This window comes from Sulfurimonas autotrophica DSM 16294 (assembly GCF_000147355.1).
In the GTDB taxonomy this organism is placed as follows: Bacteria; Campylobacterota; Campylobacteria; order Campylobacterales; family Sulfurimonadaceae; genus Sulfurimonas; species Sulfurimonas autotrophica.
The window spans coordinates 1,554,052-1,611,722 of the sequence record NC_014506.1 but is presented as its reverse complement, the minus strand read 5'-3'; the positions used below and the strand labels follow the sequence as shown (position 1 = coordinate 1,611,722).

The 57,671-nt window shown below is 35.9% G+C and carries 55 protein-coding genes, 1 tRNA gene and 3 rRNA genes (2 of these 59 only partly in view); 40 read left to right on the top strand and 19 right to left on the bottom strand.

What is annotated here, in order from left to right; translation table 11 throughout:
- The 3 genes in view from SAUT_RS08190 to SAUT_RS08180 are tightly spaced (each overlapping or abutting the next) and all read right to left on the bottom strand, a layout consistent with a single transcriptional unit that may run on beyond the window.
- A protein-coding gene (locus tag SAUT_RS08190; RefSeq protein WP_013327417.1) for a BatD family protein crosses the window boundary here: on the bottom strand, positions 1–302 show its 5' end (the start). Its footprint begins 850 nt before the window's first position; only the first 302 of its 1,152 coding nucleotides appear in the window; its start codon is at positions 300–302; its stop codon lies off the left edge, out of view.
- A complete protein-coding gene (locus SAUT_RS08185) occupies positions 283–1,848 on the bottom strand; it encodes a vWA domain-containing protein (protein ID WP_013327416.1) in 1,566 nt (521 codons plus the stop codon). The genes SAUT_RS08190 and SAUT_RS08185 overlap by 20 nt, the downstream gene beginning before the upstream one ends.
- Positions 1,845–2,624 carry a vWA domain-containing protein gene (locus SAUT_RS08180; RefSeq protein WP_245534098.1) on the bottom strand — a complete coding sequence of 260 codons (780 nt, stop codon included), beginning with the start codon at positions 2,622–2,624 and terminating at the stop codon, positions 1,845–1,847. The genes SAUT_RS08185 and SAUT_RS08180 overlap by 4 nt, the downstream gene beginning before the upstream one ends.
- A gap of 177 nt (positions 2,625–2,801) precedes the next feature.
- Here SAUT_RS08180 and SAUT_RS11090 point away from each other — a divergent pair, with 177 nt between their 5' ends.
- Positions 2,802–3,158, top strand: coding sequence for a c-type cytochrome (locus tag SAUT_RS11090; RefSeq protein ID WP_013327414.1), 357 nt, complete (start codon positions 2,802–2,804; stop codon positions 3,156–3,158).
- On the opposite strand, the gene SAUT_RS08170 is transcribed toward SAUT_RS11090, so the two are convergent.
- Positions 3,153–3,650, bottom strand: coding sequence for a redoxin domain-containing protein (locus SAUT_RS08170; protein ID WP_013327413.1), 498 nt, complete (start codon positions 3,648–3,650; stop codon positions 3,153–3,155). The two genes, SAUT_RS11090 and SAUT_RS08170, sit on opposite strands and share 6 nt — an antisense overlap.
- A 63-nt stretch (positions 3,651–3,713) precedes the next feature.
- On the opposite strand from SAUT_RS08170, the gene SAUT_RS08165 reads away from it, so the two are divergent.
- Complete coding sequence (locus SAUT_RS08165) at positions 3,714–4,226, top strand: nitrous oxide reductase accessory protein NosL (RefSeq protein WP_013327412.1); 513 nt, start codon at positions 3,714–3,716, stop codon at positions 4,224–4,226.
- Between the two features lie 22 nt (positions 4,227–4,248).
- On the opposite strand, the gene dnaK is transcribed toward SAUT_RS08165, so the two are convergent.
- The gene (gene dnaK / locus SAUT_RS08160; protein WP_013327411.1) at positions 4,249–6,138 is read right to left on the bottom strand and encodes a molecular chaperone DnaK; all 1,890 of its coding nucleotides are present in this window, start codon (positions 6,136–6,138) and stop codon (positions 4,249–4,251) included.
- 110 nt (positions 6,139–6,248) lie between these two features.
- The gene (gene grpE, locus SAUT_RS08155; RefSeq protein WP_425358062.1) at positions 6,249–6,806 is read right to left on the bottom strand and encodes a nucleotide exchange factor GrpE; all 558 of its coding nucleotides are present in this window, start codon (positions 6,804–6,806) and stop codon (positions 6,249–6,251) included.
- 172 nt (positions 6,807–6,978) lie between these two features.
- Here grpE and SAUT_RS08150 point away from each other — a divergent pair, with 172 nt between their 5' ends.
- Entirely contained in the window at positions 6,979–9,000 is a 2,022-nt protein-coding gene (locus SAUT_RS08150) for a hypothetical protein (protein WP_013327409.1), read from the top strand.
- Here the strand turns inward: SAUT_RS08150 and SAUT_RS08145 are convergent.
- The 7 genes from SAUT_RS08145 to SAUT_RS08115 are packed head-to-tail and all read right to left on the bottom strand — an operon-like array spanning position 8,992 to position 16,531.
- On the bottom strand, positions 8,992–9,567 hold the full coding sequence (locus SAUT_RS08145) for a ComF family protein (protein ID WP_013327408.1): 576 nt from the start codon (positions 9,565–9,567) through the stop codon (positions 8,992–8,994). The genes SAUT_RS08150 and SAUT_RS08145 overlap by 9 nt on opposite strands.
- A gap of 10 nt (positions 9,568–9,577) precedes the next feature.
- Entirely contained in the window at positions 9,578–11,368 is a 1,791-nt protein-coding gene (gene lepA / locus SAUT_RS08140) for a translation elongation factor 4 (RefSeq protein ID WP_013327407.1), read from the bottom strand.
- A gap of 8 nt (positions 11,369–11,376) precedes the next feature.
- Positions 11,377–12,303, bottom strand: a complete 927-nt coding sequence (locus tag SAUT_RS08135; protein ID WP_013327406.1) for a ribose-phosphate pyrophosphokinase — start codon at positions 12,301–12,303, stop codon at positions 11,377–11,379.
- 59 nt (positions 12,304–12,362) lie between these two features.
- Positions 12,363–12,770 (bottom strand): Fur family transcriptional regulator, encoded by a 408-nt coding sequence (locus SAUT_RS08130; RefSeq protein ID WP_013327405.1) that lies wholly within the window; start codon positions 12,768–12,770, stop codon positions 12,363–12,365.
- A gap of 38 nt (positions 12,771–12,808) precedes the next feature.
- Positions 12,809–13,777 (bottom strand): DNA polymerase III subunit delta, encoded by a 969-nt coding sequence (holA, locus tag SAUT_RS08125; protein ID WP_013327404.1) that lies wholly within the window; start codon positions 13,775–13,777, stop codon positions 12,809–12,811.
- Entirely contained in the window at positions 13,777–15,717 is a 1,941-nt protein-coding gene (locus SAUT_RS08120; protein ID WP_013327403.1) for an RNB domain-containing ribonuclease, read from the bottom strand. The genes holA and SAUT_RS08120 overlap by 1 nt, the downstream gene beginning before the upstream one ends.
- Before the next feature lie 13 nt (positions 15,718–15,730).
- On the bottom strand, positions 15,731–16,531 hold the full coding sequence (locus tag SAUT_RS08115; RefSeq protein WP_013327402.1) for an HDOD domain-containing protein: 801 nt from the start codon (positions 16,529–16,531) through the stop codon (positions 15,731–15,733).
- Positions 16,532–16,660: 129 nt separating this feature from the next.
- Here SAUT_RS08115 and SAUT_RS08110 point away from each other — a divergent pair, with 129 nt between their 5' ends.
- The 4 genes from SAUT_RS08110 (at position 16,661) to SAUT_RS08095 (ending at position 20,485) form a co-directional block, all read left to right on the top strand.
- The gene (locus SAUT_RS08110; protein ID WP_013327401.1) at positions 16,661–16,987 is read left to right on the top strand and encodes a hypothetical protein; all 327 of its coding nucleotides are present in this window, start codon (positions 16,661–16,663) and stop codon (positions 16,985–16,987) included.
- A 9-nt stretch (positions 16,988–16,996) separates the two neighbouring features.
- Positions 16,997–17,521 (top strand): transcription elongation factor GreA, encoded by a 525-nt coding sequence (gene greA, locus SAUT_RS08105; RefSeq protein ID WP_013327400.1) that lies wholly within the window; start codon positions 16,997–16,999, stop codon positions 17,519–17,521.
- A gap of 62 nt (positions 17,522–17,583) precedes the next feature.
- On the top strand, positions 17,584–19,800 hold the full coding sequence (purL, locus tag SAUT_RS08100) for a phosphoribosylformylglycinamidine synthase subunit PurL (RefSeq protein WP_013327399.1): 2,217 nt from the start codon (positions 17,584–17,586) through the stop codon (positions 19,798–19,800).
- Between the two features lie 97 nt (positions 19,801–19,897).
- On the top strand, positions 19,898–20,485 hold the full coding sequence (locus tag SAUT_RS08095; RefSeq protein WP_013327398.1) for a hypothetical protein: 588 nt from the start codon (positions 19,898–19,900) through the stop codon (positions 20,483–20,485).
- Between the two features lie 12 nt (positions 20,486–20,497).
- Here the strand turns inward: SAUT_RS08095 and SAUT_RS08090 are convergent, their stop codons facing one another.
- Positions 20,498–21,457, bottom strand: a complete 960-nt coding sequence (locus SAUT_RS08090; protein ID WP_013327397.1) for a 6-phosphofructokinase — start codon at positions 21,455–21,457, stop codon at positions 20,498–20,500.
- A gap of 164 nt (positions 21,458–21,621) precedes the next feature.
- On the opposite strand from SAUT_RS08090, the gene purH reads away from it, so the two are divergent.
- The 3 genes from purH to SAUT_RS08075 all read left to right on the top strand — a co-directional run bounded on the left by purH (position 21,622) and on the right by SAUT_RS08075 (position 24,551).
- Complete coding sequence (gene purH / locus SAUT_RS08085) at positions 21,622–23,160, top strand: bifunctional phosphoribosylaminoimidazolecarboxamide formyltransferase/IMP cyclohydrolase (RefSeq protein WP_013327396.1); 1,539 nt, start codon at positions 21,622–21,624, stop codon at positions 23,158–23,160.
- A 104-nt stretch (positions 23,161–23,264) separates the two neighbouring features.
- On the top strand, positions 23,265–24,161 hold the full coding sequence (locus SAUT_RS08080; RefSeq protein WP_013327395.1) for a DnaJ family protein: 897 nt from the start codon (positions 23,265–23,267) through the stop codon (positions 24,159–24,161).
- Between the two features lie 15 nt (positions 24,162–24,176).
- Positions 24,177–24,551, top strand: a complete 375-nt coding sequence (locus tag SAUT_RS08075; RefSeq protein WP_013327394.1) for a heat shock protein transcriptional repressor HspR — start codon at positions 24,177–24,179, stop codon at positions 24,549–24,551.
- Between the two features lie 7 nt (positions 24,552–24,558).
- Here SAUT_RS08075 and murA read toward each other — a convergent pair whose 3' ends face one another.
- Entirely contained in the window at positions 24,559–25,821 is a 1,263-nt protein-coding gene (gene murA / locus SAUT_RS08070) for a UDP-N-acetylglucosamine 1-carboxyvinyltransferase (RefSeq protein WP_013327393.1), read from the bottom strand.
- Positions 25,822–25,915: 94 nt separating this feature from the next.
- On the opposite strand from murA, the gene SAUT_RS08065 reads away from it, so the two are divergent.
- The 26 genes from SAUT_RS08065 (at position 25,916) to ccoS (ending at position 50,210) form a co-directional block, all read left to right on the top strand.
- Positions 25,916–26,347: a hypothetical protein gene (locus SAUT_RS08065; protein ID WP_013327392.1), complete on the top strand. Its 432-nt coding sequence runs from the start codon at positions 25,916–25,918 to the stop codon at positions 26,345–26,347.
- Between the two features lie 70 nt (positions 26,348–26,417).
- Positions 26,418–26,900, top strand: a complete 483-nt coding sequence (locus tag SAUT_RS08060) for a hypothetical protein (protein ID WP_245534097.1) — start codon at positions 26,418–26,420, stop codon at positions 26,898–26,900.
- Entirely contained in the window at positions 26,894–27,595 is a 702-nt protein-coding gene (locus SAUT_RS08055; protein ID WP_013327390.1) for an exodeoxyribonuclease X C-terminal domain-containing protein, read from the top strand. Before SAUT_RS08060 ends, SAUT_RS08055 begins: the two co-directional genes overlap by 7 nt.
- A gap of 4 nt (positions 27,596–27,599) precedes the next feature.
- Positions 27,600–27,974 carry a hypothetical protein gene (locus SAUT_RS08050; protein ID WP_013327389.1) on the top strand — a complete coding sequence of 125 codons (375 nt, stop codon included), beginning with the start codon at positions 27,600–27,602 and terminating at the stop codon, positions 27,972–27,974.
- Entirely contained in the window at positions 27,964–28,563 is a 600-nt protein-coding gene (gene rsmD / locus SAUT_RS08045; protein WP_013327388.1) for a 16S rRNA (guanine(966)-N(2))-methyltransferase RsmD, read from the top strand. Before SAUT_RS08050 ends, rsmD begins: the two co-directional genes overlap by 11 nt.
- Positions 28,564–28,599: 36 nt before the next feature.
- Positions 28,600–29,646: a flagellar basal body P-ring protein FlgI gene (locus SAUT_RS08040; RefSeq protein ID WP_013327387.1), complete on the top strand. Its 1,047-nt coding sequence runs from the start codon at positions 28,600–28,602 to the stop codon at positions 29,644–29,646.
- Positions 29,646–29,954, top strand: coding sequence for a rod-binding protein (locus tag SAUT_RS08035; protein WP_013327386.1), 309 nt, complete (start codon positions 29,646–29,648; stop codon positions 29,952–29,954). The genes SAUT_RS08040 and SAUT_RS08035 overlap by 1 nt, the downstream gene beginning before the upstream one ends.
- 78 nt (positions 29,955–30,032) lie before the next feature.
- On the top strand, positions 30,033–30,239 hold the full coding sequence (locus SAUT_RS08030; protein WP_013327385.1) for a flagellar biosynthesis anti-sigma factor FlgM: 207 nt from the start codon (positions 30,033–30,035) through the stop codon (positions 30,237–30,239).
- A 23-nt stretch (positions 30,240–30,262) separates the two neighbouring features.
- Positions 30,263–30,691, top strand: a complete 429-nt coding sequence (locus SAUT_RS08025; RefSeq protein WP_013327384.1) for a hypothetical protein — start codon at positions 30,263–30,265, stop codon at positions 30,689–30,691.
- Position 30,692: 1 nt separating this feature from the next.
- Positions 30,693–32,573 carry a flagellar hook-associated protein FlgK gene (gene flgK / locus SAUT_RS08020; RefSeq protein WP_013327383.1) on the top strand — a complete coding sequence of 627 codons (1,881 nt, stop codon included), beginning with the start codon at positions 30,693–30,695 and terminating at the stop codon, positions 32,571–32,573.
- Positions 32,574–32,577: 4 nt separating this feature from the next.
- Positions 32,578–33,375, top strand: coding sequence for an ABC transporter permease (locus SAUT_RS08015; protein ID WP_013327382.1), 798 nt, complete (start codon positions 32,578–32,580; stop codon positions 33,373–33,375).
- 10 nt (positions 33,376–33,385) lie between these two features.
- Positions 33,386–34,411, top strand: coding sequence for an AI-2E family transporter (locus SAUT_RS08010; protein WP_013327381.1), 1,026 nt, complete (start codon positions 33,386–33,388; stop codon positions 34,409–34,411).
- A gap of 60 nt (positions 34,412–34,471) precedes the next feature.
- Positions 34,472–35,038: an anthranilate synthase component II gene (locus tag SAUT_RS08005; RefSeq protein ID WP_013327380.1), complete on the top strand. Its 567-nt coding sequence runs from the start codon at positions 34,472–34,474 to the stop codon at positions 35,036–35,038.
- Positions 35,035–36,228: a membrane protein gene (locus SAUT_RS08000; RefSeq protein WP_013327379.1), complete on the top strand. Its 1,194-nt coding sequence runs from the start codon at positions 35,035–35,037 to the stop codon at positions 36,226–36,228. The genes SAUT_RS08005 and SAUT_RS08000 overlap by 4 nt, the downstream gene beginning before the upstream one ends.
- 87 nt (positions 36,229–36,315) lie before the next feature.
- Positions 36,316–37,656 (top strand): ATP citrate lyase citrate-binding domain-containing protein, encoded by a 1,341-nt coding sequence (locus tag SAUT_RS07995; RefSeq protein ID WP_013327378.1) that lies wholly within the window; start codon positions 36,316–36,318, stop codon positions 37,654–37,656.
- 9 nt (positions 37,657–37,665) lie between these two features.
- Positions 37,666–39,480 (top strand): citrate/2-methylcitrate synthase, encoded by a 1,815-nt coding sequence (locus tag SAUT_RS07990; protein ID WP_013327377.1) that lies wholly within the window; start codon positions 37,666–37,668, stop codon positions 39,478–39,480.
- 108 nt (positions 39,481–39,588) lie between these two features.
- Complete coding sequence (locus SAUT_RS07985) at positions 39,589–40,296, top strand: pilus assembly FimT family protein (protein WP_013327376.1); 708 nt, start codon at positions 39,589–39,591, stop codon at positions 40,294–40,296.
- A gap of 429 nt (positions 40,297–40,725) precedes the next feature.
- Positions 40,726–42,244, top strand: a 16S ribosomal RNA gene (locus SAUT_RS07980).
- Positions 42,245–42,386: 142 nt separating this feature from the next.
- Positions 42,387–42,462 (top strand) — tRNA-Ala (locus SAUT_RS07975).
- Between the two features lie 175 nt (positions 42,463–42,637).
- Positions 42,638–45,526: ribosomal RNA gene (locus SAUT_RS07970) — 23S ribosomal RNA — on the top strand.
- 233 nt (positions 45,527–45,759) lie between these two features.
- Positions 45,760–45,875 (top strand): 5S ribosomal RNA (rrf, locus tag SAUT_RS07965).
- Together the 16S, 23S and 5S rRNA genes with 1 tRNA gene alongside form the textbook arrangement of a ribosomal RNA operon.
- A gap of 110 nt (positions 45,876–45,985) precedes the next feature.
- Positions 45,986–46,576 carry a D-sedoheptulose 7-phosphate isomerase gene (gene gmhA, locus SAUT_RS07960; protein WP_013327375.1) on the top strand — a complete coding sequence of 197 codons (591 nt, stop codon included), beginning with the start codon at positions 45,986–45,988 and terminating at the stop codon, positions 46,574–46,576.
- 3 nt (positions 46,577–46,579) lie between these two features.
- Entirely contained in the window at positions 46,580–47,092 is a 513-nt protein-coding gene (gmhB, locus tag SAUT_RS07955) for a D-glycero-beta-D-manno-heptose 1,7-bisphosphate 7-phosphatase (RefSeq protein ID WP_013327374.1), read from the top strand.
- 3 nt (positions 47,093–47,095) lie between these two features.
- The gene (locus SAUT_RS07950) at positions 47,096–47,581 is read left to right on the top strand and encodes an asparaginase domain-containing protein (RefSeq protein ID WP_013327373.1); all 486 of its coding nucleotides are present in this window, start codon (positions 47,096–47,098) and stop codon (positions 47,579–47,581) included.
- Entirely contained in the window at positions 47,538–49,964 is a 2,427-nt protein-coding gene (locus tag SAUT_RS07945) for a heavy metal translocating P-type ATPase (RefSeq protein ID WP_013327372.1), read from the top strand. Before SAUT_RS07950 ends, SAUT_RS07945 begins: the two co-directional genes overlap by 44 nt.
- 3 nt (positions 49,965–49,967) lie before the next feature.
- The gene (gene ccoS / locus SAUT_RS07940) at positions 49,968–50,210 is read left to right on the top strand and encodes a cbb3-type cytochrome oxidase assembly protein CcoS (RefSeq protein ID WP_013327371.1); all 243 of its coding nucleotides are present in this window, start codon (positions 49,968–49,970) and stop codon (positions 50,208–50,210) included.
- A 42-nt stretch (positions 50,211–50,252) separates the two neighbouring features.
- On the opposite strand, the gene SAUT_RS07935 is transcribed toward ccoS, so the two are convergent.
- The gene (locus SAUT_RS07935; RefSeq protein WP_013327370.1) at positions 50,253–50,540 is read right to left on the bottom strand and encodes a c-type cytochrome; all 288 of its coding nucleotides are present in this window, start codon (positions 50,538–50,540) and stop codon (positions 50,253–50,255) included.
- 112 nt (positions 50,541–50,652) lie between these two features.
- Between SAUT_RS07935 and rfaD the strand changes: the two genes are divergently transcribed.
- Genes rfaD through SAUT_RS07920 form a run of 3 tightly spaced genes read left to right on the top strand, consistent with a single transcriptional unit; the run spans position 50,653 to position 53,660 of the window.
- Positions 50,653–51,660 carry an ADP-glyceromanno-heptose 6-epimerase gene (rfaD, locus tag SAUT_RS07930; RefSeq protein ID WP_013327369.1) on the top strand — a complete coding sequence of 336 codons (1,008 nt, stop codon included), beginning with the start codon at positions 50,653–50,655 and terminating at the stop codon, positions 51,658–51,660.
- Positions 51,661–53,091 carry a D-glycero-beta-D-manno-heptose-7-phosphate kinase gene (gene rfaE1 / locus SAUT_RS07925; RefSeq protein ID WP_013327368.1) on the top strand — a complete coding sequence of 477 codons (1,431 nt, stop codon included), beginning with the start codon at positions 51,661–51,663 and terminating at the stop codon, positions 53,089–53,091. It begins immediately after the preceding gene.
- Positions 53,085–53,660, top strand: coding sequence for a YfaZ family outer membrane protein (locus SAUT_RS07920; protein ID WP_013327367.1), 576 nt, complete (start codon positions 53,085–53,087; stop codon positions 53,658–53,660). Before rfaE1 ends, SAUT_RS07920 begins: the two co-directional genes overlap by 7 nt.
- Here the strand turns inward: SAUT_RS07920 and waaF are convergent.
- Positions 53,657–54,631: a lipopolysaccharide heptosyltransferase II gene (gene waaF, locus SAUT_RS07915; RefSeq protein WP_041675496.1), complete on the bottom strand. Its 975-nt coding sequence runs from the start codon at positions 54,629–54,631 to the stop codon at positions 53,657–53,659. The genes SAUT_RS07920 and waaF overlap by 4 nt on opposite strands.
- 1 nt (position 54,632) lies before the next feature.
- Positions 54,633–55,922: a hypothetical protein gene (locus tag SAUT_RS07910; RefSeq protein WP_013327365.1), complete on the bottom strand. Its 1,290-nt coding sequence runs from the start codon at positions 55,920–55,922 to the stop codon at positions 54,633–54,635.
- Positions 55,923–55,981: 59 nt separating this feature from the next.
- Between SAUT_RS07910 and SAUT_RS07905 the strand changes: the two genes are divergently transcribed.
- On the top strand, positions 55,982–56,947 hold the full coding sequence (locus SAUT_RS07905) for a glycosyltransferase family 9 protein (RefSeq protein WP_013327364.1): 966 nt from the start codon (positions 55,982–55,984) through the stop codon (positions 56,945–56,947).
- Here SAUT_RS07905 and SAUT_RS07900 read toward each other — a convergent pair.
- On the bottom strand, positions 56,937–57,671 hold the 3' portion of the coding sequence (locus tag SAUT_RS07900; protein ID WP_013327363.1) for a glycosyltransferase family 2 protein. 24 nt of this gene lie beyond the right edge of the window; the window shows 735 of its 759 coding nt (coding positions 25–759); the start codon falls outside the window, past its right edge; its stop codon occupies positions 56,937–56,939. The two genes, SAUT_RS07905 and SAUT_RS07900, sit on opposite strands and share 11 nt — an antisense overlap.

The window sequence follows — 57,671 nt, the reverse complement described above, 5'->3', positions numbered from 1 at the left end:
TCTTCTTTAAGTGCAAAGAGAATATATTCAAAAGTTGTTATAGTATTATGGTAGCCGTTGTCTTGTATGGTTTTATGTAGGAGTTTTACTTCATAATCAGGACTCTTGGGGACATTAAAGGAAAAAAACATGTTGTCACTATGATTTTTTTGTTTGGCTGTAAAGGTGATAAGCAGAGGCTCTTTTGTATGAACACTTTTTTTATTAGTTGTGAGCTTATAGCTTGCTAGCTGTGTGCTTCCCAGAAGTGATATTCCAAAGAGCATAAAGAGAAAAATGGCCTTACCAAGGGTGTTTTTCATTTGTGTATCCTTTGTTTATAAGTTCATAGGCTTTATAGCCTAATTTGTATTTTGATTTGTTTTTATGTTTTACCAGTTGTAAGTTTTGGTTTTCTTGTTTCTTTTTTTTGCTATTTTTACCGCTGCCGCTGCTTTTTTGCGAAGCTTTTTGATTTGATTTGGATGAGCCGCTTTTACTTGCATCTTTTTTCTCATTTTGTTGCTCTTTAGCTGTTTGTTTTTTTTGCGTGCTTTTTTTAGGAAGCATATCAGAGAGATTTTTTTGCTCTTTTAGTCCCAATTTATATAAAAGAGAAAGATTATAAAAAGCATCTTTATCAAACCCAAGAGCCAATGCTTTTTGATAATAGTGCTTTGCTCTGTTGTATTTTTTTAAACTTACGGCACAATTACCAAGATTATAAAAGATATTTTGCTTGAGCTTTGGATTTGTAGATTTTATTTGTGAAAAAAGCTTTATTGACTTTTTGTAATTTTTTGCCTTGTAATAAGCAACTGCATTGTTGTAGTAGCTCTTAGGCGAGGGTGAAAGTTTTTGAAACTCTTTTGCTGCTGTAATAAACTTTTTACTTTTATATGCCTGATTGGCTTTGTTATTGTGATAAAAATCTAAAAATGATGCCGTATGACCCGGGTAGGGTAAAAAGAGCAGGGGTAAAAATACAAAGAACTGATGTAGTTTTGTAACAGAGATAAAGAAGCTAAGAAGGGCTATAAAAAGAGGGAACATAAAAAGTTCTTTGTAACTTAAGACTTTTGTAGTCGATTTTATAGTGCTGTTTTGCTTTTTTATATCAGCAATAATTTCATCGGCTATATCTTTATTTGTATTTAATTCATAATACTTTCCGCCGCACTCTTTTGCCAAAGGTTCTAGAAGAGGATTTATTTTTGATATTACAAGATTCTTATTGTTGTCTAAAATTGGTTTATCATCTTGTTTCAGGGTTGTCCCGCTGTTTGAACCAGTTGCTACTATATAAGGAATAATGGAATTTTTCTTACATAGTTTGACAAGTTTTGAAAGGTCTCTGTCTTCTCCACCGTCCGTAAATATTATAAGATTTTTTTCTTTGTAGGATGTCTTGGCAATGGTCTTAAACAAAGAAAGCAAAGATGTTCCTTTTGTCAGTATATATTTGGGCTCAAGCGAATTTAATGCCATCATACTGATAGCACTGTCGGTTGTCGGCGGTGATATCAGCATGGCATTTGAGGTAAAAGCAAATATGCTGAATCTGTCCTTGCTTAAGCTTTTGATAATATGCGCAATATTTTTCTTTGCCACCTCATAGCGTGTTGGTTTTAAGTCGTCCGCCTGCATTGAAAATGAGGCATCAAGTGCAATAATATAATCTTTTGCATCGAATTTTTGTTCGCTCGGCGCATTTATTATAACCGGTCTGCTCAAGGTAAGCAGGGTAAAAAAGAGTGCAATATAGAGCAGGTTTTTTTGTCTTTTTTTCTCTTTGGGCTGTGTATCCCTCTTATATAAAAAATACAGAGGAATAAGCACAAAGAGAACCCAAGGATATAAAAGCGTCATAAAAGCTCCTTTTTTCTCTTTAACACAAGATAAAGAAGCAGTAAAGATGCTAAAGATAGAGGGTACATGTAAAGATTTTGTTTGTTAAGATAATGCTTTGAACGAATGGCACTCGGTTCAAGTTTATCTATCTCTTTGTAGATATCCTGCAGCATTTTTACATTTTTGGCTTCAAACATTTTTGCATCAGTATTTTTTGCAATGAGTTGAAGAAGGTTCGCATCAAAGGCAGAGCGGTCGCCTATACCTATGGTATAAATCTTTACATGCTGCTTTTTTGCTTTTTGAACTGCCTCTTTGACAGAAACGGCACCGCTGTTTTGATAGCCGTCAGTAATGAGAATAATCACTTTCTCTTTGGCTTCCCCTTTTTTAAGTATTTTAAGAGCCATTGCCAACCCTTCGCCTATTGCCGTGCTGTCTCCGGCAATGCCGACATCAAAAAAATCAAGTAAAAATGCGACACTGCCCATATCATAACTCAGAGGAATGGCAGGGTAGGCATAGGTACCAAATATTGATACACCGACATTATCGTTGTAACGTTTTGTTATAAAGGATCTGAGGAGTTCTTTGAGTGCATCAAATTTCCTATTTTGCACATTCTCAGGGTTAAATCCGCTCTCTGCCATGGAACCGCTGGTATCAAGTGCAAAAACCAGATCTCGACCTTTTCGTTTGCTCGAAGTTTTTTGATCATAAATAATTGGCGAGGCAAGAGAAAATATCAGCAATGTAAGTATAAGAGAATAGAGTAATTTTTCTTTATTTATCAAAGAAGTTTTTTTTGAAAAAAGGTGAATGTGCGGAAAAATAATCTGCTTCAGGGTAACAGGACATTTATATATACAAATTACTAAAAGTAAAAGTATTAAAACATAAGGATATTCAAACGCAAAATTATTCAATTTGTGACTACTTTTTGATACAATTATAGCAAAGAGGAGATGAGAGTGAGATTTATTTTATTATTTATTATTCTAATAGTACAAATATATGGAGATGAAGATGCTTACAATCGAGGCGAGATGCTTTTTTTTGCCAATGCTTGTTCTAGCTGTCATGGACCCTCTGCTGAAGGAAGCAGTACTTACCCGCGACTTGCAAACAAAAAAGAAGAGTATTTGAAAAAAAAGTTAATTGATTTTAGAGCGGGTAAGGCAAAGAGTGTCTCCCAACAAATGATGGCACAATTTGCGAAAAAATTAACTGATAAAGATATAGACGATTTGAGCTTTTTCCTCTCTGCACATAAAAAGGTACATGTAGAGGATGTAGAGGATGATATATTAGGCGGATTCGGCTCATAAACTCGCCCACCACATTTTTAAGTATAAGCTCAGTGTGCTTGTATATCCGACATCGCTAAAGAGAAGCTTTTTATTCTTGCCATAAATAAACGTAGTGGGAAAGCCTGCTATATGAAATTGTGAAGAGAGTTTGCCGTTCTTATCATTAACGACTTTAAAGGTGTAGTTATGTTCATTTATATACTTTTTTACAGAATCATCACCACCGGATTTAACGGCTATGGTAACAACCTCAAAATGTTTGGCTAAAAAGTTTATATTAGATGCTTCAAGTTTACATGTAGGACACCAGGTAGCCCAAAAATGTATTAAAACCGGTTTTTTGTCCGGTATTTTATATTCTTGATAATTAATGAGTTTAAAGCTTTGTATAGCTAAGGGTTTTTGACTTAAGTCCTGACTTTTATAGAAACTTATTGCATTTGCTAAAATTGTCATAAGGACAAAAAAAAAGATAATTTCTTTCATATAATGTTTTATTTTACTTTTCATGACGTCAGCTTAACACTAATGTAATAATAAACTGATAAAATATTGAAAAATAAAGGAAGGTTAATGTTTAAATTAATACTTATTTCACTATCGTTAATGATGATAACAGGGTGCAGTACTGCACCAAAGAAAGCAGCTCCGTCTAAAGTAAAAAAGATGAAGCATAAAATGTTTCAGAGTGTCTCAAGAGAGCAGGCAATTTTACTTCAAAAAGGTAAAAACAGAGAATATTGCCATATCTGCGGCATGAATTTGGTTAAATTCTATAAAACAAGCCATGCTGCAAAAGAGGGTGATGTGGAGCATCAATACTGCTCAATTCATTGTTTGACTAAAGACATCAAAGAAGGTGCCCAACTTGAAAATCCTCAGGTTGTTGATGTGAGTTCTTTAAAATTCATACCGGTAACTGAAGCTTACTATGTTGTTGGAAGTAAAAAACCTGCTACTATGAGTAGAGTAAGCAAATATGCTTTTAAGTCTTTAGCTGATGCAAAAGTTTTTCAGGCTGAAAATGGTGGAAAAATAGTTGATTTTTATTCTGCTTGGCAGATTGCCAAAAAGGATTTTAATTAAGAAAGGGGTGGAGATAGAGTAATTACTCTATCTCTGCATCGATAACATCCTCGTCATCTTTTTTCTTCGCTGAGTCAGCTCCTGCTCCAGCTTCACCGCCTTGTTCTTTTTTATACATCTGCTCTGCCATTTTGTGGCTAGCTTCTGTAAGTACTTTTACTTTTTCTTCAATTTGTTCTTTTGTAGCATTATCATCTTTTAGAACTTCTTGAAGATCAGTTATAGCTGCTTCAATTTTTGCTTTTTCATCAGCAGCAAGGTTCTCACCCATTTCTGTCATTGATTTTTCAGTTTGTGCAATCAATGCATCTGCTTGGTTTTTAAGTTCAACAACAGCTTTTCTAGCTTCATCTTCAGCTTTATGCGCTTCTGCATCTTGAACCATTTTGTTAATCTCTTCTTCACTTAATCCTGAAGCACCAGAGATTGTAATTTTTTGTTCTTTGCCAGTTCCTTTATCCATTGCTGAAACTGTCAGTATTCCGTTTGCATCAATATCGAATGTAACTTCAATTTGAGGCACACCGCGAGGAGCTGCCGGAATATCAGTCAATTCAAACAGACCTAAAGATTTGTTATCTTTAGCAAATTCTCTTTCACCTTGCACAACGTTAATGCTTACCGCTGGCTGGTTGTCTTCTGCAGTTGAGAAGATTTGAGATTTTTTTACAGGAATCGTAGTTCCTTTTTCAATAACTTTAGTCGCAACACCGCCAAGTGTTTCAATACCAAGTGACAATGGAGTAACATCAAGTAAAAGAACATCTTTAACATCACCGCGTAATACACCACCTTGGATAGCAGCACCTGCAGCAACAACTTCATCAGGGTTTACTGATTTGTTCAACTCTTTACCGTCAAAGTAGTCAGAAACTCTTTTTTGTACTAAAGGAACACGAGTAGAACCACCAACCATGATGATTTCTTTAATGTCACCTTTGCTTAAGTCTGCATCTTTCATCGCAGTATTAACGTGATCCATTGTCTCATCAACAAGTGGGTCAATCATACCTTCAAATTTTGCACGAGTCAGTTTTACAACTAAGTGTTGTGGACCAGCCTCTGTCATTGTGATAAACGGTAAGTTGATTTCAGTCTCAGTCGCTGAACTTAACTCTTTTTTAGCATTTTCAGCAGCATCTTTTAAACGTTGCAATGCCATTTTGTCATTTTTAAGGTCAATTCCGTGACTTCCTTTAAATTCAGCTGCTAACCAGTCAACAATTTTGTTGTCAAAGTCATCACCACCCAAGAATGCATTTCCATCAGTTGAAAGAACTTCAAATGTACCATCACTGATTTCAAGTGTTGTTACATCAAATGTACCACCACCAAAATCATAAACCAATACATCTTCATCAGATTTCTTCTCTAAACCATATGCAAGCGCTGATGCAGTCGGCTCATTGATAATACGAAGAACATTCAGTCCTGCGATTGTACCCGCATCTTTTGTCGCTTTTCTTTGGCTGTCATTGAAATATGCCGGAACTGTAATAACTGCGTCAGTTACTTTGCTTCCCAAGAAAGACTCAGCATCTTCTTTTAGTTTTGTAAGAATTTTTGCTGAAATCTCTTGCGGTGTATATACTTTTCCTGCAACATCAACAGCTGCCATACCATCTTTGTCTACGATTTTATATGTTACTTTGCTTTGTGCAATTTTCGCGTTTTCTTCATTCATCATGAGACCCATGATTCTTTTTACAGATGAAATTGTTTTATCTGGATTTGTGATAGCTTGACGTTTTGCCGGGTCACCAACTAAAACTTCCCCTTTATCAGTAAATGCAACAACCGAAGGAGTTGTATTTTTCCCTTCCGCATTTGGAATAATTTTCGCTTCACCACCTTCATATACTGCCACACATGAATTTGTTGTTCCTAAATCTATACCTATTACTTTTGACATATTAACTTCCTTTTTTTTGTTTTATTTTTGTTTATTTTTAATTTTTATTACGGTGTAATTATACAAAGTTTTAAAAATTATTTTTGCAACCTAAGTTGCATTAAGCAAATTTAATTTGCTACTACTACCATAGCTTCTCTCAGAGGTCTGTCTTTATACTTATAACCTCTTTGAAAAGTTTGGACGATCTCTCCACTTTCAACATTTTCACTGTCAACACTTTGTACTGCATTGTGTATATTTGGATCAAACGGTTCTTCGTGTGATACCATTGTTACACCGTGCTTTTCAAGCGCTGTAGTGAATTGTTTCAGAGTGAGCTCGATTCCCTCTTTAAGTTTTTTCATAAGCTCTTGTGGGTCTGCATCAGAATCAGCAGATTTTAAAGCCATCTCAAGAGAATCAACAACAGGTATCATATCTTTTGCAAATTTTTCGTTTGCATATTCAACCGCTGTATATTTTTCACGTTCCAATCTTTTTTTGATATTATCAAAATCAGCATGAACACGTGCATATTTGTCTTTTAACTCTGCAAGTTCTTTTTGCAGTAAATCTAATTCATTTTCAACTGCTTCAGCCTCAGCAGCGACTTCATTAGCATCCGTTTCGTTATTATTGTTTACATTTTCTTTATCAGACATAATTATTAATTTCTCCTTTTTTATTGAAAAGATAACGTATTATACACATTGAGTGTAACAATGTCAAGTAGTAGTTCTGTTTTTTATATAAATTAACTTTAGTCAAATACTGTCAAGTTTATCTTATTGGTGACTTAAAACTATTGTGAAGCTTATCTTGAGTATCATTATATTACAAAATTTATGGAGAAATATTATGAAATATTTAACTTGGTTAATTGGTGCCGTTGCTGCAATACTTATAGCAGTATATGTTACAGCCTTTACAGGTTTTGGAAATTCTATAATAAAGTCTGTTATAGAGGATAAAATTAAAGAGCAGACAAAACTTGACTCAAAACTGAAAGTTTTTTCTTTGTCGATAAATGATTTTCAAATAGTTTTGCAGCTTAATAAGAATAATACAATCAAAGTTGAAGGAACGTATTCGATTTTTTCAAAATCTTTTGATGTAAAGTATAGTGTTAATTTACAAGAGCTTAAAACTTTGCAGCCTTTGACTTCAATGCAGCTGCAGGACTCTTTTTTTACAGATGGAACTGTTAAAGGCAATGATAAGCTTTTTACTGTTTTAGGAAAGAGTGATGTTGCCAAAAGTAAAACAGACTACAAAGTTGTTATGACAGACTTAAATCCAAGTTCAATCATGGCAAAAGTAGATACAGCTGATTTACAGTCTTTGCTACATATACTCAATCAGAAATTGTATGCAAGTGCCGATGTGAATTTAAATGTTAATTTTAAAAATATTACACCGCATAAACTTGATGGTGATATTCTCCTAATTACAAAAAACGGGAAATTAAATTCAAGAGTGATGAAAAAAGATTTTAATATTACTATTCCCGCAACGGCTTTTGCGATGAATTTAGATGCTAAACTCAAAGGGGATAATGTAGACTATACATATATATTAAACTCTAATCTTGCAAAAATAACTTCCGGCGGTAAAATAGTTCCCGAGCTTCTAAAGGTTGATGCAAAGTATGCGTTACATGTAAAGGAGTTGGCAGTACTAAAACCAATAACTTCGGCTGATATCAGAGGAAAGTTGAATCTCAACGGTACTGTCCACGGGAATAAAGCAAAAATGGTTATAAAAGGAAAAAGTGACTTAGCATCTTCAAATACAACTTTTTCAGCAACTTTGCATGATTTTGCACCTAAAAGCGTTGAAGCTGATATAAAAGGTTTAAAACTTCAAAAACTGCTTTATATGGTAAAACAGCCGCATTTCGCAGATGCTTTATTTAATATGAATGTGAAAATTACAAATGCTGATCCTAAAAATTTAAGCGGTATTGTAAAATCTCAGATAACAAAGGGAGTTGTAGATTCAAAATATGTAACAAAAGCTTATAAGTTTAAAAGTAGAATACCAAGAACGACTTTTAGTGCTGTCACTTATACAACTTTAAATAAAAATTTAATAGATACAAAATTAAACTTTGTATCAAATCTTGCAAATTTTGATATTAAAGGGGCACGTTTTAATACAAAAGATGCTTCTTTAAAAAGTGATTATAAAGTAAAGGTTCATAATCTTGACAGACTCTATTTTGCAACGCAAAGACATTTAAAAGGTGCATTATCTGCAAATGGAGAGTTAAAAAAAGCAAAAGATCTTAATTTCACACTTTTGTCTAATGTAGCCGGCGGAAAACTTGATGCTAAACTGCATAACGATGATTTTGTAGCAAATTTAAATGCATTGCAGACTTTAGATATTCTAGATATGCTGATTTATCCAAAAGTATTTAAATCTTCAATAGACGGCAAACTGGTATATAATTTAGCCGATGCCAAAGGTGATTTTAAAGGCTTGCTTTCAAATGGTACATTTATGCGTAATCAGGTACTTGATTTGACAAAACAGTATGCACATATTGATTTATATAAACAACATTTTAAAGGCGATGTGAATGCAAAAATTAATAAAGAAAAAATCATTGCTTCCTTGGATTTAAAATCAAATACATCATCAATTCAGACCAAAAATACAAGAGTAGACTCTAAAGCCAATACAATTGATTCAAAAATTGATATTAATGCTAACGGTAATCCTTTGAGTGTTACTTTAAAAGGGAATATTAACAGACCAAAAATTGGAGTAGATGCGAAAAAAATCATCAAAAAAGAGGCAACGAAAGCTATTAAAAAAGAGATACAAAAAAGAATAGGAAAAGATGTCGGGAATCTTTTAAAAGGTCTATTTTAGACTGACATCTGTTAAGGTAAGGCAGAAATTGACGGTTTTGCCTTGTTCTTCAACTTTTGCACAGGCTTGAGTAAGCGTTTGGCCTGTTGTAACAATATCATCTACCAAAATTATATTATCACTTTTAAACTTTTTTAATTGAAAATTTCTTGGATTCTCCTGCCTGAACATTTTGCTCTTTCCTGAGTATGAAACACTGTTCTTCGCTCGAAGCTTATTATGCAGCGGGTTGATATTATATGTTTTAAGAGCATGGTTTAATATTGCCGTATGCGAATAGCCGCTTTTGCTTGTATCATCCACTGCTAAAGATATATATTTTTCTTTTGTATGAAATTCCCCAGCAAATTTCTTAAAGCTGAGTTGAGCCAAAATATTATAAATGTAAAAACCTATATCAGTATGTTTGGTAAAAAGCAGTTCTTTTATTTCTTCATAATTGTAAAAAGAAATGATATTAACACCGTTAGAGAGTTTTCTTTTGTATAGAGAGGGGGAAAGAAAGTTTGTCTGACATGTAGAACATATATGTGTAAAGGCATAACTTTCACACAATATACATTTCATAAAATATGCTTTAGTCCATCTTAAGAACGGACATAAAAGCCTCTTGCGGAAGTTGTACTTTACCGATAGATTTCATACGTTTTTTTCCGGCTTTTTGCTTCTCTAGTAGTTTACGTTTACGAGTAATATCTCCGCCGTAACATTTGGCAGTTACATTTTTCCCCATTGATTTTACAGTTTCACGAGCAATTACCTGATTACCCAGTGATGCCTGAACGGCTACTTCAAAAAGCTGGCGGGGAATAAGCTCTTTCATGTTTTTTACCAGTGTCCGTCCGCGTGAAAGGGCAGAAGTTCTTGGCACTATGACACTCAGTGCATCAACGACTTCTCCGGCAACTTTTACATCAAGTTTTACAAGGTCTCCCTCTTTAAAGTCTGTCGGTTCATAATCAAAAGAAGCGTACCCTTTAGAAATTGATTTAAGAGTATCATAAAAATCAACGACGATTTCATTCATCGGTATTTCATATTCAAGCATAACCCTGTCTTCGTTGAGATAGGTCATTTTGTTTTGAATACCACGTTTTGATACTAAAAGATTCATAATATTTCCAAGGTATTCACTTGGTGTAATAACAGTTGCTTTGACATACGGTTCTTCAATTCTGTCTATATGATTGACTTCGGGTAGTTCTGAAGGGTTTTGTACTTCAATCATATCACCATTGTTAAGGTAGACATGATAAACAACAGAGGGTGCTGTAGCGATTAAATCAAGTCCAAATTCTCTCTCCAGACGTTCTTTGATAACTTCCATATGAAGCATTCCAAGAAATCCTACACGAAAACCAAAACCCAGAGCTATTGAAGTTTCAGGCTCATAAGAGAGTGATGAGTCATTAAGCTTGAGTTTATCAAGTGCATCTCTAAGCTCTTCAAATTTATCTGTATCTATTGGGTAAAGTCCTGCAAAAACAAAAGGTTTTGCAGGTTCATAATTACCTACCGGTTCAGCTGTAGGATTTTTCGCATCGGTAATAGTATCACCAACATTGACAACGCTTACTTCTTTGAGACCAAGAACTACAATACCAATTTCACCGCTTTTTATAGCCGGTGTTTTAATCTTTTTCAGAGGATGCGGATACATTAAATCAAGTACTTGATGCTCTTCATTGTTAGACATCAGCTTGATAGTTTGATTTTTTTTGATTTCTCCATCAAATACACGAACAAGAGCCAAGGCACCAAGGTACTGGTCAAACCAAGAATCATAAATGATTGCTTTTGTTGGTGCCTCTGGATTACCTTGCGGTGCAGGCACTCTTTCCACAATCGCGTCAATGAGCTCACGTATACCTACACCTGTTTTTGCGCTTACGAGTACAGCATCTGTAGCATCTATACCTATGGAAGTTTCTATTTCTTCAGCTACTTTGTCGGGATCAGCTGCTGGGAGGTCAATTTTATTAATAACAGGAATGATCTCAAGGTCATTGTCAAGCGCGAGATAAACATTGGCAATAGTTTGGGCTTCCACACCCTGTGCAGCATCAACGATCAGCAATGCTCCATCAGAAGATGCCAAAGATTTACTTACTTCATATGAAAAGTCAACATGGCCCGGTGTGTCTATAAGATTGAGAATGTAATGTTCCCCGTCTTTGACATAATCAAGTCGAACTGACTGTGCTTTAATAGTAATACCACGTTCTTGTTCTATATCCATAGTATCCATCATTTGCGTGCCCATTTCTCGCTCAGTAACTGAACCACACTCTTGTATGATTCTGTCGGCCAAGGTACTTTTCCCATGATCAATGTGGGCAATGATTGAGAAGTTTCTAATATTTTTCAATGATATTCCTATGCAAAAAGACTGTTAACACTCTCATTATGATAAACTCTGCGAATTACTTCAGCAAAAAGCGGTGCAACTGTCAAGACTTTTATTTTGGTATTGGGTTGCGATTCTAGTGTATTTGTGATGATTAATTCATCAAGTTCACCGTTTTCAAGATTTTGGTAGGCTTTTCCGCTGAGTACACCATGTGTTGCACATGCCATAACAGATGTCGCGCCTTTGTTTTTAAGTGCAGTTGCAGCCTTAACCATTGTGCCTGCCGTGTCGACCATATCATCTATCATAATAACGTCATGACCCTCAACATCGCCTATAATGTTCATAACTTCACTCTCATTTGCTTTTTCACGGCGTTTATCGACAATAACCATTTCTAAATTCATACGTTTTGCAAAATAACGGGCACGTGCAACACCACCGATATCCGGAGAAGCAATAATAGGATTTTTCAGATTTTTACTTTTAATATACTGTTCAAAAGTGATAGAACCATAGAGATTATCAACAGGAATATCAAAAAAGCCTTGGATTTGCCCTGCATGAAGATCTATAGTAACGACTCTGTCAATTCCTGCTGTTTCATATAAATTTGCTACAAGTTTTGCAGTAATTGGTACGCGGGGAGCAGCTTTTCTGTCTTGCCTTGCATAGCCATAATAAGGTACAACGGCTGTGATACTTGAAGCAGATGAGCGTTTTAGGGCATCTGTCATAATCAGCAGTTCCATTAAATTGTCATTTGATGGTGCCCCTGTTGATTGCACTATAAACACATCACGACCACGAACAGATTCAGCAATTTGAACTGAAATTTCACCATCACTAAACTTTTTAACATCAGCTTTTGCTAATGGAACATCTAAAATACTACAAATTTCTTTTGCAAAATCAACACTGGCAGAACCAGCAAAAATCTTATAACCACGCATTGGTATTCCTTCTTGGAAAAATTAATGCTGTATTATACAGAAATTGTTCTGAGTGTATGTTAAATCTGTTGGCACTTTTGACAAAGTCCGGATAAAACCAAATCTGCTTTGTCAATTTTGAAATGAGAAGTTTGTGAAGCAAGTTGTGCTGTTTGCGACAAGTCCAGTGTAATGTCATGAATTTCATTACATTGTCTGCATACTATATGTGAATGCATCTCTTTTGTAAGTTCATATACTGATTTTTCATTTGGAATTTTTACTTCTTGTATAAAAGCATTCTCTATCATCAGATTAATATTTTTATAAATAGTAGCAAGTGAAATTGAATTAAACTTTTTTAACATGACTTCATACAGCTTTTCTATTGTCATGTGTCCATTACAACCAAGTGCATTTGCAATTTCTAATCTTTGAGGCGTTGCCTTTAAATGGTGCTGTCGTAATATGTCTGTATAATTATTCATAATGTAATTATACACTATAAATATTTAAAAATAGTTTTCTAAAGCAGTTTTTGTAATCGGATTAAGCTTGAAAGGAGAATTGCACTTTTATCTACATTTGAACTTTTCATCTGAAGTTCGCTATTTAAGAGTAGCTCGTGAAGTTTTGAATACGTTTGTGGTTTGATTTTAATCGCTGCAGATGCTTTTTGTTCAACAATAAATGATGGAGCAGGGTAACCTAAAATTTCTAAAGCATTAGGCGCACCGTTTATACGAATGTAAATATTAAACATATAAAGTTGCGTTAAGTAAGCAGTTATAGCACTGATAATTCTTATTTCATCTTCGCCATGTTCTAGTATATTTAGTAAATCATCTCGAAAATCTTTTTTGTCAAGCAATTTTTTTATAAAATCATCAAGATTAATACTTGCAAGCCCATAAACCAAATTGTCGACATCTTTTGTTGTAATTGCTTTGTCATATACACGAAATTTATCTATTTCATTTGATGCAAGTGCGACATCACCGTTATGAATTTTAAGCAGATGTGAGATTGTAAACTTATCAATATTGACATTTTTTTCCTGTGCAAGTTGAAAAACAATATTTTGTGCTTCATACTCTTTTGGATGAAAAAATCTTACATTCATGGCCTTCGTCTTGGCAAAAGCTTTTTTATTATTGTAAGTTTTATGATCTGAACCATAATAGGCATATACAAAAATATTGTCCGGATTTTTATCGCATAACTCTAAAAGTATGTCAAGCTCTTTTTTGGGAACTTTTTTTTCACTTTTAATGATGAGAATATTTCTATCTCCAAAAAGTGAACCCTGTGAAAGATGGGCTTTTGCAGAATTAAAGTCATACTCGTCATGGTAATAACTGAGTATATTTGTGTTTTCTATATTTGTAAGCATTTTTGTATACATGTCTATCAAAAAACTACTTTCACCAAAGAAAACAAAACTGTTTGAGATACTCTTGTTCTGTATATGTTTATCGAATTCGTTTTTATACATTATTTGTCTAATTTCCCAACCACTGATGCATATATTCTTGCTCTTGCTATATTGACTTTATCAATTCTGATTAGGACATCCTCAAACAATATAACATCTGATCCGGCTGTAAAATGAAGCTTTGCACCAATAATTTCATCATGGAGTTCTGCCCGCAGTTCAGGGTCTGTTGCTGTAATTCTTGCTTTGAACTCTTTATTGAGATTGTCTTGCGCCCATCTGGCATATTTTCGTGCTTTATATTCAGATTCAATAATCATTGCCTCACGCTCTTTCTCACTGATAGCCATACTGAGTGACTCAATATTTCTTAAAACATAAGACTGTTCTTGTGTATCGCCTCTGTTGATGGCTTTTAAGAGTCTGTGAACGATTAAATCACTGTACCTTCTAATAGGTGAAGTGAAATGCGTATACTCCTTAAAACCCAGTCCAAAGTGACCGACATTTATAGGAGAGTAGCGTGCCTGCATTTGTGACTGAATAATAAGCGTATCTACTTCAGGCGCAATATCCATCTCTTTTGCCTGTTTTTGGATGGCATCAATCGTCTCTTTTATGGTGTTTTTAATTTCTACATGTATGCCTATACCGGCTAGTTCTTGATAGAGCTTTTGGAGTTTTGCCTGGCTTGGCGGTTCATGAATTCTAAAAAGCCCTCTTTTGTAACGTTTTGCAGCTTCTTTGTTTGCTAAAAGCATACAATCTTCAATAAGTCCGTGAGACGGAGTCTCCTGCGCAACCGTAGTGGATACAAGATTTGTATTTTCATCCAGGGTCATTTCTATTTCAGTAGAATGAAAATCAAAGCCATCCTGCAGACGTTTTTCTCTTAATCTGTCTGTTACCGGTTTGAGTTTTGCAATCCATGCAAATATTTCTTTTTCCTCTTTTGTCTTTGCGTGAAGTTTTCCTTCAAAAAAGAGATCAATCTCTTCATAGTTAAATCTTCTGTCGGAATGCATAAGTGCTTCATACACCTCAGATTTTACAACTTCAAGTGTTTGTAAATCGAGTTTGATTTCAAATACGTAAGCCAGTCTGTCTACATGCGGCTGCAGGGAACATAATGTTTCACTCAGTTGTCGCGGCAGCATAGGAATAGAACGATGCGGCAGATAAATAGAAAAACTTCTGTAAATTGCTTCTGTGTCTATTGGACCAAAAGGAGTGACATATTCACTGACATCGGCAATGGCAACATACAATGTTGCATTTTTATCATCCCAATATATAGCATCGTCAAAATCTTTTGCAGTTACCGGGTCAATCGTACAAAAAGTCAAATCTCTTAAATCTTTTCTTTTTGGGTACTTTGAAGCATCTACTTCTTTAAAAGAAGGTGCGGCTTTTAAAACTTCTTCCTCAAATTCATCATGCTTGTTAAATTGGGCAAGAACAATTTTTTCATCAGCTTTTGGGTCCTTTATATTGCCGATTTTTTCCATGATTTTGTTTTCATGATTATCTATTTTAAATAAGTCACCAACTTCATAAGTATTGAGCTCTTCAGGTGTCATTTCAGCCCCGATGGGGTACTCTGTTTTTAATTCAACTAAAGTTTTGCGTCCCTCTTTTAAAATAATGTAAGCAACACTATATGTTTGTTCTCGACCGACAATTTCTATAATTTTGGCACTAGGAGGACCTCTGTGCCCAAGAAGCCTTTGTGCAATCACAAGATCGCCTTCCGTAGCCAGACCTAAATTATTTTCATTGATAAAAAGGTCTTTTATATTTTCACCTATTACATGTAAGTAGGCTGTTCCTTTTTGTACTAGTCCCAATACTCCGGCACGATACTTGGAATTAAATTTATATATATTATGTTTGTTTGTAAGGTATTTTTTTACAAGCCATTCACGTACTAGAGGAAGTTCTTCTTCTGTGATGTCTTGCTCACTCAAACCATGAGTGAGTCGTATTAGTAATGATTTCAATTAATTTTATTCTTTATTCTATGTGTTCAATAGCCATATCAAAGCTGTCCATATCAAGTTTATACTTTTGTATTAACTCTTTGGCAGATTGAATACTCTCATTTGTAACTACTCCATTGATAGGAACGGCAACTCGTACTACATGAAGAATTTGTGCAGCTTTTTTATCTTCTTCTTTTGCTGCATCAGGGTTTTGGCAGTTTTTTATAATATCAATAAGCCCCTCTTCAAATTTCCATTGCGCGAAAATTGTGGCACTTACTTCAGGTGTATCAACACCTACTATTTCTCTCTCTGCAGCTTCAGCATCTTTAAGTTCCTTCATAGCTGCTTTAAATTCTGCTTCTTTTTTATCAGCCATAATTTGTTGAGCGATAAGCACTTTTCCGATTTCTACTAAAAAAGCAGCAGGTGATAAAACGCCCAAAAGTCTATTTTCTTTTTTTAAACACCACGAAGTAGTCAGTGCATGTTGTTTTTTTGAAAGCTCTGAGAACATCTCATTTGTTATACCATAAGGTGATAAATCCAGATTAAAGCTCTTCTTTACAATAGAAGCCAATGCAAATCCACGAACGGTACCCATACCAAAAAGACCGACTGCCTGACTAATGGCGTTTATTTCTCTTGAAAAACCATAAAGAGGCGAATTTGCCGCTTTTAAAATATCTGCAGTCAAAAGTGGGTCTTTTTCCAAAATTTTTGCCATGTCATTAAATGTACTATCTGGATTCTTATAAACTTCTTCTATTTGAAGAGCAGATTTAGGAAGTGGCGGTAGTTGTTTAATTTTTTTTAATATATCTTCAGTCATTGCATTTCTCTCTTTAATATTTAGAATATAGTCTTTGTAATCTAATTATAGTATCAATAGCTAAATACATACTGAATATTTACAAAAAACTGTTATTATTTTTCATTAAAAATTTACAAGGAAATAGATATGCAAAATGATGCAATGCTGACTCAACTAAGATATGTACCAAATGATGCTTTGGTAGAACAACTCAAAAGAATTCAAAAGAATACTTCAGGGTATGAAAAAATCGAGAAGCATATTTTAGATTTAAATGATCATCTCAAGGTAAACAATGCATATGTTGCTTTGTCAAATACAAAAGATTATTTTAAAATAAAAGTAGAGTCACCAACGCCTGAATTGGCTCAAGAAGCACATGAAAAAATACAACATTTCAGTGATAAATTTAAAGTAAAAACAGACAAACTGCCAAATAAAGAAACATATTATATTTTAGGATATGAGCATTAGGGAAAATAAATGAAAGAGCCGATGAGTATTGAAGGATATGACAAGCTTATAGAAGAATTCAAATATTTGTTAGAAGTTGAAAAACCCAAGGTCGCACATGAAAAACTTGTTGCAGCAGCACTTGGTGACAGAAGTGAAAATGCGGATTATCAAGCTGCAAAGGAGAAATTGCGTTTTATTGATAAGAGACTTTTTTATCTCAACAAAATGATTCAAAGTTCGCATATAATCGACCCCTCTCTGCATGAGCATAAGCAGGTTGCCTTTGGCAGCAGTGTTACGCTTGTAAATATTGATACGGAAGATGAAGAAATTTATACTATCTGCGGGGTATTGGAGAGTGAGCCTGAAAATGGCCTGATTTCTATACATTCACCTCTGGCTAAAGCTATGCTTGGCAAAAAAGAGGGAGATGAATTCAAAATACAACTGCCGAATGCTCTCAAAGAGTATGAAATTCAAAAAATAAAGTATAAAAATATCTTTTCATTGAAAAAAAATATTCGTTCAAAAAGCGATTTTTCTTTTCATTAAAACAACTTTTACCATTCCTTAGATATAATCCCTCTTTAAAAACCAATTTTTAGGAAACACCCGTGAGCCAACAACTTGAAAACATTGATGAACAGTTAGCAAACCATAAACTTTCACAAGAAGATTACAAACACATAAAAGAGATTTTAGGGCGTGAGCCGAATTTAGTTGAACTGGGTATATTTTCAGCTATGTGGAGTGAACACTGTTCGTACAAATCCTCTAAAATACACTTGAAAGGTTTTCCGACGAAAGCACCTTGGGTTATTCAGGGTCCAGGCGAAAATGCCGGTGTTATTGACATTGGAGATGGCTATGCGGCTGTTTTTAAAATGGAATCACATAATCATCCAAGTTTTATTGAACCTTATCAAGGTGCTGCAACGGGTGTCGGCGGGATTATGCGTGATGTATTTACAATGGGTGCACGTCCTGTTGCGAACTTAAATGCACTGCGTTTTGGTAATGTTTTAAACAAAGATGATATCTCTAAACATCAACGTTATTTAGTACGTGGTGTAACTGAGGGTATCGGTGGTTATGGAAACTGTATGGGTGTTCCGACTATCGGTGGTGAGACAAGCTTTGATGAATGTTACAATGGAAATATTCTTGTCAATGCATTTACACTGGGCATTGCTAAAAGTGATGAAATCTTCTATGGTAAAGCAGAAGGAACAGGAAACCCTGTAATGTATGTCGGTGCAAAAACGGGTCGTGATGGTCTTGGCGGGGCTGTTATGAGCTCAGATTCTTTTACTGAAGAGAGTAAATCTCTTCGTCCTACTGTACAAGTTGGTGATCCGTTTACTGAAAAACTACTTTTAGAAGCATGTTTAGAACTCTTTAAAACTGACCATGTTGTTGGTATTCAAGATATGGGAGCTGCCGGGCTTACCTCGTCTGCATTCGAGATGGCAGGGCGTTCAGGTTCCGGAATGATTATGCATTTAGATAAGGTTCCTGCCCGAGAAGAAGGCATGACACCTTATGACTTTATGCTCAGTGAATCTCAAGAGCGTATGCTCCTTTGTGCTAAAAAAGGTTCAGAACAGGCAATTATTGATATTTTTGAAAAATGGGATTTAGATGCTGCTGTTGTGGGTGAAGTTACTGACACAGGAAACATGGAACTCTTCTGGCATGGAGAAAAATGTGCAGAGGTTCCGGTTGACCCTGTAAGTGAAGAAGCACCTGAACTCAACCGTCCGATGAAAAAACCTGCCTATTTGGAAGATATACATAAAGTAAGTATTGATGACTTTGACAGAGTTTCAAACCAAGAAGCATTTGAGACATTAACAAAATCTATGGAAGTTGTAGATAAATCTTGGATTTATACACAATATGATTCGATGGTGCAAACAAATACAATCAAAAATGGCGGGACACTTGACGCTTCGGTCATTCGTGTAAAAGAGAATAAAAAAGCTTTGGCAATGTCAGCTGACTGTAATGTTCGTTACTGCTACATTGATCCAAAAATGGGTGGAGCGGCTGCAGTTATAGAATCTGGTCGTAATGTTGCAATGAGCGGAGCAAGACCGTTGGCAATTACGGATTGTCTCAACTATGGTAATCCTGAAAACCCTGAAGTCATGTGGCAGTTTGGTGAAGGTTGTTTAGGTATTAAAGAAGCATGTGCCCAGCTTACAACTCCTGTCATCGGTGGAAATGTTTCTCTTTATAATGAAACAAATAGTGTTTCGGTTTTTCCGACACCTTCTATTGCAACTGTCGGTGTAAATGATGATGAAAACAATGTCTTGATGTCAAGTTTTCAATCTGAAGGAAATGCACTCTATTTAGTAGGTGAGAGTAAATCTGAATTTGGCGGTTCTTTATATATGAAAGAGTTATATGATACTGTAGCAGGTGTTATGCCTGAGATTGATTACAAACAAGAGCTTGCACTTTGGGATTTAGTAATAGAAGCAAATAAAAAACATCTTTTAGAATGTGCAAAAGATGCAAGCAGCGGCGGTGTTGCAATAGCGCTTGCTAAAATGGCAGCAACAAGCGGGCTTGGATGTGATGTAGAGATGGGTGTATCTGATGACAGAGATATTTTCTCAGAGAGCATGAGTCGTGCAATCATCGAAGTAAAACCTGAAAATTGTGAAGCTTTTGAAGCAATGCTGGATGAATCAATGTCAATTGAGAAAATCGGTACGGTCGGCGGAGATAATATTCGCATTAATGATATAAGTATGAATATGGAAACACTCAAAGACAGCTATTTTAATACATTTAGACAAGTAATAGAGCAAGATATATAAAACTTATATTTATTATATAAAAATGAAATTTAAAAACTCAATTTAATTTTATATTAATCAATGTATAATATCACGTAATTTAGATAAAGGAAAACGAATGAAAAAAAATATAATTACTGCATTAATTGCATTAAGTGTCGCATTCTTTGCAACAGGATGTTCAACAATGCATATGGGATGGACTGCTGTGACTCAACAGCATAAGCTTGATGATGGTGCAATGCCGGCGTATGACGATATGTTTACAAAAGTTGCAAAGTATGGCGACCCTGCTCGTGCAATGATGAAAGAGTGGAAAGTTGATGAAGGTATCAGCGGTGATGATGTTAGAGAATCTATAGCGGCACTTACTGAAGAGTATAACATGAGACTTACTGGTTATGTGAAAATGTACACAAAAGAAGATGCAAAGCCGAATGAAGTAAAAGAAGCAAGAATTTGGTCTTTATGTAACCTTACTACAGCGAAAGTCTTCTTAAACTATTCAAGATACTATGGTGGATTTATGCCATGTAGAATTATGTATATTCGTTATGGAAACGGAGATGCTTACTTAATCAGTATGGATATGACGCTTGCGATTCATGGTGGTTATACACTTCCTCCAGAAATGTTAAAAATGGCAACTCTTGTTAAAACAGCAATGGAAAAAATTCCTGAACGTGCAGCACAAGGTGACTTCTAGTCACTGATGCTTTTATGAGCTTATATATTTTATAAGCTCATGATTTAATTGATACGGCGTGTTCACGACCGCATCAATTTCTTTATATTCAAATCCACTCTCCATATAACAAATAATACTTTCATTTTTATTTTTCATTAAACCATCAATGGCATATGTTATAAATTTATAAGCCATAAGTCTATCTTTTACTGTTGGATTGCCTCCACGCTGTAAATGTCCTAGAATATTCACTCTTGACTCAATACCAATTTTTTCTTCAAACCACTTAGCTATTTCGGCAGAATCTTGTTTTATACCTTCTGCAACCACAGCTATAAAATATCTACGACCATTTTTTATTTCTCGTTTGAATTTTTCTTCATAATCATTCAAATTATATGGTATCTCTGGAATAAGGCAAAGTTCAGAACCTGATGTTAGATGTGATACAAGCGCTAGATAACCGCACTTGTTACCCATAGTCTCAATCACAAAAGCTCTTTTAAATGAGGATGCCGTATCTCTTATAGAATCTATTGAAAATTTTATCATATTAAGTGCTGTATCCACACCTAAGCAATAATCAGTACCGGAAATATCGTTGTCAATAGTCGAAGGAATACCACAAAATTTTATTTTATGTTCTTTATAAAATTCATGTAATCCTTTAAAAGAGCCATCACCCCCAAGTACTATTAACATAGTTACATGTAAGTTATCAAGATTTTGTTTTGCAATAGTTCGGTATTCTTTTTGCATAAATCTTTTGCTTCTGGCACTCCCTGTTTTTGTGCCTCCACGATTGATAATACCTGCAACATCGCAATAATCTGCTTTTTTTATATTGTTGTCAATGAGTCCCTCATACCCGTCATATACAAAGTAGGGTGTAAGATTCTGTTCAAAACTGTATTCGACAAATCGTTTTAATGCAGGGTTCATACCTGATACATCACCGCCTGAACAAATAATCGCAATATTTTGTTTCATGATCTTTCTCTTTATTTATTTTTTTTAAGTTTACCATCTTCTAAACTCTATTTAGATAAAATGGCATTAATATTTTAAATCAAGGCTTGAATAAATCTTGCCGTTCGGCAAAGCTTTAGTGAGAGGAATTTTTATGAAGCTTTGCTTTAGAAAAAGGAGAAAGAGTGCAGAAAAGAGCGTTAGTAAGTGTAAGCGATAAAAACGGTGTAGTTGATTTTTGTAAATCATTAGTGAAAAACGGATATGAAATTATTTCAACCGGTGGAACATACAAACTTTTAAAAGAGAACGGCGTCGATGCTGTTGAAATTGATGAGGTGACAAAATTTCCTGAATGTTTTGAAGGGCGTGTAAAAACTCTAAATCCTTACGTTCACGGTGGAATTTTACACCGTCGTGACAAGCAGTCACATTTAGATCAGGCAAAAGAACTTGGTGTTGAGGCGATTGATTTGGTTTGTGTAAACCTTTATCCATTTAAAGAAACGATTGAAAGAACTGATGATTTTGATGATATTATTGAAAATATCGATATCGGTGGTCCGGCAATGGTTCGCTCGGCTGCAAAAAACTTTGACTCAGTTATTATTGTAACAGATGTAGAGGATTATGATGTCGTAATAGATGCTATTGAAAATGAAAAAAATACAAAAGAGTTCCGTCGAGGTTTTATGATAAAAGCATATGAGCATACAGCAGCTTATGACTCAATGATTGCAAACTATATGAATGAACGTTTCAATGAAGGTTTCGGTGAGAAGCAGTTTGTTGTCGGAAATAAAGTTATGAACACGCGTTATGGTGAAAACCCTCATCAAAAAGGCGCACTCTATGAATTTGACAAACATTTTTCAAATAATTTTAATACACTTAAAGGTGAAGCAAGTTTTAACAATTTAAATGATTTAAACGGTGCAGTAAAAATTGCTGCTGCATTTGGAAGTGATAATGCTGTTTGTATTTCAAAACATGGGAATCCATGTGGATTTGCTATTAAAGAAACACTTTTAGAGGCTTATACAGAAGCACTAAAGTGTGATCCGGTATCTGCCTTTGGCGGCGTTGTCGCAGTAAATGGCACGGTTGATAAAGCACTAGCGCAGAAAATGAATGAAATCTTTATTGAAGTAATTATAGCAGGACGTATTACAGAAGAAGCACAAGAAGTATTTGCTGCGAAAAAACGTATAAAACTCTTTGAAATGGGTGCAGATAAGTTAATACTTGCAAATGATAAAAAAGATTTTAAACATATTGACGGCGGATTTATTTTTCAAGATGCAGATAAAGTAAAAGATGATGAAGTGAAAAATGCAAAACTGATGAGTAAAAAAGCGGCAACTTCTGAAGAGATGAAAGATTTGGAAATCGCTTATAAAGTAGCTTCACTAACAAAATCAAATTGTGTTGTATATGTGAAAAATTCGGCTATGGTTGCAGTTGGTATGGGAATGACAAGCCGTGTTGATGCGGCACAATGTGCATTGAAAAAAGCAAAAGAGATGGGACTTGATGTAAGTGGTGCTGCTTTGGCTTCAGAAGCATTTTTTCCTTTCCGTGATTCTATCGATGCAGCAGCAGCAGCAGGTGTAAAAAATGTTATTGAACCGGGCGGTTCTATTCGTGATGATGAAATTATTGCCGCAGCCGATGAATTTGGTATGAGTCTTTACTTCTCAGCTATTCGCCACTTCTTACACTAAAGATATCAAGGTTTTTCACCTTGATTGACATACGCTCAACTTATATGATATAATTCCACTAACAAAAATCTATATATAATTAAATAAGTCAGAAGGAATGAAACATGAGCAAATCATTATACGAAACACTTGAAGTATCTCCAAGTGCGAGTGAATCAGAAATTAAAAAAGCATACAGAAAATTAGCACGTAAATATCATCCGGATGTAAATAAAGATCCGAGTGCTGAAGATAAATTTAAAGAAATTAATGCAGCATATGAAGTTCTTAGCGATAAAGAGAAAAAAGCACAGTATGACCAATATGGTGATGCAATGTTCGGCGGTCAAAATTTCCATGATTTTTCACAAAGTCAAGGCGGAAATGTCGACCTTGATGAAATATTACGTCAAATGTTTTCAGGCGGCGGTGGCGGTGGCTTCAGCGGTTTCGGTGGAGCTGGAGCATCCGGCTTTGGAGGTTCTGGTTTTGGTGGACAACAACGTTACCAGGAACCAAATCTTGATATAGAAGCAAACGTCACAATCCCATTTGCAGTAGCAATTTTAGGTGGCTCACACTCAGTTTCAGTCAATGGTGAGCGCTTTGATATTAAAATTCCAGCCGGTGTTAAAGACGGTGAACGAATGCGTGTCAAAGGAAAAGGGCATGCGCAAAACGGTAGAGTCGGTGACCTTTTCTTGCGTATACATGTAGCACCAAGCCCAGAGTATGAAAGAGAAGGGGATGATTTAGTAAAAACTATTGATGTCCCTCTATATGCTGCACTCTTTGGCGATAAAATAGCTGTGCAGACTCTAGAAAAAGAGATTAAACTAAAAGTACCGCAAAATACGAAAAATGGACAAAGATTCCGCGTCAAAGGCATGGGGGCTATGAATCGTAAAACGAAACAAAGAGGGGACTTATATTTAAAAGCAAATATCGTTTTACCGAAAGTTGAAGATTTAGACTCTGAATTGGTTGAAGTTATGAAAGAAAAACTACCTAAAACAATATAAAAGGAGGGGACACAAATGCACCATTATGATGAACCGGTTTATTTAATTAGTATTGTTGCTAAAATATTAGATATTCACCCTCAAACTCTGCGCCAGTATGAGAGGGAAAACCTGATAAATCCTTCTCGTTCGGACGGGCGTATAAGGCTCTATTCACAGCGAGATATTGACAAAATTAAATTAATTTTGAGATTAACACGTGAGTTGGGAGTAAATTTAGCAGGTGTGGATATTATTCTCAATTTAAAAGAGACAATAGACAGTATGGAAAAAGAGATAGCAGATCTGCGTCATGAAGTACAAACGGCAAAAAGTGCGCATTCTGTTGCTCCAGAGAAGTCACTCGTTACAAAAAAAAGTTTATATGAAATGATCGTTTTTAAAGAGTAAGTTGTTTTTACTCTTTAAGTCTTTGTATTTTTGCCCCGACATCTTTTAATTTTCTCTCTAACGAGTCATAACCACGGTCTAAATGATATATACGGTGTACATTTGTTTCTTCTGTTGCAACAAGAGCAGCAAGGACCAATGCACTTGAAGCACGTAAATCTGTTGCCATAACATCAGTTCCGCATAGTTTAGTTTTTCCATTAACAGTTGCAGTATGACCATTTAGTGTAATATCTGCACCCATACGCTGCAGTTCACTCACATGCATAAACCTATTTTCAAAAAGTCTCTCTTCTATAATGGAAACACCGTCTGCCTGTGTTGCAAGTGCTACAAATTGAGCCTGCATATCTGTCGGGAATGCCGGATACTCCTGTGTTACAATTTTTACGGGTTTGATCTCTTGTGCAGGATGAATAGTTATAGTATCATCTGAAAGAGTGAATGTGCTTCCCATCTCTTCTAGCTTAGAAATTACTGCTCCTAAATGCTTGGGCTCTACATTTGTCAGTGTAAGTTCTGATTTTGTAATAGCACTGGCACATAGGTAAGTTCCTGCTTCAATCCTATCAGGTATAACAGAAAATTCTTCAATGTTGAGTAGTTTCCCGTCTGTTCCGTGAATTTCGAGTATTGCGGTTCCTATGCCATTGATTACAGCACCGCTTGCATTAAGTACTTCACAAAGTTGGACTACTTCAGGTTCTCTTGCTGCGTTTGTGATGGTTGTAACCCCTTTTGCAAGTGCTGCAGCCATAACGATATTTGCAGTACCCGTAACAGTCACTTTGTCAAAAATAATTTCACATCCTTGAAGCCCGTTAGGTGTAGTTGCTTCAATATATCCGGCTTTTATATTTATTTTTGCACCCATTTGCTCCAAGGCTTTGAGGTGTAAGTCAATCGGACGTTGCCCTATGGCACAACCTCCGGGTAAAGAGACTTCACAATGTCCAAATCGAGCTAAAATAGGACCGAGTACTAAAATAGAAGCACGCATTGTCTTAACTATATCATAGGTTGCCCTCGTTTCGTGCAGGTTTGTAGTATTTACGACAACTCTGTCATCTAAAAACTCACATGTAGCGCCGAGGTTTGATAATAGCTTTAAAAGAGTTCTTATATCTACCACCTGTGGCAAATTTTTCATATGTACACTGTTATTTGCAAGTATGCACATTGCAATAAGAGGTAAAGATGCATTTTTCGCACCTGAGATATCTATAGTACCTTCAAGTGAAGCTACATTTTGTATTTTTAAATAGTCCATAGGTCTCTTTATTTTAATTAATTGATAATTGACATTATATCTAATTATTTAAAAGTTTTTTTTTGATATACTTAATTTTTTAAAGGAAAATATAATGAGTTCAGCACTGGACAGATTGAAAAATTTAACAAATAAAATTTCTAGTTATGAAACTGCAAGAAAACAAAACTTAAAAATATTAAAAGATTTATTTAAAGAACTGGGTATAAATAAAAAAGTTGAAAAATTTGAAGATTTATTTGATTTTAAAGCTGTCAACCTTTCGGGTGTTTCATTGAGTGACGGAAATCTTGGTGAAATTAAAAAGGGCAGATATCTGCAAATACTGGCGATAAGTTATGATAAAAATGCCACGCAAAAAAGTAAAAATATTTCTTTGGCTTATTTTGGCAGAGTTGAAAATGTTGAAAATGAATTGAAAGAGAAGGTGGTTGAATTTGTTATTCGCTACAGATTTGAAAAAAGTTTTATGACACTTGAACATTATCATGATATGCTAAATAATTTTGGACAAAAGAGTGAGTAGATTTTATTTTTTTATATGGCTGCAATGGGCAGTTAAATTAACATTCTATACATTCGTATTAGCTTTTTTTATGGCAATTGTTATTACTCTGGGTATATATATTAATCAAGGGCTGAAACCTTTGGACAGTGAAATAAGTACGGCACTTCTTGCAATATTCAAGTTTTGGTTTGTTTTGTCATGGAGTTTTGCACTTTTAATCATTTTATTTAGAAGTTTAAAGTATATTTTCAATAAATGTATTGGGAGCTATAAGTTTAATCTTCTTACATGTCCCAAAGAAGACAAAAAAGAGCAGACAAGAGAAATAATAGTAAATATAGGCTACGGTGATTTACTTAAAGTCTGGCGTAAATGGTTTATGCTCATTATTTGGATTGTAGCTGCGCAGATGATTTTAGCTTTAGTTATTATGAAGCTGTTTAGTTCGTATGAAAATATTTTTGACTGGTTTAATATTTATCTGTTATATATTTTTATTTTAATAGCAGGATATTTTTCTTTTATTGCCCTGAACATAAAGTGCAAAAAAGTGCGGATAACAAAATGTTAATATTTACAGATATTGAAACAACCGGTTTAGAAGCAGATGATGTTATGTGTGGCATAGCATTGTTAAGTGAAGATAAAGTGATGTATGAGTTACTCAATGAAGGGAAAAAAATACCGCCCTTAGCTTCAAGTATTCATCATATAACAAATGAAATGATTCAGGATAAAAAGCTTTTTATACAGAGTGAAGTGCATGATTTTTTAGAACAAAATAACAACCCTAAAAATACTTTAATAGCACATAATATAAAATTTGATTTAGAAAAACTAGCAGCTGCCGGTCTACATTGGCAGGGTGATATCATTGATACTCTAAAAGTGACAAAACATTTGATAAAAGAGTGTGAATTGTTTTCTTTGGAGTTTTTACGATATGAGCTAAAACTTTATATGCAAGAAAATGAGATAAAGCAAAAGTATGGCATTAAAGATGCTTTATGCACAGATAAAGCACTGAGTGATGTTCTTGTGACAAAATTATTGTTTGAATATCTGTTGGAGTATGCAACAGTTAAAGAGATGAAAGAACTTAGTTTCCAAAATGTACTTTTAGAGAAGTTTACATTTGGGAAATATAAGGGAAAATACATAGAAGAAATAGTTCTAAATGACAGAAGTTATATTGCATGGATGTTAAGTTTAAAAGAGTTAGATGAAGATTTAAAGTACTCACTTGAGTATTATATGAGAGGATAATTTTATGAGAATAGCCGTTGAATGCCAATCTCCGCTTTTACAAAAATCATTGGAGCTTTTTTTAGCAAAACATTTAAGCTCATCAAAGAAGAGTGATATTATTATTCGCGATGAAGAGTGCTTGAATGAAAGCAGATGTTTTTATATCTCCAGTGATGAAAATGCAGATTTGGTAAAACCTTTTTCAAAATCACAACTTATTTTAGCATTGGAAAAAAAATATAATGACCTGTATCCTCAAAGCTCAAAAAGTATAGTTGAAGAAGAAGATGTTGAAGAGACTATGAACTTTGAAATATTAGAAAAAAGAATTGAATTATTAACACAAGAGTATCAAGAAAATATATTAAGAGCAGTGAAAGCATTTTATGAAAAATAAACAATTAACCAAGAAAATTATTGCAGGAAAATATAAAGGAAAAACACTTTTATTGCCGTCAAAAACCACAACGAGAAGTTCAAAGTCAATAGTATTAGAGTCTTTTTTTAATACATTGCAGTTTGATATCGTAGATGCAAATTTTGTTGAGGTTTTTTCAGGCAGCGGTTCCATAGGACTTGAAGCACTAAGTCGTGGTGCAAAAAAAATATATTTCATGGAAAAAGACTCGAACGCAGTAAAAACATTAAAACAAAATATTGCGCAAACTGATCCAAATGCATGTGAAGTCTTTGCAGGTGACAGTTTTACAAATATTAACGCAGTGCTTGCAAGGTTGAAAAAATCCAATGAAGATGCCTACTTTTATATTGACCCGCCTTTTAGCATTCGAGAAGGGATGGAAGACATTTATGAAAAAACAATGCAGCTAATCAAAGCATTACCCGAATCAAATGTAAAGTTGATTATTATAGAACATATGAGCGGTTTGGAAATTCCTCAAGAACTAGGCGTATATAGAATAAAAAAATTTAAAAAATTCGGCAATACTACTTTAACATACCTTATAAGTGAAAATATGGAATAAAATTTGCTAATTCTTACTTACATGTAAGGAATGGCAATGAAATATATTTTACTTTTTATACTTTTTTTCTCTACACTCAATGCAACGAAAATATCTGATGTATCAAATATTGTCGGGGTGAGAGAGAATCAGATTATAGGATATTCGCTTGTCGTCGGTCTTAAAAAAACCGGAGATGGAACTACCTCAAAATTTACACTGCAGTCTATTTCAAATATGCTCAAAGCGATGAATATAGATATGAATCCTATAGATATAAAATCTAAAAATGTTGCTGCTGTTGTTGTGACGGCGACAATGAAACCTTTTGCAAGACAAGGGGATAAGTTTGATGTTACGGTTTCTTCTATTGGTGATGCAAAATCTTTAGAAGGCGGAACACTTTTAATGACACCTTTAAAAGGAGTTGATGGAAAAATCTATGCTTTAGCGCAAGGTGCTCTTAGTATAGGCGGATTAAATTCAAGAGGTGCAGGAAGTGAATCTCACCCGACAACAGGAGTTGTCTTTAATGGCGGTTTTATTGAAAGAGAAATCAATATTGATCTGTTTCATCAGCAGTATGCAACACTTTCTCTAAAAGAATCAGGATTTAAAAATGCTGTTGGAATTCAAAAAGCAATTAATCACTTTTATCATACGCAGGTAGCCGTGGCAATGGATTCAAGAAGTATAAAACTTAAGCGCCCTCAAAATCGTTCGATGATAGAATTTTTAGCAGAGGTTCAAGAGATCGATATGAACTATCAGCCAAAAGATAAAATCATAATAAACGAAAGAACAGGAACTATTGTTGCTGGGGTAAATATAGAACTCAAACCGGTTGTTTTGACACATGGAGATATTACTATTAAGATTGTTGAGCAGAAAAAGCTTTCAAAGCCTGAGGGTTCAATGAGTGTTGATAATAATCTGGTTATCGGTTTAAACGAGAATGAAGTCTATACAAAAGAAGGCACAACTACTGTAGCAAATCTTGTACGTTCATTGCAAAAACTTGGAGCTTCTCCAAAAGATATTATATCTATACTTGAAGCTATGAAAAGTGCCGGCAGTATTTCTGCAGAATTGAAGGTAATATAATGAATTATGGAATGAATGCAATCAATGCACAGACGCAGATGCTTAGTGATAATAAAGCTATACCAAAGATAGACAATAATGCTCAAGATAAAGCGTTACGGGAGCAAACAGATGCATTTGAGTCTGTTATCGTTAAAATGTTAATGGACAATGCAATGAAAGATGAGAAGAATTTGTTTTCATCTCAGAATGATCCGGGGGATAAAATATACAAATCAATGTATAGAGATGAGCTTTCTAAAGCGAGTGCGGGAAGCTTTGGTTTTTCGCAGATGCTTTATGATTATTTATCTCAAAAGAATTCATAAAATTAGCTTAATAAGTTCTGATTATTGTCGATATAACTATAGAGATAAAAACTAACTAATTAAACTAAAGGATGAATTATGATTTCAAACGTAAATAATTCAGTAATAGGAAGTGCTTATGCAAATAATGCAACTTCAAATACGCAAAAAAAAGAGAACGCTTCAGCAACTGCTACAGATCAAAAGAGCAGTAAAGTTGATCAACTTAAAGAGTCAATAGACTCTGGGAATTACAAAGTAGATTTGTCTGCATTATCTGAAAAAATGGCAGACGAGTTACTTTAGAAATAAACTAACAGGAGAATGACATGTTGAGTCATCATTTGCAGAATGCTTTAAAAGATTTAAAAGATTTAATTTCAATAACAAAATCAGATATCGAAGATATTAAACAAGCTCAACATGATCATCAATTCGAAAGACTTTCTATAAAAGAAGAAAAACTCAAAAGTTTTGAAGCTAAAAAAGCCATGATAGATTATGAAATTTCTTCTTTAATGACATCTCACCCAGATGTTGAACTTCCTCAATTATTAGATGAAACACAGCATCAGTTACTCGATGAATTGAAAATAAACTTATCAGAACTTAGAGAAGTAAATAAACATTATGCAAAATTAGTGGTAGTAGTCAGTAATTTATATAATACATTTTTAGAAAGACTCGTCCCAACTGAAATGCAGGGATACAATAAAGTGGCATCAAAAGACTCGACTATCTTAGAAGTAAGAGTTTAAAATGGCTTCTATTTTTAATACACTCAGTATCGGATATAGCGGATTGAGTACAGCACAAGTCGGGATCAATACAACAGGACACAATATTGCAAATGCGGAAAATGAAGGCTACACACGTCAAAGAGTAGTGACTTCAGCTGCAAATCCTTTAATTACAAGTGCTGGAGATGTCGGCAACGGTGTTGAAGTGCAAGATATTAAAAGAGTGTTTGATAATTTCGTGTTTGACAGATATAACAGCATTTCTTCAGATAAAGAATATAGTGATTTTGAGAGGCAAACACTTGAAGAACTTTCAACGTATTTTCCTGAAGTAGATGGTGTCGGAATTAAAGCAGATTTAGCTGAGTACTATAATATGTGGCAAACTTTTGCAGATAATCCTGACAATGATTCTATAAAAGTTGCTTTAGCAAAACAAACAGAGACCCTGACTGAACATATTACACAAACACAAAATCAGGTTTTGAATTTACAAATGCAGGTGAATGATCAGCTCAGTGCAAATATCACTGAAGTCAACAGCTTGGCGCAACAACTTGCAGATTTAAATATATCAATTGATACAGCCGAATCCGGTGGTGGTTATAGTGCAAATGATTTACGAGATAAAAGAAATATTATTGAAAAAAGTCTCTCACGTCTTATTGGTGCTGAAGTTAACCAAGGACAGTTAGAATCTAATATTCAAATAGATTCCAACTCAAATACACGAACAGGCAGTTATACTTTGAGTGTAAATGGTTTTAATCTTGTTGATGGAAACACTTTTCATCCTCTACATATTGAGAAAGGGACTAATCCTTATGGTTTTTATGAACTTTCATACGAGAGGCAGGATGGTACACTTATTCCTCTTGAAGAAAAAATAAACGGTGGAAAAATAGGAGCAATATTTAACCTCAGAGGCGGGGCTATAGATACAACTAGCGGTATGCCTACAGATGGTGTATTGCAAAATGTTGTTGCAGATTTTGATGCTTTTGCAAAGGGTTTAATAGAATCAACAAATAATCTTTATGCCAAAAGTGCCAGATCTAAAATGGAATCAAATAATATTAATTTAAATCCTGCAAGTTCTTTAGTGAGTTCTTCTTTAAATATTAACCCGGGTTCTTTTGATATGATAGTGTATGATATTGACGGTAATGAAGTGGCAAAACGAACAATAGATATAAATGCTGCAACTTCAATGTCTGGTGTGAGTGGTTCAAATTCGATTCAGGGCCAAATTATTGCAAATAAAGATGACAACAGTGATGCTAATGCCAACAATGATATAGATGATTATATTAATTTTAATTATACACCGAGTGCAACTGGTGATACGAAACTAGAATTGAGTATGGACACACTTGCTGAGTCACAAGGTTATACATTTGCAATTGTCGATAATTTACTTGATGGAAAATTTGCATCGGGCACAAATTTTGCAGGTGCTATAGGTCTGGGCTCTTTCTTTGAAGGAACTAATGCAAGAGACATTAAATTAAATTCGCAATATAGCAATAATCCGACAGGATTACATGCCGGTTACTCCTCTAATGCAGGTGATAATAGAGTGGCTCTGGATATGGTACAACAACAATTCGAATCTTATAAATTTAAAGTTTCAAATGAAGAGTATGATGCTACAACGTATGGTATGTTTGATATTACAAGCACATTTGTAGGAATATCTACAAATTCTGCTATCACAAGAAATGAGACAGTTTCTACGCAGTTCAATGCGACTGAAATGGAATATAATTCTATTACGAAAGTGAGTATTGATGAAGAGATGACAAATCTCATAAAATACCAAACTTCCTACGGTGCTGCGGCAAAAGTAATTACCACCGTTGACCAAATGATGCAGACACTTTTAGGCATTAAACAATAGTTTTATGCCTAAGCTCAGTATATTCATTCTTATTTTCATATTTGTATTCTCTTTTTTCGGTTTAGAACTTTACCATGTCAACCCCTATTCTTTAGATGCAAAATCAATTCTTTTAGCTCCTTCTTTGGCTCATCCTTTAGGCACGGACAGATTAGGAAGGGATATTCTGGCACGTTTAATTGTAGGCGGCAAAGTCTCTTTAATTATTGGCGTAGGCAGTGCATTTATTGCTTCGTTCATTGGATTAATATTGGGTTCGATGGCCGGTTATTTCAGGGGAAGCGTAGATAAAATATTTGTCATTACAGTAGATTTGTTTTTAACCTTTCCAACATTTTTTTTACTGCTTGCACTTGTCAGTTATGTAAATGCTTCAGCCTTGGTTTTAATCGTTATTATATCTATTACAGGATGGATGACAACAGCAAGACTTATACGTTCTGAGAGTTTTAAAATCACTTCACAACCCTTTATTAAGATTTTAAATATTGCAAGAGTAAATAAATTAAAAATACTCTTTAAATATTATGCCCCAATTTTAGCTCCGATTTATTTTGTAAGTTTTACTTTCGGCGTCGGAGGTGCTATTCTGGCAGAATCAGGATTGAGTTTTTTGGGATTAGGAATTGTCGCACCGCAAATGAGTTGGGGTACAATTTTAAGTGGGGGAAAAGATGTTGTTGAAATTGCTTGGTGGGTAAGTTTTTTCCCGGGTTTAATGATTTTTTTAGTAACGTTTTCGCTTATTAATATTTCAAACTATTTACAGCAAATTACAAATCAAAAAGAGATACAAACCTAAAGGTAAAATTATGAAAGAACATAAAATAGGCTATTATTTTATTGTAATGGCAAGTGTCGTGATTGTTTTAGCAGGTATAAAAAGCGCTTCTGTAATTATCATTCCTTTTTTACTCTCTTTATTTATTGCTATTATTCTCTCTCCTTTATATAATTATTTTAACTCAAAAGGTATTGCAGATATTTTATCAGTAACACTGGTTATCACAGTTTTTATTTTGTTTTTAGCATTTGTCGCAAAATTGATAGGTACTTCTGTTCATGACTTTAGTGCCAATATTGATACATATGCACAAAAACTTTCCGGATACTATCAACTTATTTCTACCTATGCAGCTTCTTTAGGTATAGCAATTTCTACGGATGATATTTCAAACCTTATTAATATGAAACAGGCGATGAAATTTGCAACAAGCATTATTCAAAGTATGGGTTCTATGTTTACAAATGGCTTTATTATTATTTTAACAGTTGTATTTATGCTTCTTGAATCACAATATTTTGTAAAAAAAGTTGAATTTGCCGATGGACATCAGGAAACAATAGCACATATAGAAACAATTTTTTCTAAAATAAAAAATTACATGGTACTTAAGGCACTTATCTCACTGCTTACAGGTGTCATAGTGTGGCTCAGTCTCTCTTTTATAGGTACAGACTATGCTTTTTTATGGGGTATCTTAGCCTTTATGCTTAATTTTATTCCAAATATAGGCTCTATTATTGCAGCTATTCCAGCTGTTTTAATTACATTAGTACAGCTTGGCGCTATGAGTGCTTTACTGGTAACGCTATTATATACTGTAATAAATGTAGTAATTGGTTCGATTGTTGAGCCAAAGGTGATGGGCAAAGGTTTGGGACTATCTACCTTAATTATTTTTCTTTCACTCCTGTTTTGGGGATGGCTCTTAGGTATAGTCGGTATGCTTTTATCTATTCCTTTGACAATTATGGCAAAAATTATTTTTGATGCTAATCAAAATACACAATGGATTGGTGTCTTGCTCGACACAGGTGAGAATATCAATAAGTAAAATAAAAGAGCAATATAGATATACTACAAAAAATTTACAGATTAGTTAGTAGGAAAAATTTTGATTTTAATGATAGATAATTATGATAGTTTTACATATAATATTGTTCAGTATTGTAGGGAACTTGGTGCAGATTTGAAAATTATACGTAATGATGAGATGAGTGTCAAAGAAATAGAAGCACTTAACCCGCAAAAGATAATTATCTCTCCCGGACCAGCTTCGCCTGATGAAGCAGGTGTAACTTTGGATGTTATAGATTATTTTCAAGATAAATTACCGATTCTTGGGATATGTTTAGGACATCAGAGCATTGCGCAAGTCTTTGGCGCTGATGTTGTCCGTGCTAAAAATATGATGCATGGTAAAACATCTAAAATCAAACACTCTACATGTAAGATATTTGATGCCCTGCCGGAGGAATTTACGGCAACACGTTATCACTCTTTGATTGTTGATAAAAATACATTACCAAAGAACATTGAACCGACTGCTTATAGCATGGATGATAATGAAATAATGGCACTAAAAATTAAAGATAAAGATATTTACGGCGTGCAGTTTCATCCTGAATCTATTATGAGTGAATATGGGCATGAAATTATTGGAAATTTTCTGAAATTATGAAATACAGAATCATCTTATTCATAATACTTGGGTTCGATGCACTTATTTTATTTTTTCAAACCTCTCAAATCTCTATATCTCCTTCAGAAGCGGCGCTTTTATACGAGCATACTTCTTTTTTGCAAAAACTTGTTAAGTTCTCATTAAATATTTTTGGACAAAATGATTTTGGTTTGCGATTTGTTATGATACTTTTTCATCTCTCAAGCGCATGGCTGTTATATCAGATTTCAGTAAGATACTTGAAGCTACAAAGAAACAGACTGTGGCTTGTTGTAGTTTTTGTTCTTTTACCTGGAGTTATTAGTGCTGCACTTGTTGTCAGCCATGCGGGTTTAATTATTTTTGGATTATTTTTATATATATACTTAAGTCAGAAACTAAATGATTATTATGTATGTACATTATTATTTGCATATGCACTTTTAGATGCAGGCTTTATATATCTGTTTTTAGGACTTGCAATATACTATATTTTTCAAAAAAATAAAATATTAATTTTTTATAATCTTTTTCTCGTCGGATTATCAATTTATATCTACGGTTTAAATATTTCCGGTGTTCCAAGTGGCCATTTTTTAGATACCATAGGTGTTTACAGTGCTATTTTCACACCGATTATATTTATATATTTATTCTATATATTATACCGCGGTTACTTGAATGATGAGAGTGATAAAATTTGGTATATAGCATCAACAGCTTTATTATTTTCTTTGCTATTGTCATTTAGACAACGTGTTGAGATCGAATTATTTGCTCCTTATCTGATTCTAGCTCTGCCCTTAGCCGCAAAAACTTTTGCTCATTCATACAGAGTAAGACTCAAAAATTTTAGAAAAAGATATAGAGCTATATTTGTATTGGCATTTGTGTTTTTGATTTTTAATACATTACTTGTTTTGTTTAACAAAGAGCTGTATCTACTTTTGGACAATCCTAAAAAACATTTTGCATATAAAATGCATATTGCAAAAGAACTGGCAAATAAGCTAAAAGCAATGAATATATTTTGTTTAACAACAAATAAAGATATGCAGTCAAGATTAAAGTTTTATTCTATTAATAAATGTGATAAAAATATTTTGAAAGAAATAGAATTAGATTCAAATCAAAAAAATAATGTAACAATAAGTTACAAAAATAAAGTTCTATATAGAGCTAATGTTACTAAATTAAACAATAAATAAATCTATTTAATAGTTAATATAAACCAAAGATATTTGTTTAATACTTTATGCTAGAATAATCCACAAATATCAAAACAGGGAGTTTCTATGGCTCAAAAAGCGATACGAGAATATGACGCGAAGTCAATTTTAGCAAAACATTGGAATAAATACTTTCCAGATTTCAGTTATGCATACGAGACAGTTCTAGTAACATCAGGTGCTGAATTACTTGAAGCTGCAAAAGAAAAACCATGGTTAAAAGAAAAGCCATTAGTTGTAAAACCGGATATGTTATTTGGTAAACGCGGTAAAAATGGACTTGTACTTTTTAAAGATCAAAAGCCGGGTGATGTTACTTTAGAAAAAGCAGCAGCATGGATTGATGAAAAAGCAAAAGAAGATCAGTCTGTATACTTTTCATTTGATGGGGATACTCCGACAGGTGAGCCAAAAGTAGATAGATTAACACACTTTATCGTTGAGCCGTTTACTCCACATGACCAATCAGAAGAGTATTATATTTCTGCAACTGTTGTTGGTGATGAAGACGTTCTTTATCTATCAGCTGAAGGTGGTATGGAAGTTGAAGAAGGTTGGGATGAAAAAGTTACAGAATTAGCATTCCCAATTACAGCAACTGAAGAAGAAATCGCTGAAAAAATCAAAGCAAATGTCCCGGCTGATGTTAAACCGGAAGACAAAGAAAACTTTGCGAAATTTGCAATCGGTTTTTTCAAAGCGTATCGTAAATTAAACTTCGCTTACCTTGAAATCAATCCATTTGTAATGCAAGGGAGTAAAATCGAGCTCTTGGATATGGTTGCAAAACTTGATGATACTGCTGGATTTATGATGACAGAGGAGTGGGGTGATATTGAATATCCTACTGCATTTGGTATGGAAGCAAAATCTCCTGAAGTTGAAGCGATTGAAGAAGCAGATGCAAAAACAGGTGCTTCATTAAAACTTACTCTTTTAAAACCAGATGCTAGAATCTGGACTATGGTTGCCGGTGGTGGTGCTTCAGTTGTATATGCTGATACTATTGCTGACTTTGCAGGTATAGAAGATCTTGCCAATTATGGTGAGTATTCAGGTGGTCCAACTACAGGTGAAACAAAATTTTATGCAGAAACTCTACTTGATTTAATGACTAGAGAAAAAGACCCTAAAGGTCGAGATAAAATTTTAATTATCGGTGGAGCTATTGCAAACTTTACTGATGTTGCAAAAACATTTACAGGTATTATTCAGGCTTTTGAAGAGTATGCTGATAAAATGAAAGAAGTTGGAATTAAAATCTACGTTCGTCGTGGTGGACCAAACTATGAAAAAGGTCTAAAAGATATTAAAGAAGCTGCTGACAAATTAGGTTTAAGTATTGAAGTTTATGGACCAGAAACACATGTTACAGACATCGTGCGTATGGCACTAGAAGAAAAGTAAGGAGAAGAGATGGGAAAATTATTTACTAGAGATACACAAGCAATTTTTTGGAATAATAACAAAACAGCTATTCAAAGAATGCTTGATTATGATTATACAATCAAAAGAGAAACACCATCTGTTGCAGCTATTGTAGCTCCTACAAGCGCAAATAAATTTGAGAAATTTTTCTGGGGTGGGGATGAAATTATGATTCCTCTTTATAAAAGTACACCGGAAGCAAAAGCTGCTCAGCCACAAGCTGATGTACTTTTAAACTTTGCATCATTTAGAACTGCTTACGATGTGACTATGGAAGCACTAAATATTGGTGGATTTAAAACTATCATGATTACTGCTGAGGGTATTCCTGAAAGACTTGCTCGTGGTATGAATGCATATGCAAGAGAGTTAAATGTTACTGTAATCGGACCGGCAACTGTTGGTGCAATTGTTCCAGGTGCATTTAAAATTGCCAATATTGGTGGTACAATCGAAAATATTATTAATTCAAAACTTCACCGTGAGGGTTCATGTGGACTTGTAACACGTTCAGGTGGCCTTTTTAATGAGCTTTCAAATATTATCGCTATTAATGCTGATGGTATTGCTGAGGGTGTTGCTATCGGTGGTGATAGATTTGTCGGATCAGTTTTTATTGACAACTTACTTCGTATGGAAAAAAATCCAGATGTAAAATATATGATTTTACTTGGTGAAGTCGGTGGTACAGAAGAGTATAAAGTAATCGAAGCTGTTAAAAGCGGAAAAATTACTAAACCGATCATCGCATGGTGTATCGGTACAATTGCAAAATATTATGATTCAGGCGTTCAATTCGGTCATGCAGGTGCATCAGCAAATGCTGAAAGAGAAACTGCAGAAGCTAAAAACAAAGCTATGGCAGAAGCAGGTATCCATGTTCCGGCAACATTTAATGATTTACCGGCAACTATTATGGAAGTTTATGATGATTTAAAATCAAAAGGAATCATCGGTGAAATTGAAGAGCCTGAAATCAATACTATTCCTAAAATACGTCGTCCTAAAAACTTTATTTGTACAATCTCTGATGACAGAGGTGAAGAAGCAACATATGCAGGTTTTCCTATCTCTTCTGTTGCTACTCCTGACACCGGTAAAGGCATCGGTGATGTTATCTCTTTATTATGGTTCAAAAAACAGTATCCAAAATGGGCTACAGACTTTATTGAAACTGTAATCAAAACTGTTGCAGACCATGGTCCTGCAGTTTCTGGTGCACACAATGCAAAAGTAACTGCTCGTGCAGGAAAATCTGTTGTTGAATCATTAGTAACTGGTCTTTTAACAATTGGTCCACGTTTCGGCGGTGCAATTGACGGCGCTGCTAAATACTTTAAATATGCGGATGACAACAATATGACTCCTGCTCAATTTTTAGGTTATATGAAAAAAGAAGGTGTGCCAATCCCAGGTATCGGTCACCGTATTAAATCTTTGAAAAATCCAGATTTACGTGTAACTGGTCTTATGAACTATGCAGCAGAACATTTTCCAAGTCATTCCCTTCTTGACTATGCAAAAACTGTTGAAGCGTTAACTACAAGTAAAAAAGAGAACCTTATTCTAAATGTTGACGGTACTATCGGTATCTTAATGGTTGATATGTGGAGAGCTCTTGGATACTCTGAAGAAGAAATTAATGAGTTTATCGAGTCAGGTACTCTGAATGCATTCTTCATAGTGGGTCGTTCAATCGGTTTCATCGGACACGTTCTTGATGAAAAACGTCTTGCAATGCCAATGTACAGACATCCAATGGATGATATCCTTTATGATGTTAAAAAAGCAGAAAAAATTTAATTTTACTGTTCAGGCAAAGAGTTAAGCTCTTCGCCTGTTTTGCTCTTATTTTTTAACTTTCCCCTCTCTTTACTTTTAAATTATAAATTATTTTGATATACTAGAAACATGAAAAAAGCTTTTACTCTTTTAGAACTCATTTTTGTAATAGTCGTTGTCGGCATATTAGCTGCAGTGATAATTCCAAATACCCGATCAAATTCTTTACAAGAAGTTGCAGTGCAATTAGTTTCACATATTAGGTATACACAGCACTTAGCTATGATTGATGATAAGTTTGATGCGAATGAGCCTTTATGGTATAGGCAGAAATGGCAGTTGGCATTTTCTACAGCGGGAGGAACAAACTCTTATATGATATTTGCAGATTCGCCTTCTTCTGTCGGTGCATATGATGGCAACCCCGGCGCTAATAGTACCTATACAGATGTAGAGGTGGCTCAAAATCCTGCCAGTAAAGATAAATATTTAATTGGTGCTGCTTTTGGTTCATTTGACAACTCCGAAACAAAAAAACTTTCAAATGAATTAGCGATAGGGAATAAATACGGTATTGGTGATGTTACAGTAAATGGTGGTGGAACTGGATCTAACGTAAAAAGAATCTTATTTGATCACTTAGGTAGACCTTATAGAGGTAATACCAGTTCAACTTCTGCTGCTGCCTTAAGTTATTCGGTAGATAAAGTGGCTATTTCTGCAATTTATGTAAAGTTATGTACAAATACTTGTGTCAATCCAAAAACAAGTGCTAATAATGCAAATGAAATAGTTATTAAAATAGAGCCTGAAACGGGCTATGCACATATATTATAATCTGTATAGTTAAAATATGTTAACAAAGAAAACTCTTAAAAAAACTTCTCATAAATCCTTTCAAGCATTAAGCGAATTCTAAGCAACACTCCCCTATAATTCCCATCCACAAACAGAGAGACCTTGTTTAAAAGGCCTAGAGAGACTTCGAGTTGAAGCCACTTGAATCAGTTTGAGATCATTGAAAACTAAGCAAGTAAGAGAGCTAGATGTAATAACAACTAGTTACTATTACTTAGAAATAACTAATATAACAACAACCGTCTATTCTATTTTGAAATCTAACTATTTATAGTTAGTTTCCCTATAGTAATAGATAACTATATTCATTAAGAGCTTAAGCACTCTTAATGTCTTAATAAAGCCAATGATTTTTAAATCTTGGGCAAAGATCAGTAATGCACAGTAATGTGTTCTTTACATAATTCAATTATGGAGAGTTTGATCCTGGCTCAGAATGAACGCTGGCGGCGTGCTTAACACATGCAAGTCGAACGGTAACAGAGAGAAGCTTGCTTCTTTGCTGACGAGTGGCGCACGGGTGAGTAATATATAGATAATGTGCCTCTTAGTCTGGGATAGCCATTGGAAACGATGATTAATACTGGATACTCCTTCTTACCAAAAGGTAAGTCGGGAAAGTTTTTCGCTAAGAGATCGGTCTATATCCCATCAGCTTGTTGGTAGTGTAAGAGACTACCAAGGCAATGACGGGTAGCGGGTTTGAGAGGATGATCCGCCACACTGGTACTGAGACACGGACCAGACTCCTACGGGAGGCAGCAGTGAGGAATATTGCACAATGGGGGAAACCCTGATGCAGCAACGCCGCGTGGAGGATGACGCATTTCGGTGTGTAAACTCCTTTTATATGTCAAGAAAATGACGGTAGCATATGAATAAGCACCGGCTAACTCCGTGCCAGCAGCCGCGGTAATACGGAGGGTGCAAGCGTTATTCGGAATCACTGGGCGTAAAGGACGCGTAGGCGGGTTGGAAAGTCAGATGTGAAATCCTACAGCTTAACTGTAGAACTGCATTTGAAACTTCCAATCTAGAGTATGGGAGGGGGAGATGGAATTAGTGGTGTAGGGGTAAAATCCGTAGATATCACTAGGAATACCGAAAGCGAAGGCGATCTCCTGGAACATAACTGACGCTAAGGCGTGAAAGCGTGGGGAGCAAACAGGATTAGATACCCTGGTAGTCCACGCCCTAAACGATGAACACTAGTCGTCGGGATGCTAGTCATCTCGGTGATGCACTTAACAGATTAAGTGTTCCGCCTGGGGAGTACGGTCGCAAGATTAAAACTCAAAGGAATAGACGGGGACCCGCACAAGTGGTGGAGCATGTGGTTTAATTCGAAGATACGCGAAGAACCTTACCTAGCCTTGACATTGATTGAACACTTTAGAGATAGAGTGGTGCCCTTCGGGGAACATGAAAACAGGTGCTGCACGGCTGTCGTCAGCTCGTGTCGTGAGATGTTGGGTTAAGTCCCGCAACGAGCGCAACCCTCGTCCTTAGTTGCTAGCAGTTCGGCTGAGCACTCTAAGGAGACTGCCTTCGTAAGGAGGAGGAAGGTGAGGACGACGTCAAGTCATCATGGCCCTTATGGCTAGGGCTACACACGTGCTACAATGGGGCGTACAGAGTGTTGCGATACCGCGAGGTGGAGCTAATCACTTAAAGCGTCTCTCAGTTCGGATTGGAGTCTGCAACTCGACTCCATGAAGCTGGAATCACTAGTAATCGTAGATCAGCAATGCTACGGTGAATACGTTCCCGGGTCTTGTACTCACCGCCCGTCACACCATGGGAGTTGATTTCACCCGAAATCGGGAAGCGAACCTTCGGGACGCTACCGCTTACGGTGGAATTAGCGACTGGGGTGAAGTCGTAACAAGGTAACCGTAGGAGAACCTGCGGTTGGATCACCTCCTTTCTAGAGTAAAGAGATTTCATTCGATTGAAATTCTTACAAAGAAAATCTCACAGAGATATGTTGTTATATCTGTTCCTTACTTGCTTAGTTTTCAGTGATCTATGTTTTTTTACATAAATTACTAAAAAAGTTTAAACAGTATGGGGAATTAGCTCAGCTGGGAGAGCGCCTGCCTTGCACGCAGGAGGTCAGCAGTTCGATCCTGCTATTCTCCACCATATAAAAATTAAATTTTTTATGTTCATTAAATTACAATTGTTAAAGTCAACAACTTATAAATAATAAGAGAAGAGATTCGATTATAAATTTATAAACTAAATAACTACAATAACAGATCATTCATCTTATTTTCTGTAGAGATACATTAAATAAGGTAGTGAACGCAACATAGAATAAAAAGATATTAAGGGCCATAGGTGGATGCCTTGGCTAGTAGAGGCGATGAAAGACGTACTAGGCTGCGAAAAGTCTCGGGGAGCTGCCAAGAAGCTTTGATCCGGGAATTTCTGAATGGGGCGACCCAGCATGGAGCGATTCATGTTACCCTACGGGGGGCGAACTCAGGGAAGTGAAACATCTCAGTACCTGAAGGAAGAGAAATCAAACGAGATTCCGAGAGTAGCGGCGAGCGAAATTGGAGTAGGGCGGTTAGCGATAGCATATTTGTTAGCAGAACACTTTGGAAAGAGTGAGCATAGAGGGTGATACTCCCGTAAGCGAAAACATTTATGTGGTACTAGGTTAACGAACGAGTAGGTCGGGACACGTGTTATCTTGACTGAATATGGGGGGACCACCCTCCAACCCTAAATACTACTACTAGACCGATAGCGAACAAGTACCGTGAGGGAAAGGTGAAAAGGACCGCGGTGAGCGGAGTGAAATAGAACCTGAAACCTATGGCTTACAATCATTCGGAGCACTATTAAATAAGTGTGACGGACTGCCTTTTGCATAATGAGCCTGCGAGTTGTGGTATCTGGCAAGGTTAATCGAACGAGAAGCCGTAGCGAAAGCGAGTCTTAATAGGGCGACATAGTCAGATGCTGCAGACCCGAAACTGAGTGATCTATCCATGAGCAGGTTGAAGCTGGTGTAAGAGCCAGTGGAGGACCGAACCGGTAGAAGTTGAAAATTCTTCGGATGACTTGTGGATAGGGGTGAAAGGCCAATCAAACTCAGTGATAGCTGGTTCTCTCCGAAATATATTTAGGTATAGCCTCGAGCATTAGCGTATAGGGGTAGAGCACTGACAGGGCTAGGGCTGCTTACCGCGGTACCAAACCCTATCAAACTCCGAATACTATACGTGTAACCTCGGGAGTCAGGCGTAGGGTGATAAAATCCTATGTCGAGAGGGGAACAACCCAGACTAACAGCTAAGGTCCCAAAGTTTTATCTAAGTGGAAAAGGATGTGGAGTTGCTGTGACAACCAGGAGGTTGGCTTAGAAGCAGCCATCCTTTAAAGAAAGCGTAACAGCTCACTGGTCTAGCGATTCTGCGCCGAAAATATAACGGGGCTAAGATAAACACCGAAGCTTTAGATTTACAGTTTACTGTAAGTGGTAGGAGAGCGTTCCATTCAGCGCTGAAGGTATACCGGTAAGGAGTACTGGAGCGGATGGAAGTGAGCATGCAGGCATGAGTAGCGAGAAAAGGAATGAGAATTTCCTTCGCCGTAAACCCAAGGTTTCCTACGCGATGCTCGTCATCGTAGGGTTAGTCGGGACCTAAGTCGAGTCCGAAAGGGGTAGACGATGGCAAATCGGTTAATATTCCGATACCGACATTACATCATTTGAGTGATGGGGGGACGCATAGAGTTAGACGAGGTCACTGATGGAATAGTGGCTCGAAGGAAGTAGGTTGAAGAGTAGGCAAATCCGCTCTTCATGCAACCGAGATCTTACAGGCAGTTCAATCTCTTCGGAGAGCGAACTGAATCGTCGATACTGTCGTGCCGAGAAAAGCCTCTAAACGAGATGTAATGTTGCCCGTACCGTAAACCGACACAGGTGGGTGAGATGAGTATTCTAAGGCGCGTGGATGAACCCTTGTTAAGGAACTCTGCAAACTAGCACCGTATCTTCGGTATAAGGTGTGCCCTATTTGTTAACAGATTTACTCTGTGAAGCAATGACGGGTCGCAGCAAAGAGTCCCTCCCGACTGTTTACCAAAAACACAGCACTCTGCTAACACGTAAGTGGATGTATAGGGTGTGACGCCTGCCCGGTGCTCGAAGGTTAAAAGGATTGCTTAGCATTAGCGAAGGCATGAATTGAAGCCCGAGTAAACGGCGGCCGTAACTATAACGGTCCTAAGGTAGCGAAATTCCTTGTCGGTTAAATACCGACCTGCATGAATGGCGTAACGAGATGGGAGCTGTCTCAACAAGGGATCCAGTGAAATTGTAGTGGAGGTGAAAATTCCTCCTACCCGCGGAAAGACGGAAAGACCCCGTGCACCTTTACTATAGCTTGACACTGCTATTGGGATATTCATGTGCAGGATAGGTGGGAGCCTTTGATCCATGGACGCCAGTTCATGGTGAGGCATCCTTGAGATACCACCCTTGAATATTCTGATAGCTAACTCCGTACGATTATCTCGTGCGAGGACAATGTCTGGTGGGTAGTTTGACTGGGGCGGTCGCCTCCTAAAAAGTAACGGAGGCTTACAAAGTTCGGCTCAGGTGGGTTGGAAATCCACCGTAGAGTATAATGGCATAAGCCGGACTGACTGTGAGACATACAAGTCGAGCAGAGTCGAAAGACGGTCATAGTGATCCGGTGGTTCTGTGTGGAAGGGCCATCGCTCAAAGGATAAAAGGTACGCCGGGGATAACAGGCTGATCTCCCCCAAGAGCTCACATCGACGGGGAGGTTTGGCACCTCGATGTCGGCTCATCGCATCCTGGGGCTGGAGCAGGTCCCAAGGGTATGGCTGTTCGCCATTTAAAGCGGTACGCGAGCTGGGTTCAGAACGTCGTGAGACAGTTCGGTCCCTATCTTCCGTGGGCGTAGGAACGTTGAGGAGAGCTGACCCTAGTACGAGAGGACCGGGTTGGACGTGCCACTGGTGCACCAGTTGTCCTGCCAAGGGCATAGCTGGGTAGCTACGCACGGATGAGATAACCGCTGAAAGCATCTAAGCGGGAAGCCAACTCCAAGATGAACGTTCCCTGAAGTACGCTTGAAGACTACAAGCTTGATAGGCTGGATGTGTACGCAGAGCAATCTGTTTAGCTGACCAGTACTAATAGTACGTTTGTCTTTTTTTTACGTTCATTTATTTGAACACAATTGCTTCACTACCTTATTTAGTGTATATCGCTAATAAGAGATATGTTAAGTTATTTAGTTAGGCTTTATTGCCTTTGTTGACTTTAACAATTTTAACTCACTCAACTAATCTTTATGAGATTAGATATAAGTATATCTGGCACTAAATGCCGATACTCCCGTCGCTAAAGCGTAAGTGGAGTATAAACGTTATCCTTATATCTGATCTTGTCTAGGTGGCTATAGAGAGAGGGAAACGCCTGGTCCCATTCCGAACCCAGAAGCTAAGCCTCTCATCGCTGATAATACTGCACCTTTCAGGTGTGGAAATGTAGGTCGCTGCCTAGTTGATCAGATTCTTTTCTACAATCCATTCATTTTTTATATTTTATTTACTTAATCTACCTTTTACTAAGCAATTCTATGATATTATTTTATATATAATTTTAGGATGATATATGAAAAAATATATAAAAGATCAGATTAAAAAATCGTATGAAACAAAACAAGCTATTTATGAGAATGAAGATTTATTAAATAAAATAGAAGAAGTAGCGCAAAAATGTGTTGATTTATACCGTACAGATAAAAAAACAATACTCGCAGGAAATGGTGGAAGTGCTGCTGATGCGCAACATATTGCTGCTGAACTCGTTGGAAGATATGGTTTTGACAGACCATCAATTCCTTCTCTGTCTTTAACTACTGATACTTCTAATCTTACCGCTATTGGTAATGATTATGGTTATGATCAGGTCTTTTCTCGTCAACTTGAAGGGATGGGACAAGAGGGCGATATTTTTATCGGTATATCTACTTCGGGAAATTCAATTAACATTATAAAAGCTTTTGAATCTGCAAAGAAAAAAAACATTATGACAGTTGCTCTTACCGGTCGCGATGGCGGTGAAATGGCGAAAATAGCGGATATAGCGCTGATAGTTCCCTCAAATTCAACACCTAGAATTCAAGAATCTCATATATTGATAGGGCATATTATTTGTGATATTATTGAGAAAGAGATATTTGGTGAGGGTGTTGGCGAATAACGCATGAAAAAGGCACTTTTTTTAGATAGGGATGGTGTTGTCAATGTTGAAAAAGAGTACCTGTATAAAATTGAGGATTTTGAATTTATTGATGGAATATTTGATTTGTGTGAACATTATCAACATTTAGGATATATGATTTTTGTTGTGACAAATCAATCCGGTATTGCTAGAAAGTATTATACTGAACAGGATTTTCATCTTTTAACAGAGTGGATGATTCAAGAGTTTAAAAAAAGAAATATTACAATTGACAAAGTGTATCATTGTCCTCATCATCCACAAATCAATAAAAAGTGCAGTTGCCGTAAACCTGAACCCGGAATGATTTTAGATGCAAAAAAAGAGTTCAACATAGATTTGGCACATTCATTGATGATTGGTGATAAAGAGCGGGATATTGAAGCTGCATTAAATGCAGGTATAAAAGAGACATACTTATTTGATGAAGCAAAACAGACTGAAAAATCTAAAGCGACAAAAATTGTCAATAAACTTGATGAAATATGGAAGTAAATTATGTTGATATTAAACAGTGGCGGAACATTTAACAAACGATACAATGAAATCAGCGGAGAGCTTGAAGTTCCTTATGATAATGCAGCTATAGAGCGAATTTTATATAGCACACAGGAAATATATAATCTTGCAGGAGTTGTCTACAAAGACAGTCTGGACATGGACACTAACGACAGACGTATGCTTGCCGATATAATACGAGAATCTTCTGAAGATACTTTTGTAATAGTACACGGAACTGATACAATGGATTTGAGTGCAGAATTTTTAGACGAAGTATTTGATGACAGGAAAATTATATTGACGGGTGCTATGAAGCCGTTTGAAATTGATTATATAGAAGCATCATTAAATCTTGGCATGGCTATCGGATATGCTAAAGCAGTAGAAATGAACGGTGTTTATATATGCATGAGCGGGCTTGTAGAACCGTGGAAAAATATTGCAAAAAACAGAAATTTGGGGAAGTTTGAAATTGTCAGATAAAATTGCCTGTGATCATTGTCATTTAGAATTTTCAAAAGATGTCATGATAAAGGAAGATGAGCATTACTTTTGTTGTAATGGCTGTCAGGGAGTATTTCATTTACTCTCAAATGAAGGGCTGGATGGCTTTTATGATAAACTTGGAAATAATAAACTCGCCCCACCATCTAAGCAGTATGAAGACTCTTCAAATTTTGATTCACCGGCATTTTATGAACGATTTGTAATACTCAACAAAGATGCTTTTTCTGAAGTCTCTTTAGTTATAGAGGGGATTCACTGTGCTGCATGTGTTTGGCTGAACGAAAAAGCCTTGACAAATATGGAAGGTGTTATTGCTACTAATATCAACTATACAAACAATAAAGCAAAGATTGTGTGGGATGATGATACGGTAAAACTCTCTAAAATTATAGATATGATTCGTGCCATCGGATATGATGCGTACCCTTATGATGCTTCACTGCAAGAACAAAAAGCAGATAAGGAGCGAAAAGAGTACTATACCCGGATGGCAGTTGCTGTTTTTGCAACTATGAATATGATGACTATTATGGTTGCGCAGTATGCCGGTTATTTTAGTGGTATATCTGAAAATATCAAACATATATTAAATATTGGAGAGTGGGTTTTAGCTACTCCAGTACTTTTTTACAGTGGATGGCCTTTTATTCGTGGAATGTATTATGGTATAAAGACAAAAACGGTAAATATGGACACCCTTGTCGCCACAGGTGCAATTTTAACTTACATATATTCTATTTATATTACCATTACACGCAGCGGTGAGGCCTATTTTGATTCGGTTACGATGATTATAACTTTTGTGCTTGTGGGAAAATTTTTAGAGGTTTTAAGTAAAAAAAGTATTGCTGATACTTTGGATATTATGAATCATCATCTGCCAAATGATGTGAAAGTGGTTGTGGATAAAAAGATCATTACTAAAAATGTCAATGATGTTAATGCTGGAGAAATTGTTATTTTAAATTCAGGAGAGCGTGTTGCTCTTGACGGTGAGATAAAAGAGGGCAGCGGTAGTTTTGATGAGTCAAGTCTGACCGGAGAGAGCGAGCCTATTTTTAAAAATGTAGGGGAAAATATTATCAGTGGAACGGTAAGTATTGATGCGGATGTAAAATATAGAGTAACCAAAGATTTTGCACATTCTACCATGAGTAATATTGTCGCATTGCTTGAAAATGCGATGAATAACAAGCCAAAAATCCAGCAGTTGGCAAACAAGCTGAGTGAATATTTCTCAGAAGTGATATTGGCACTTTCTTTTATCACTTTTATCGGGTGGTATATTTATTCATCCAATTTCGAGCAGTCTTTTATGATTTGTATTGCAGTTATTGTTATAGCATGTCCTTGTGCTCTTGCTTTGGCAACACCTGTTGCAACACTGGTTGGTTTGTCTATTGCTTCAAAAAGGGGAATACTCTTTAAAGAAGCTGCTCAGCTTGAAACAATGGCAAATGCAGATGTTTTACTGCTCGATAAAACAGGAACTATTACAAAAGGGCGACCTGAAGTTGTCAAAGAGGAGATATTTCTACCATTTCATAAATCTTTGCTTTATGCATTACTGCTTAACTCAAAACACCCTGTTGCAAAGGGAGTAGAACAGTATATTTTCGATGAAGATTTGGATCCTTTAGAGTTGGAGAGTTTTCAAAATATTCCTTCACAGGGTTTAAGTGCCATGTATGATGGTAAAATGCTTGCAGGCGGGAATGCAAAGCTTATGAAAGCTATAGGTGTTGATGTAAGCAGTTTAAGCAAAAACAGTGAATTTTATTTTGCTTATGGCGGAGAACTTTTGGCCAAATATGAACTTTTTGATATGCCGCGTGAAGATGCAAAAGAGGCGATAGAAAAAATAAAAAAGATGGGTATAAAGATAATTATGCTCACAGGAGACCATGAAAAAAGTGCAAAAAAAGTGGCACAGATTGTGGGAATAGAAAAATATGAGTATGGACTTACCCCACAAGACAAAGCTGTGTTTATAGAAAAACTGCATGAAAATGGCAAAGTGAGCGTTATGGCAGGGGATGGTGTGAATGATATTTTGGCATTGGCAAACTCTGATATTGCCATTGCTATGGGCAATGGAAGCGATATTGCTATAGAGGTGAGTGATGTGGTGCTTTTAAATGATACATTTAGTTCATTACATGATAGTTTTAAAATTTCAAAAAAAACATTTACTATGATAAAGGAGAATCTCGCACTTTCATTTATTTATAATGGTATTACAATCCCGTTGGCAATGGCAGGATATATTATTCCTCTTATTGCAGCTATCTCTATGAGTATAAGTTCCTTAATAGTTGTGGGAAATTCAATGAGAATTAAATTTGGGTATAAGGATTAGAATATGAGTAGTTGGGTAATCGGCATGATGCTTGGTGTATCTATATTTTTAGGAAGTATTGCTGTTGTAGCTTTAATATGGGCGATAAAAAAAGGGCAGTTCGATGATTCCGAGCATTTTTTAAATGCAGTAAAGTTCGATGGCACAGATGATTTAAATGATGCTTATGAAAAAGAGCAAAAAGTAAAAGAGTTAAAAGAAAAAAAGAAAGAAGATTTACGAAAAAAGGTTTATAAACCTGAATAGCTGTAAAGGTGAGTTACCTAAAAAGGTAACTCAAAAATATTACTATTTTCCGATTGTTTGTGCAAAAGCGTCTAAATCAGCATCAGAGTAACGTGCTACTTGACCTTTCATAACACCTTTCATTGGTCCACCGAAAGTTCCAGCTTTATAGCCTTTAAGCGCCTCAGCGATTTCAGCGTGAGTCATATCTTTAACAATTTTAGATTTACCCATAGCTTTTTTCTCCCAGTTAGCACCATGACATGCAGCACATGCTTTTCCGTTTACTGCCGCAGATGCAGCTGTAACTAATGCTAATGTAGCGATTGAAGCGATTACGATTTTTTTCATTTTATTTCCTTAAGTTTAAATTCAATTATTATTATATTAGGTAAAGTCTTAAATACTTGTTAATGAATTAAAAGGTATCATTTTATTAAAATTAATTACAACGGGTGTGAAGATGCGATACATAAAAGATGATTTAAAAGACAAAACTATACTTATTACAGGCGGAGCTGGATTTATCGGCTCAAATTTAGCATTTTATTTTCAAGAAAATCATCCGGATGCAAAAGTGGTGGTGCTTGACAGTTTTAGAAGCGGAGAAACACTTAGCAACGGGAACTTAAAAAGTTTTGGACATTTTAAAAATCTTATAGGTTTTGGCGGTGAAATAATCAGTGGAGATATTAATGATAAAGATTTACTGCTTGATTTGGAAGTTAATTATAATTTTGATTATATCTTCCATGAGGCAGCTATCTCTGACACAACGGCACAAGAACAGGACTTGATGATTAAGACGAATGTCAATGCCTATAAAGACTTGCTTGATTTGGCAGTAGCACATAATGCAAATATGATCTATGCTTCTTCGGCAGCAACCTATGGAAATGCAGAATCTCCACAGCGTGTTGGAAGAGAAGCACCGAACAATGTGTATGGCTTTTCAAAACTTTCTATGGATTATTTAAGCCGTGATTATATGAAGGACTGCGACATTAATATTGTTGGGCTACGTTATTTTAATGTGTATGGAGCGCGCGAGTATTTCAAAAATACAACGGCTTCTATGGTTTTACAGTTTGGGCATCAGATACTTGCAGGAAAAAATCCTAAACTGTTTGAAGGAAGTGATAGAATTCTTCGTGATTTTATCTATATAGAAGACATTATACAAGCAAACATCAAAGCGATGGCGCCAAATACGAGCGGTATTTACAATGTCGGGACGGGAAAAGCGAGAAGTTTTCAAGATATTGTTGATATTTTACAAAAAGAGCTGGGAACATCTTTAGCGTGTGAATATATTCCTAACCCTTTTGTCGGTTCTTATCAGTTTCATACTGAGGCAGATATAGCAACAACAAAAGAGGCTTTAGGCTATGCTCCGGCTTACGAGATGGAAGAGGGCATAAAGGCGTATGTGCCGGAGATAAAGCGTATATATGAGACAGAAGTAAAATAGATGCAGGTATTTAAAGAAGCAAAACCAAATATCTTAGTTGTCGGTGATTTGATGATAGACCATTATCTGTGGGGGAGTTGTGAACGTATTTCTCCTGAAGCACCTGTGCAGGTTGTAGACATTGCAAAAGAGACGACCGTGCTTGGTGGAGCCGGGAATGTAGTCAATAACTTAAATGCTTTAGGAGCCAATGTAAGTGTCTGCAGTGTTATGGGTGATGATGCCAATGGCAAAGAACTTGTGAAAATGCTGCATGATATTGATGTAAATACACAGAATTTAATTATAGAAAAAAACAGAAAGACTTCAAAAAAGAGCCGTGTTATTGCTGTTTCCCAACAAATTTTACGATATGACAAAGAGAGCAAAGAAGATATACTCAAGGAGAGTGCACAAAAGATTTTAGACTCGCTTGAAACGAGTATAGAGAATTATGATATTGTGATTTTATCAGACTATGGCAAAGGTGTTTTAACAGAGGAACTTTCTCAGGGTATTATACAATTAGCCAGCAAACACAAGGTAAAGGTTTTGGTTGACCCAAAAGGAAAAGATTTTACAAAGTACCAAGGTGCTTACCTGCTTACGCCAAATAAAAAAGAGGCAGTTTTGGCAACCGGCATAGACATTAAAGATGAGACATCTTTAAAAGAAGCGTTACTCAAACTAAAAAACGATTGTGATTTGGATGTTTCTTTAATTACTCTTTCTGAAGACGGAATAGCTACGTATGAGAAAGAGGTCAAAGTCTTTCCGACCGTTGCCAAAGAAGTATTCGATGTAACGGGTGCCGGTGATACGGTCATAGCTTCAATTGCCTTTGCTTTGAGCATCGGTAAAAGTCTTGAAGAAACAGCAGCTTTTGCTAATCTTGCTGCAGGTGTAGTTGTAGGTAAAATCGGCTCGGCAACTGTGACAATTGATGAAATTGAAGATTATGAGGCATCATTGCATAAGAGTACATCTGATGCGCATATAAAAAGTTTTGAAGAGATTGATGCGATTGTACAGCGATATAAACAAAACGGTAAAAAAATAGTCTTTACAAATGGCTGTTTTGACATCTTACATGTAGGACATGTAAAATACTTGCAAATTGCAAAAAGTTTTGGAGATGTGTTGATTGTCGGACTGAACTCTGATGAGTCAGTTTCTCGTTTAAAGGGTCCAAGTCGTCCAGTTAATCCAGCAGAAGACAGAGCCTATTTGTTGGCTGCTCTTGAAGCGGTTGATTTCGTCGTACCTTTTGAATCAGACACGCCTTATGAGCTCATTAAAATGATAGAGCCTGATGTACTTGTTAAAGGTGGAGATTATGAAGGAAAAGAGGTCGTAGGTACGGAATTTGCTGGTGAATTAAAACTAGTTGATTTTGTCGACGGCAAGAGTACAACGAAAACTATAGAAAAAATACAAGGAAAGACATGTTAAGAAAAATTACTTTAATGGTAGCATCGGCTGTTGCAGCATTTGCTATGAACAGTGCAGGTATCAATATAAATAATGAAGATTTGGAGTTAAATGCAAATCTAGATATTGGGCAGTTTAATGAAAATGTTGAGCCTGAGACGATGTATGTTGGCATAAAATTTTTAGATGCTGACAACAGTAACAGAGTGAATGATGATGCGCTCTATGAAGTTGGTTTTTTAATGAAAAAAGCAATGGGTGAGAGTGGTCTAAAAATTGGTTTGGGTGTAAAAGCAAACTATACTAAAGATTATACGACATTGCCTTTGGGTATTGTATTTGACTATGCTTTACCTATGAAGACTATTGTTCCTATGTCATTAGGCGCAGATATTTACTATGCACCAAAAGTATTAAGCTTCAGTGATGCAAATAAATATTTTGAATATAGACTGGAATATGACGCTGAGGTTATTGACCATGGCCATGTTGTTCTTGGATACAGACATATAAAAACTGATTATGATGATGCAAGAGGAGACTTTACGTACAATGCATCAGCTTATGTAGGGTTCAATTTCGAATTTTAAATCTCTAATTTTTTGACAGCCTCTATAACCTCAGAGGCTGTAATACCTTTCATGCAGTCATGATGCTTGAGGGGGCATTCTCTTTTCATACACGGACTGCAATCAAGCTCATGCCGTACGATGATGCTTTTTTTATTTTTCCATTGTGAGGTCTCTTTATATTTTGTAGGACCAAATATAGCTACAGTAGGTACCTGATAGGCAGCTGCTACATGCATCGGTCCGCTGTCGTTTGTGATGAATAGTGAACACCCACCTATATTTGCACATAACTCTTGTATATTTGTCTTCCCGGCTAAGTTTTTGAAGTTCTTTACATGTAAAGCCGTGAGGTTGTCTTCTATCTCTTTCGCCATTTCTACTTCATTGGGTCCACCGAATATTATAATGTCATATCTGTCTTTGTAAAAGGCTGCAACCTGTGCAAACCGCTCAGGGTACCACCGTTTTGCACTGCCGTAGGTTGCACCTGCATTGATGCCAAGTGTGGGTTTGTCGAACTTTTTTGGCTCTATATAGAGTCTTAGGGGAGGAACTTCTTCGTTGAAATTATGGATATTAATCATGGCAATTTGTGTATATTGTTCTACTAAATGCTGATTTGTTCTGATTTTTGGGGTATGTGAAAGTAAGAGTCTTGAATGCCATGAAGCCCTTGCACAGCAGACAACCGTACCCGTAAAGCGTAGCAAGAGGCTGGAGTGGATTTGATTTCTAAAGCTGACTGCCATGTCAAATCTGCCTAACTCTTTTGCCAGTTTATAGGTTGCAACAAGCCGTGAAGGTGCTTTTTTCGTATCATCTACTATGGCGCGTTCACATAAAGGATGGTACTTTAATGCCTCAGTGCTTACATAGCTGCCGACAAAAGTAAACCTTACATTTTGATAATGTGATGCTAAAAGTTCAATTGCCGGTGTTGCCATAACAGCATCGCCCAGCCAGTTTGGAAGAATAATCAAGATTTTCATATTATATTCGCTCACTTGCATTGACTTGTTTTCCCACTTCTTTTGTAATGAAAATATATATGGGAGATGCCCCGATGTCTAAAACATCTTGCGTAAGTCTTTTTCCTGTTTTTGAATAGACTTCAAAAAAATCTTCATTATTGAGTGTTGTCTCTTTTAGCGACCAGTGAATTTGTAAAAGCCGATCATCTAGTAAAACCTGAAAAACATAATAGCCTCTTTTGATATCTAAGCGTAGAAATTGTGCATTTTTAAGTGTTTGATACATGTATTTATAGGTATAAAAAGCTTCTCTTTTTCTAATGCTTTCTCTGTTGTCAATCAAGCCATAACCTGGTGCAATAAGCTGATGCCAGGAGATAGAATCAACTTGCTGTGATGCAAAGCTTAAAAGATAATAACGAAGCATATAGTCGGCATATAACTCTTCACTGACACATTCATGCTCACTTGTAGGTGCATAAGGCGCTGTGTTGGAAATAGGCCAGTTTACTTCGGTTACATGTAACTCCTGTTTTGTTTTTGGGCTTAACCAGACAATGGTGCTTAGCAGTGCTATCTTATCTGTCAATGTAAATCCAAGCTGTGTGTTTTCAGGTGCGCCGCGTCTGTCCACATATAAAAGTGCCGCAACGCCGTCATATTTGCATTTGCAAAAATTAAAAAGAGTATGTACGGTATAGTAGAGCTCAAAGTCAATGACACCGCTGCCAAGCAGTTTAATGTCCGGGAATTCTGAAATTTTTAAATCATAAGCGACTTTGTAGAAATTTAAATACTCATTAACTGAAAAAAATCCCCATTTTGCACGGTTTATTGTGGAGCCAATCTCATACATGGCTACAGAGTTTCCAAGAGTTGAAAAGATTACATGTAAATCATGTTTGAGCAGTTCTAAATCTTCTATATGTTCGCGGTCTTGCAGGATTTTAAGTGTGATTTTTTTATCGCTGTTTTGTTTTATAAACGTTTGAAGCTGGGAAAGTTTTTCCATCTCCCAGAGTTTAATGCGGATAAGTATGCTTTTTACTTCGAGTTCTTCTAAAAGCAGACCTGTTTCTTGTGGTTCTTTCTGCCAATCAACACCCAAAGAGAAAAAATCTGTTGTATTAATCTCTTTCCGTTTTACAAAAGGCATCATTAAAATACTCAAAGGAAGTATAATCAATGAGGACAATATGGTAAAAAGCAGGGAGAGACTCTCTTTTTTACGCATTGATTTCTTATATGTTTTGTCTTGGAGTAGTGCCGGTTGGTCGGAATAATCATCCCATTTAAAAGGTTGTTTCATAAGTGGGATTATACCTTTTTTACGATAAAATACATAAAAATCAGCTAGGATTGTATGAAATGAGAATATTGGTAGTGCGTACAGATAAGTTGGGTGATTTTATAACAGCACTGCCTGCCATGTATGTCCTCAAAAAACATAATCCTCAAAATAGAATCATAGCACTTGTAGCACCGCTGAACAAGGCATTAGCGCTTACATGTAACTTTATTGATGAGGTCATAGTCGATGAACTAGATGACTCTGTTTATACACTTTCTCGTAAGATAAAAGAGGCAGATATAGATGCCTCTGCGACGCTCTTTTCAAATACCAGAGTAGCAGTTGCGCAGTTTTTGGCAGGCATTAAAACGAGAATTGCCCCTGCAACAAAAATTGCGCAGATCTTTTACAACAAACGGGTCAAACAAAGACGCTCTGAAGTGAAAATGGCAGAATTTGAATATAATCTAGCTCTTACAAAAGAACTTTTCCCAGATATAGACCTAAACTATGAAAAACCGCTTTTGCAATTTGATAATGCAAAAGAAGTATATAAAGAGTTTTGTAAAAAACATAATATTACAAAAGAGGTTATTGCTTTTCATGTAGGATTTGGCGGTTCTTCCGATGCAAATTGGAACTTGAATGAGTATGAAGAGTTGATCCGTGAGGTGTTACATGTAAACAAATACCAGATCGTGCTGACGTTCGGACCGGATGAAAAAGATTTAAAACAGGAGATGCAAAAACGTCTGCAGGATACAGGTGCTGTTTTTTATCTCTCAAATGACGGCATAGTGAATTTTGCTAAGCTTATCAGTAATTTTAAGCTCTTTGTTTCTACATCGACAGGCACGTATCACTTAGCTTCTTTGGTCGGTACGCCAACGCTGACATTTTTTGGGGATTCTAACTTTGCAAGTGCCGCGCGTTGGAAAAGTGTAGGCGATGAAAAACTGCAACAACACTATATGCTGCCGCAGGATGAAGCAAAGCGAAAAAAGATTTTTGAGACAGTGAAACAAGAGCTTACTACTTTGTAAGCTCTTTATTGAGCTCATAAAGTTTGATGTATTTGTAAAAATTCGTCACCATATGTGAGTAGGCAATAACTAACCCGACATAACCGTCACGAAATCCCTGCTTGAAAAAGTATGTTTTTATAAATGAATAAGCTCCGTTGAAAAATGCCTTTGCAGGCGAAGAATTCTTTTTACCGGCATTGTTTTTGGCAAAAAGTGTCGAGTAGGTATTTGCTTTATTGACAAACTGCTCTATGCTTTGATAGCTGTAATGCAGCATATTTCCAACTAAAAGCTCAGTTTTAAGCCCCTTCGTAATAATATCTTCATGGACATCATTGTCATTGTAGTGTGTGATTTTTTTATTATAAAGTCTTTTAATCTTTTGATTGTTCCAACCGCAGTGTTTAACTTCGATGTCTTTATAAAAGGCTCTGAAATTAAGAATATATACTGTATTTTCATCCAGTTTTTTTGTCTGAAGTGTTTCTAAGAGCTGTGCATCAACAACTTCATCGCTATCAACAATTAAAATCCAGTCATGCTTGGCATAACTCGCTGCTTTGTTCTTAGTCCAGCCAAAACCTTTAAATTCGCCTTGTATGAGATTCACATTTGGAAACTCTTTAGCGATCTCCATTGTCTTGTCAGTTGAGCCATTGTCATATACTATGACATCATCAAATTCACGCAAGGCTTCAAGGGTGTTTTTGATGGTCGCTTCATTGTTTTTTGCTAAAACAAC

What these genes read in the sequence shown, in the direction of transcription:
- SAUT_RS08185 (WP_013327416.1), bottom strand. Translation starts at nt 1,848, where the DNA reads ATGACGCTTTTATATCCTTGGGTTCTCTTTGTGCTTATTCCTCTGTAT.
- SAUT_RS08170 (WP_013327413.1), bottom strand. Translation starts at nt 3,650, where the DNA reads ATGAAAAGTAAAATAAAACATTATATGAAAGAAATTATCTTTTTTTTT.
- SAUT_RS08165 (WP_013327412.1), top strand. Translation starts at nt 3,714, where the DNA reads ATGTTTAAATTAATACTTATTTCACTATCGTTAATGATGATAACAGGG.
- dnaK (WP_013327411.1), bottom strand. Translation starts at nt 6,138, where the DNA reads ATGTCAAAAGTAATAGGTATAGATTTAGGAACAACAAATTCATGTGTG.
- SAUT_RS08150 (WP_013327409.1), top strand. Translation starts at nt 6,979, where the DNA reads ATGAAATATTTAACTTGGTTAATTGGTGCCGTTGCTGCAATACTTATA.
- SAUT_RS08145 (WP_013327408.1), bottom strand. Translation starts at nt 9,567, where the DNA reads ATGAAATGTATATTGTGTGAAAGTTATGCCTTTACACATATATGTTCT.
- SAUT_RS08135 (WP_013327406.1), bottom strand. Translation starts at nt 12,303, where the DNA reads ATGCGTGGTTATAAGATTTTTGCTGGTTCTGCCAGTGTTGATTTTGCA.
- SAUT_RS08130 (WP_013327405.1), bottom strand. Translation starts at nt 12,770, where the DNA reads ATGAATAATTATACAGACATATTACGACAGCACCATTTAAAGGCAACG.
- holA (WP_013327404.1), bottom strand. Translation starts at nt 13,777, where the DNA reads ATGTATAAAAACGAATTCGATAAACATATACAGAACAAGAGTATCTCA.
- SAUT_RS08115 (WP_013327402.1), bottom strand. Translation starts at nt 16,531, where the DNA reads ATGACTGAAGATATATTAAAAAAAATTAAACAACTACCGCCACTTCCT.
- SAUT_RS08110 (WP_013327401.1), top strand. Translation starts at nt 16,661, where the DNA reads ATGCAAAATGATGCAATGCTGACTCAACTAAGATATGTACCAAATGAT.
- greA (WP_013327400.1), top strand. Translation starts at nt 16,997, where the DNA reads ATGAAAGAGCCGATGAGTATTGAAGGATATGACAAGCTTATAGAAGAA.
- SAUT_RS08095 (WP_013327398.1), top strand. Translation starts at nt 19,898, where the DNA reads ATGAAAAAAAATATAATTACTGCATTAATTGCATTAAGTGTCGCATTC.
- SAUT_RS08090 (WP_013327397.1), bottom strand. Translation starts at nt 21,457, where the DNA reads ATGAAACAAAATATTGCGATTATTTGTTCAGGCGGTGATGTATCAGGT.
- SAUT_RS08080 (WP_013327395.1), top strand. Translation starts at nt 23,265, where the DNA reads ATGAGCAAATCATTATACGAAACACTTGAAGTATCTCCAAGTGCGAGT.
- SAUT_RS08075 (WP_013327394.1), top strand. Translation starts at nt 24,177, where the DNA reads ATGCACCATTATGATGAACCGGTTTATTTAATTAGTATTGTTGCTAAA.
- murA (WP_013327393.1), bottom strand. Translation starts at nt 25,821, where the DNA reads ATGGACTATTTAAAAATACAAAATGTAGCTTCACTTGAAGGTACTATA.
- SAUT_RS08065 (WP_013327392.1), top strand. Translation starts at nt 25,916, where the DNA reads ATGAGTTCAGCACTGGACAGATTGAAAAATTTAACAAATAAAATTTCT.
- SAUT_RS08060 (WP_245534097.1), top strand. Translation starts at nt 26,418, where the DNA reads ATGGCAATTGTTATTACTCTGGGTATATATATTAATCAAGGGCTGAAA.
- SAUT_RS08055 (WP_013327390.1), top strand. Translation starts at nt 26,894, where the DNA reads ATGTTAATATTTACAGATATTGAAACAACCGGTTTAGAAGCAGATGAT.
- SAUT_RS08050 (WP_013327389.1), top strand. Translation starts at nt 27,600, where the DNA reads ATGAGAATAGCCGTTGAATGCCAATCTCCGCTTTTACAAAAATCATTG.
- rsmD (WP_013327388.1), top strand. Translation starts at nt 27,964, where the DNA reads ATGAAAAATAAACAATTAACCAAGAAAATTATTGCAGGAAAATATAAA.
- SAUT_RS08040 (WP_013327387.1), top strand. Translation starts at nt 28,600, where the DNA reads ATGAAATATATTTTACTTTTTATACTTTTTTTCTCTACACTCAATGCA.
- SAUT_RS08035 (WP_013327386.1), top strand. Translation starts at nt 29,646, where the DNA reads ATGAATTATGGAATGAATGCAATCAATGCACAGACGCAGATGCTTAGT.
- SAUT_RS08030 (WP_013327385.1), top strand. Translation starts at nt 30,033, where the DNA reads ATGATTTCAAACGTAAATAATTCAGTAATAGGAAGTGCTTATGCAAAT.
- SAUT_RS08025 (WP_013327384.1), top strand. Translation starts at nt 30,263, where the DNA reads ATGTTGAGTCATCATTTGCAGAATGCTTTAAAAGATTTAAAAGATTTA.
- flgK (WP_013327383.1), top strand. Translation starts at nt 30,693, where the DNA reads ATGGCTTCTATTTTTAATACACTCAGTATCGGATATAGCGGATTGAGT.
- SAUT_RS08015 (WP_013327382.1), top strand. Translation starts at nt 32,578, where the DNA reads ATGCCTAAGCTCAGTATATTCATTCTTATTTTCATATTTGTATTCTCT.
- SAUT_RS08010 (WP_013327381.1), top strand. Translation starts at nt 33,386, where the DNA reads ATGAAAGAACATAAAATAGGCTATTATTTTATTGTAATGGCAAGTGTC.
- SAUT_RS08000 (WP_013327379.1), top strand. Translation starts at nt 35,035, where the DNA reads ATGAAATACAGAATCATCTTATTCATAATACTTGGGTTCGATGCACTT.
- SAUT_RS07995 (WP_013327378.1), top strand. Translation starts at nt 36,316, where the DNA reads ATGGCTCAAAAAGCGATACGAGAATATGACGCGAAGTCAATTTTAGCA.
- SAUT_RS07990 (WP_013327377.1), top strand. Translation starts at nt 37,666, where the DNA reads ATGGGAAAATTATTTACTAGAGATACACAAGCAATTTTTTGGAATAAT.
- SAUT_RS07985 (WP_013327376.1), top strand. Translation starts at nt 39,589, where the DNA reads ATGAAAAAAGCTTTTACTCTTTTAGAACTCATTTTTGTAATAGTCGTT.
- gmhA (WP_013327375.1), top strand. Translation starts at nt 45,986, where the DNA reads ATGAAAAAATATATAAAAGATCAGATTAAAAAATCGTATGAAACAAAA.
- gmhB (WP_013327374.1), top strand. Translation starts at nt 46,580, where the DNA reads ATGAAAAAGGCACTTTTTTTAGATAGGGATGGTGTTGTCAATGTTGAA.
- SAUT_RS07950 (WP_013327373.1), top strand. Translation starts at nt 47,096, where the DNA reads ATGTTGATATTAAACAGTGGCGGAACATTTAACAAACGATACAATGAA.
- ccoS (WP_013327371.1), top strand. Translation starts at nt 49,968, where the DNA reads ATGAGTAGTTGGGTAATCGGCATGATGCTTGGTGTATCTATATTTTTA.
- SAUT_RS07935 (WP_013327370.1), bottom strand. Translation starts at nt 50,540, where the DNA reads ATGAAAAAAATCGTAATCGCTTCAATCGCTACATTAGCATTAGTTACA.
- rfaD (WP_013327369.1), top strand. Translation starts at nt 50,653, where the DNA reads ATGCGATACATAAAAGATGATTTAAAAGACAAAACTATACTTATTACA.
- rfaE1 (WP_013327368.1), top strand. Translation starts at nt 51,661, where the DNA reads ATGCAGGTATTTAAAGAAGCAAAACCAAATATCTTAGTTGTCGGTGAT.
- SAUT_RS07920 (WP_013327367.1), top strand. Translation starts at nt 53,085, where the DNA reads ATGTTAAGAAAAATTACTTTAATGGTAGCATCGGCTGTTGCAGCATTT.
- waaF (WP_041675496.1), bottom strand. Translation starts at nt 54,631, where the DNA reads ATGAAAATCTTGATTATTCTTCCAAACTGGCTGGGCGATGCTGTTATG.
- SAUT_RS07910 (WP_013327365.1), bottom strand. Translation starts at nt 55,922, where the DNA reads ATGAAACAACCTTTTAAATGGGATGATTATTCCGACCAACCGGCACTA.
- SAUT_RS07905 (WP_013327364.1), top strand. Translation starts at nt 55,982, where the DNA reads ATGAGAATATTGGTAGTGCGTACAGATAAGTTGGGTGATTTTATAACA.